Here is a 50,099-nt window from a genome sequence, read left to right as displayed (position 1 = left end):
CTCAACTCACCGTCGCTGGCGGCCAAGGAGGCGCTCAAGATCTCCGTCGACGTGGCCACCGGAAAGACCAAGCCGTCGGACTACCCGAAGGAGTCGTTCACCGAGGCCGTCGGCATCGGCTGCGAGAACATCGACCAGTATTACGACCCGAACAGCGTGTTCTGATCCCAGCGACGCCAGCCCCGCACCGCCGGTCCCTCGGGGCCGGCGGCGCCGGGGCCGGTGCCGAGCCTCTCGACCCACCAGGACGATGCATGACGACCTCGAACAACGACTGGCAGCCCGACGCAGCCACCACCACCACCGTCGCCGACGCCCTCGCTCAGCACGCCCGCCGCCCCGACGAAGCTCTGCTGACGACATGACCTCGCGCCGACCGATCGTCCTCTTCGTCGGCGACGACGCGAGCTCGACGCAAATCGCCGAGAGCCTCCTGCGCCGCCTGGTCGGTGACCGCGTCGAGATCCACACCGCCGGGGCGCAACCGCCGAATCCCGGTGGCCGAGAAGACCAGATGCTGGTGATGATGGGGCTGAACCCGGCCCACGAGGAACGGCTCACCGCTCGTGCGCTCGTCACCTCCGACCGCGTGATCGTCCTCGGCACCGCACTCGACGTGGCGAGGGTCCCGGGTCGGCGCTACGAGGAGTGGGACCTGGACGACAGCAGTCTCGGCGAGCGCGTCGAAGCCCTGGCCGTCGAGCTGCTCAGCGTCCTCGACAACCCCGTGACCGTCCCGGCGCCCCGGGCGAGGAAGACGGGGAGTCGGCTCGTCGGCCAGCGGATCCGCCGGCGGGTCCGGGCCCGGGTCGTACGGCAACGCGACCTGCTCGCCCGTCGCCTGACTTCCGTCCGCCGACGCCGCCGTCGTCCATCATGATCGCGACACCGCCGCCCTGAGCGATCACGACACCGCACCGCAGGTGGTCTCACACCGCCTGGTGGCTCGACCGCTGAGCGCGGCGGAACGAGACGCCGTGTTCGTCGTCGACCACCGGACATGGCTGAGCCCCACCGGGAAGACTCCCGATGGGGCTCGGCCCGCGTCGTGACTACGCGTTGTAGCGCTCGCGGCTGCCGGACTTGGCCAGTCCGCGGCTGATCATGTAGCCGATGGCCAGCATCGTGACGTAGAGCCAGGCGCTGGCTGCGCCGAAGCCCTGGCCGTCGTCGCCGTTGTCGGTGACGGCAGCGGCGATGAGCACGCCGACGGTGGCCAGCACGAAGACGATCAGCTCGGTGGTCTTGAACGCCGACTTGGTCTCGGTCGTCAGGCGGACGCTCTGGGTGTCGTAGGCGACCGGCTGGGTGCTGGTGGATGAGGTGGACAAATGAAGCTCCTGAAGTGTGGATGTGTGAGCAGCGAACGCTGGTGCCCCCGGGGAAGCGGTCGGACTGCCGACCACCTGTGCAGACTCGCGTTTACAACGTATCTACACTGTAGACCTTAGACGTAGACTGCGACGCATGCAACTTGCGTGGTAGACAGAACTCGAACACTGCCGATGAGAGCCGAAGGCGGCGAGCACATGACCACCAAGAGCACCCCGGGATCGGACACCACCGCCAGGCCGTCTGGTCAAGCCGACCGCTCGACCGACGACGCGGCCGCCCCGACCGAGCGTGTGCCGCTGACCCGGCAGCGGGTGCTGGCCACGGCCCTGCGCCTGGTGGACGCCGAAGGGCTGGACGCCCTGACCCGACGACGGCTCGCCCGCGAGCTCGGCCGCGACGTGATGACCCTCTATCGGTACGCCCCCGATCAGGCCGCCCTCCTCGACGGGATCGTCGAGCTGGTGCTCGACGAGCTGGAGCTGCCCGACGAGGGCCAGGACTGGCAGACCCGGCTGCGGCGCAGCGCCCACAACTTCCGCCGGCTCGCGCTGGCCCATCCGCACGTGGTGAACCTGCTGCTGACCCGACCGGTGGCCACCGCCTTCGGCCTGCGCCCGCCGGCCACCCTGCGACCCCTGGAGCACTTCCTCGAGCTGCTCACCACGGCCGGGTTCTCCGCGGTCGAGGCGATGCGGATCCACCGGGCCTTCGTCGGGTTCCTCTACGGCCACCTCCTCGCCGAGCTGCAGGACACGGTCGTGAACCCGGACGAGACCGAGGACCTGCTGCGGCTGGGCCTTCACCAGCTGCCGCCGCGCCAGTTCCCGATCCTGCGCAGTCTGGCCCCCGACCTGGCCGACTACGACGGGGTGCGGGAGCTGGACTTCGGTCTCGATCTGCTCCTGGCGGGGATCACCGCCATCCACCCCGACAGCACCTCCGAGGGAAAGGCCGGGTGACCGGAATGGCACACGAACCTGCGGACACGGGCCGCCGAGGTCAGCCCTCGACCTCGTTCGGCGGCACCGTCATGGGTGACGAGATCGCCGGGAAGCTCGCCGGGCTGGCTCGCGCTCTCGAGCACCTCGACCGTCCCGACACCGTGCTGGCGGCGATCGTGGCGGCGGCCGTGGCGCTCGTCCCGGGCGCCGACGAAGGATCCATCAGCGCCATCTCGGGTCGCGCCCGGGTGTGGTCGCACGCACCCACCAGCGATCTCCCGCGCCTGGTCGACGCCGTGCAGGAGGAGGTGCGGCAGGGACCGTGCCTGGACGCGGCGTACGAGCACCAGACCGTCCGCATCGCCGACATGACGAGCGAGCAGCGCTGGCCCCTGTTCGCTGCTCGCGCCGCCGAGCTGGGGGCGGGGAGCATGCTGGCGCTCCAGCTCTACGTCGAGGGCGACGACCTGGGCGCCATCAACCTGTTCGCCCGGACCCCGGGGGCCTTCACCGACGAGTCCGAGCAGATCGGCCTGCTGGTCGCTGCGCACGCCGCGATCGCCTACGTCGGTGCCCGCAAGGGCGCAGACCTGGCCGCCGCACTCGCCAACCGGGATCTCATCGGCCAGGCCAAGGGCATGCTGATGGAGCGCTACCACCTCAGCGGTGACCGTGCCTTCCTGCTGCTCACCCGCGTCAGCCAGAACAGCAACCGCAAGCTCCACCAGGTCGCCACCGAGCTCGTCGAGACCGGCGCCGTCCACGGCCCCCACGGTCTGCCGGCCCCGCCTCGCTAGACCGCAGCCCCGAGTGGCTCCCGTTCGCCCTCCGCTGACGAGCACGTGCGGGACGGGCGCAGAAGCGCGATGCTGTCTTCCAGGGGCACGACCGGAACCACAGTGAGCTGGATGACGACGTGAATGATCCGGGCAGGAGCCGACCGGGCGCCGGTCGGGGTGCGACCGGGGCCCTGCCGAGCTACCTCACCCGCTTCGTCGGCCGCGTTGACGAGGTCCACCAGCTGCTGGCGTTGCTCAGGACGGACCGCCTGGTGACGATCTGTGGCACGGGCGGCCTCGGCAAGACGAGGCTCGCCGTCGAGATCGCCGAACGGTGCCGTGACCGGTTCCCGGACGGCGTCCTCTGGGTGTCGTTGGGCGCTGTCGGCGATCAGGCCGGCGCGGAGCGCGCGATCGGCACCGCCGCCCTGCGGCACCCGAGCTCGGGGGCCGACCCGATCGCCTCCGCGTCCGCCGTGATCGGGCGGCGGCGGATGCTTCTCGTGCTGGACAACTGCGAGCAGGTGGCGGCGGAGTGTGCCGCGGCCGTGACCACCCTGCTCGGGGACTGCCCGTCGCTGCGGGTCATGACCACCAGCAGGATCCCGCTGCAGGTTCCTGCTGAGCAGGTCTACGCTATCCCGCCGCTCGGCGGACTGTCCGAGGGGCGCAGCCAGGGTGACGCCGTGGCGCTGTTCCTCGACCGGGCCGCCCTGGGCGCGCCCGGGTGGGAGGCGGCGTCGAGTGTCGACGAGATCGCGCAGATCTGTGCGCGGCTCGAGGGACTGCCGCTCGCGATCGAGCTGGCGGCGAGCTGGGTCCGGGTGCTCTCGCCCGCGGATCTGCTGGTCGAGATCAGCCGGGGCCTCGGAGCGCTGTCCGAGGCCGGCGACGTGGTGGAGGTGCGTCACCGGAGCATGCAGGCGGTGCTCGACTCCACCTGGACCTGGCTGCCCGCACCCGATCGCGATGTCCTCGCCCGTCTCAGCGTCTTCGTCGACGGGTTCAGTCGTGACGCTGCCCAGAAGGTGGCCGGAGCGACCCTCGGCACCCTGGCGACGCTGAGTGAGCGCGCCCTGATCCGCCGAGCGCCCGACGCCTCCGGCACGACCCGCTACCACGTGCACGAGGTGGTCCGGGTGTTCGCGGTCCAGCGACTCCGGGAGCAGCGAGCCTGGGAGGAGACCGAGCTGCGGCACTACGCGTACGCCGCGGATCTGGTGCGCTCGGCCCAGCTGGTCTGGGACACCGCGGACGAGCCGGCGGCCTTGGCGGTGATCGCGGCGGACAGCGGCAACATCGAGGCTGCCGTGACGCGAGCCATCGCTCGCCGTGCCGCCACCGACGCCCTGCGGCTGGCCGGCGGCCTGTTCGGCTACTGGATCTACACCGCTCCGTTGGAGGCGCGCCGACAGATGCTCGAGGAGGCGCTGGCCATCCCGGCGGACGCGGCGGAGGACCCGGCGGTCCGGGCCCGCGCCCTGAACGTGGCGGGTTACGCCTGGCTGTACCGAGATCGCCAGGTGGCCGCCCAGCGGTTCACCCGGGCGGTGACGCTCTACCGGCAGGCGGGCGACCTGGCCGGCGAGGCCTGGACGCTGCGCGGGCTGGGCTACGTCCACCTGGTGGGCAACGAGCCCGACACGTCGGACCGTCTGAACGACGAGAGTCTGCGGATCTGCCGCGCCGTCGGAGACCGTACGGGGGTGGCCTGGTCCCTGTTCGACGGCGCGGAGTCTGCGGTGGCCCGGCGGCAGCTCGACCGGGCCCTACCCCGGCTGCTCGAGGCCGAGCGCGCCTTCGCCGACCTCGGGATCGACTACGCCCGCTACCGGACGCTGATCCTGCTCGGCGACGTGCACCGGCTCGAGCGCGACTGGCTCCCCGCCCTCCAGCGCTACCGCCAGGCCCTGGATCTGCAACGGCGCCGTCACTTCACCACGCGGGGGGCCGAGATCATGGAGGGCCTCGGCGCGCTCGCGACCGAGGTCGGGCGGGTCGATCTGACGGCGCGGCTGCACGGCTCCGCCGCGACCTGGCGACGCGCCCTGGGGTCCGCCCGCCTCGGCTACAACACGACGGACTTCGACGCCACCCACGCCGAGGCCCAGCGGCGGCTGCCCAGCGCGCAGTGGCTGCCCCTGTTCGACAGCGGCCAACGGCTGACGGTCGAGGAGACCGAGGTCGACACCGACACGATCGCTCGCGACCTGACCGTCTGGTGCGCCTCTCCCGTCGCCCACCTCACCCGACGCGAGCTCGACGTCCTCCGGCTGGTCTCCGAAGGACTGAGCAACCCTGAGATCGCGTCTGCTCTGGTGGTCAGCCCACGGACGGTGCACGCCCACGTCCGCTCGATCTTCGAGAAGCTCGGCGTCTCGTCCCGCACCGCGGCGGCGTTGCGCGCTCGGGAGCTCGGCATCCGCGGCGGCGCAGAGATAGGCACATCTGCCGAAGCGAAGAGGGTCGACACCGGATCAGGCTGAGTCCACAGGACAACAGGAGGAGGACCGATGACGCAGACAGTCATGACGGGCGAACCGACCCGGTCGGCCGACGCAGGAGCCGGCGCCGGCCACGATGCCGATCCCGACAAGGTGATGGCCTTCGTGAACAGAGCCATCGAGGAGGTCGGAGCCACCCTCAACGCCGGGCTGGTGGTTCTCGGCGACCGGCTCGGCTACTACCGGGCCATGGCGGCTCACGGGCCCGTCGACGCAGCTGCGCTGGCGGCCGCCACCTCGACCGCCGAGCCGTACGTGCGGGAGTGGCTCAACGGCCAGGCCGCCGGCGGGTTCGTCGACTACGACCCGGCCACGAGGACGTACACGCTGCCGGTCGAGCACGCCATCGCCCTGACCGACGAGTCGAGTCCTGCGTTCCTGCCGGGCTTCTTCCAGCTGGCGCTGGGGATCCTGCACGACACCGACGCCGTCGTCGAGGCCGCCCGGCACGGGGGCGGGGTCGGCTGGCACCAGCACTGCTCCGACGTCTTCCTCGGGGTCGAGCGCTTCTTCCGCCCCGGCTACCAGGCGAACCTGGTCGCGGACTGGCTGCCCGCGGTCGGCGCGGTCGACCGGCTCGAACAGGGCGCCCTCGTCGCCGATCTCGGCTGCGGTCACGGTTCGTCCACCATCTTGCTGGCGCAGGCCTTTCCGCGGTGCACCGTGATCGGCTACGACTACCACCCCGAGTCCATCGCGATCGCCTCCGAGCGGGCCGACCGGGCGGGCGTCGGCGAGCGGGTCCGCTTCGAGCAGGCCTCCGCACAGGCGTTCCCCGGCACGGGGTTCGACCTGATCACCACCTTCGACGCGCTGCACGACATGGGTGACCCGGTGGGTGCCGCCCGGCACGTGCGTGCCGCCCTCGCCGACGACGGCATCTGGATGGTGGTCGAGCCGATGGCGGGCGACCGACCGGAGGACAACTTCACCCCGGTGGGCCGGGTCTACTACGGCGGCTCGACCCTGCTGTGCACACCGGCGTCCCTGGCCCAGGACGTCGGCCTGGGGCTGGGCAACCAGCTCGGTGCGAACCGGTTGCGGGAGATCACCGTCGCAGGCGGCTTCAGCCGGTTCCGCGTGGCCGCCGAGACGCCCTTCAACCTGATCCTGGACGTACGGCCGTGACCGGGCGGGACACGGCGACGTTCGTCGTGCTGCACCACATCAATGACGCCGACGGCTGGGCCGCCGCCCTGGACTCCGACCACAGCTGGCCCGACGACTTCGACCTCAGGTCCTTCGTGGAGGCCGAGGACCACGAGCTGGCGGTCTGCGTCTGGAGGGCGGCGGATCGTGACCAGCTCCAGCAGGGTCTGGACGCCGCCTTCGGCCACGTCGTGGTGAACGAGATCCACGAGGTGACCGTGCATCTGATGAGGGAGAACGACGACACCTCCCCAGCCACCTGACGCAGGCACGCGGGCTCGCGCCAGCCGCCGGCGCGAGCCCGTCGCAGATCCGTACCGCGCCACACGTATCGGCACGCCCGCCCGCGTCCCCCTTGTTCCCATGGGTCTCGACGTGCTGCCGCTGCTGGGCGTGACGGCACTGGTGATGGCGGTGCCCGGCCCGTCGGTGCTGTACGCGGTCACCGAGCGGCTCCGGGGAGGCCGCGGGGCGGGGGTGGCGGCGGTGCTGGGTCTGGAGACCGGACTCCTGATCCACGTGCTGGCCGCCTGCCTCGGGGTCTCCGCCCTGATCGCCGCCTCGCCCTCGCTGTTGACCGCCCTCCGGTACGCCGGTGCGGGCTACCTGATGGTGCTCGGACTGCGCCAGCTCGGGTTCCGTCCCGGCCGACTGTTCCGGCGCCCGGGCAGCCAGGTCCGGCACCCGGCCGGCCCGTCGGTGTCGCTGCCGCCCGTGCCCCCCTCGTCGACCCTGTCGTCGTCGCTGGCGGTGCCCCTGCCGCCCTCCCTGTCGCCGGTGCTGACCGCGACCGCGGCGCCGCGGATCCCGGCCCCGACGGGCGTCACTCCCGTACGCCTGTGGTCGGTGTTCCGGGCCGGGCTGCTGATCGACCTGCTCAACCCGAAGACGGTGCTGTTCTTCCTCGCCCTGCTGCCGCAGTTCGTGCCCGGCGGCGGCCTGACTCCCGCCGCGGCCGCGGTGCTGGTGACCTGCGTGGTCGGGCTGGGGTTCGTGTTCGACGGTGGCTATGCCGCCGTCGCCGGCGGCTGGCAACGGCTCGGCCGGGGCGACCTCGGCCGGTGGGGCCCGCGACTGACCGGCGGGTGCTTCCTCGCTCTGGCCGTCGTCGCCTTCCTGGGCTGACCGCGCGCCGACGCACACCCGGCCCCACCGCTGACGCACGCTTCCGTACGCTCACGCGGCCGTTGCCTCAGGTGCGTGAAGCATCGGAGGAGTGCGTCAGCTGGGCTGTCGGGTGGCTGTCGGACCAAGGCCCGCAGGGCAACGCGTCGCCCCGCCGGGGCCGCCGGGTGCGCTAGACATGTGTCGTGAGCAAGCGCGTCCTCATCCTGTCCGCCGGCGTCGGGTCTGGCCACAACACCGCCGGTGGCGTGATCGAACGCTCCCTCAATGCCACACCCGGGGTCCACGCCGAGATCAGCGACGTCCTCGAGCTGTCCAACGACGCCTACCAGTACCTCTACGGCAAGACGTACTTCAAGCTCGTCGACGCCGTCCCGTGGCTGGTCGGCTGGGGCTACGAGGCCAACGACCCGCCGTTCAAGCTGAAGAAGCCGGTCGAGATGTTCGACCGCATCAACACCATGTCCACCGTCCGGCGGATCCGCGACTTCAACCCCGACGTGGTCGTCTGCACCCACTTCCTGCCGGCCCGGCTGGCGGCCCTGCTGCTGGCCCGCGAGGTGATCAACGCGCCCATCTTCGTGGTCACCACCGACTACGACTTCCAGGGCCTGTGGCTGAACCCGCCGTTCAGCCGGATCTTCGTGGCCCGCGAGGAGACCAAGGCCTACATGGAGGCCATCGGGGTGCCCGCCGACCGGTTGACCACCTCCGGCATCCCGGTCCGGCCGCTGTTCGGGGAGCCCGTCGACGCGGTCAGCGTCCGCAAGCGCTACGACCTGGACGCCGACCTGCCGCTGCTGCTGATCTCGGCCGGCGCCGCCGGCGGCAGCTACACCACAACCGTGGTCAAGCAGACGCTGCGGATGACCAACGACTTCCAGGCCGTGGTGATCTGCGGCGCCAACGCGGAGCTGAAGAACGAGGTCGAGCACCTCGTCGGCGGCCGCGAGCACCAGTACCGCGTCCTCGGCTACTCCAACGACATGCCCGACCTGCTGCGGATCGCCTCGCTGTTCGTCGGCAAACCCGGCGGGCTGTCGTCCTCGGAGTGCATGGCGGCCGGCGTGCCGATGGTGCTGATCAAGCCCATCCCCGGCCAGGAGGACCGCAACAGCGACTACCTGCTGGAGTCCGGCGCCGCGGTCAAGTGCAACTACGAGGGCACGATCGGCTACAAGCTGGACGAGATCCTGTCCGAGCCGGGCCGGCTCGAGCGGATGGCGGCCAGCGCCCGGCGGATCGGCCATCCCGACGCCGCCGCCAAGGTGGCGGCCGCGGTGGCGGCCGACGACGCGCCGCCGGTCTGGATCACCCAGGCTGCCCGGGAGTCGATCGTGACCGCCAGCGAGCAGGGGATGTCGGTGGTCGACCTGCCGTCCGGCCAGCGGCTGCACACGCTCTACCACCAGGACAGCGGTCGCTCCGCCGCGGTGATCACCGAGGACCAGCTCGACTCCCTGGTCGCCCAACGGGGCGCCCGGCTGGGGGAGGGCACGCTCACGGTGACCACCCAGGACCTGGTCAACCAGCGTCGCTGGCGGCGTTCCTCGCCCGACCTGCTGCTCGAGCTGCGGCGCGCCATGGGGACCGCGACAGCTGTCACCTTCGACCTGCGCTGACGGCCCACCGCCACGTCTCGTGCTGGTCAGGTCGGCGGCCCTGCTCCCACCGGTTCACTCCCTGAGTGGTGGTTCGTCACCGACGTCGGTGAGGAACTCCCACCTACCTCGGCCCCAGCGGTCGCAACCGTTTGAGATACCCCTCAGGGGTATGTACAGTGAAGCGGTGAGCACCCCGATGAAGATCGCGACGTACGCCCTGGCGCTCGTCGTCGTCTTCATCGCCACCCTCGAGGTCGGCTACCGGCTGCGCCCCGAGGCCGGTGCGGCCGTCGGCTCCGAACCCACGACCGGTGCCGCCCCGGACGGGCACGGGGGAGCGGACCACGGGGGCGGCGGACACGAAGAGACCGGACCGACCGCGCCCGCGGCCCAGGACCCGGAGGGTCTGGCCGCCGCGGCGGACGGCTACCGGCTGGCCCTGCTCACGCCGCGGCCCGCCGCCGGTCCGGCCACCGAGATCCGGCTGGTGATCACCGGGCCGGACGAGCGACCCGTCACGACGTACGAGCTGGCGCACGGCAAGCGACTGCACCTCATCGTGGTGCGCCGCGATCTCGCGGACTTCCAGCACCTGCACCCCACGCTCGACCGGGCCACCGGCGTCTGGACCACCACCATGGACACCTCCGCCGCGGGCACCTACCGGGTCTTCGCCGACGTCGTGCCGACCGGTCACGAGGGGCTGACGCTGGGCACCGACCTGGCCGTCGCCGGGTCCTTCGCCCCCGAGGCCCCGGCAGAGACCGAGAGCCGGACGGCCCGGGTGGACGGCTACGAGGTCCGGCTGACCGGCGACGTCCGTGCCGGGCAGACCGGGACCGTCACCGCCGCGGTCAGCCAGGACGGCCGTCCCGTCACCGATCTCGACCCCTACCTGGAGGCGTACGGGCACCTGGTCGCCCTGCGCCAGTCCGACCTCGCCTACCTGCACGTGCACCCCGACGGTCACTCGGGCGACGGCACCACGCCCGCCGGCCCCACCATCGACTTCGCCGTCGAGGTGCCGACCCCGGGGATCTACCGGCTGTTCCTGGACTTCCAGCACGACGGCGTGGTCCGGACAGCGCCCTTCGTGATCGCGGTGGAGGGCTGACGTGACCGTCCCCCACCTCACACCCCGCGCGGACGCCGCCGGCACTCGTCCCGAGGCCCTCGGCCACGTCGAGCTGATCATCGGCGGCATGACCTGCGCGTCCTGCGCCGCCCGGATCGAGAAGAAGCTGAACCGGCTGGACGGCGTCACCGCCGCGGTGAACTACGCGACCGAGAAGGCCACCGTGTCCTTCCCCGAGACCGTACGACCGGACGAGCTGGTCGCCGTGGTGGAGCAGACCGGCTACACCGCGACCGTCCCGCCACCGCCGGCCGACCGGGACGAGGCCGCCGGCCCGTCGGCCGACACCGAGCGCGATCGCGAGCTGGCCGCCCTCCGGCAGCGCCTGGTGGTCAGCGCCGTCCTGTCCCTGCCGGTGGTGCTGCTGGCCATGGTCCCGGCCTGGCAGTTCACCTCGTGGCAGTGGCTGTCGCTCACCCTGGCGGCCCCGGTGGTCGTGTGGGGCGGCTGGCCGTTCCACCGCGCGGCCTGGACCAACCTGCGCCACGGTGCGGCCACCATGGACACCCTGGTGTCGCTCGGCACCCTGGCCGCGTTCGGCTGGTCCCTGGTCGCCCTGTTCTTCGGCACAGCCGGGACACCCGGCATGCGGCACGGCTTCGAGTGGACCCTGACCCGGGGCGACGGCCTCGGCTCGATCTACCTGGAGGCCGCGGCGGGCGTCACCACCTTCCTGCTGCTCGGCCGCTACATCGAGGCCCGGTCGAAGCGTCGGGCCGGCTCCGCGCTCCGGGCCCTGCTCGAGCTCGGAGCCAAGGACGTGGCCGTCCTCCGGGACGGCGCCGAGGTCCGGGTCCCGGTCGCCCAGCTCGTGGTCGGCGACCTCTTCGTCGTCCGGCCCGGTGAGGCCATCGCCACCGACGGCATCGTCGAGCAGGGCAGCTCGGCGGTCGACGCGTCGATGCTCACCGGCGAGTCGGTGCCGGTCGAGGTCGGCGCCGACGACCGGGTGGTCGGGGGCTGCGTGAACGTGGGCGGGCGCCTGGTCGTCCGGGCCACCCGGATCGGGTCCGACACCCAGCTGGCCCAGATGGCCCGGCTGGTCGAGGAGGCCCAGTCCGGCAAGGCCCAGGCCCAGCGGCTGGCCGACCGGATCTCCGCGGTCTTCGTCCCGGTCGTCATCGGCCTGGCCGTCGCCACCCTCGGGTTCTGGTGGGGACTCGGCGCGGGACCGGCCGCCGCCTTCACCGCCGCGATCGCGGTGCTGATCATCGCCTGCCCGTGTGCGTTGGGGTTGGCCACGCCGCTCGCGCTGATGGTCGGCACCGGCCGGGGTGCGCAGCTGGGCATCCTGATCAAGGGGCCGGAGGCGCTGGAGTCCACCCGCTCCGTCGACACCGTGGTGCTGGACAAGACCGGCACGGTGACCACCGGCGCGATGGCGGTGGCCGAGGTGCTGCCCGCCGACGGTGAGGACGCCGACCGGGTCCTGGCGCTGGCGGCCGCGGTGGAGCACGGCTCGGAGCACCCGATCGGCCGGGCGGTCGCGGCGGCGGTCGAGCCGACAGCCCTGCTCCCGGTCACCGACTTCGCCAACCTGGAGGGCCGCGGCGTCCGCGGTGTCGTCGACGGATGGACCGTGCACGTCGGCCGACCCGGTCTGCTGGCCGCCGAGGGTCTCGCCCTTCCGACCGACCTCGCGGGTGCCATCGAGGCGGCGCAGGCCCGGGGCCGTACGGTCGTGGCCGTCGGCTGGGACGGCCGGACGCGCGGCGCCATCGCCGTCGCCGACGAGGTGAAGCCGACCTCGGCCGCCGCCATCGCGCGGTTCACCCGGCTCGGTCTGCGGCCGTTGCTGCTGACCGGGGACCACACGGTGGTCGCCCACGCCGTCGCCGCGGAGGTCGGGATCGCGGCCGCCGACGTACGGGCGGAGGTGCTGCCCGCCGACAAGGTCGAGGTGATCCGGGCGCTACAGGCCGAGGGCCGTCGGGTGGCCATGGTCGGGGACGGGGTCAACGACGCGGCCGCCCTGGCTCAGGCCGACCTCGGGATCGCCATGGGCAGCGGGACCGACGTGGCCATCGAGGCCAGCGACCTGACCCTGGTGCGGGCGGATCTGGAGGCCGCCGTCGACGCCGTACGCCTGTCCCGGCGCACCCTCGGCACGATCAGGGGCAACCTGTTCTGGGCCTTCGCCTACAACGTGGCGTCCCTGCCGCTGGCCGCCGCCGGACTGCTGAACCCGATGCTGGCCGGTGCCGCGATGGCGTTCTCGTCGGTGTTCGTGGTGCTGAACAGCCTCCGCCTCCGCCGCTTCCGCCCCCTGTCCTGACGACCCGCCTCGGCTCCGGGGGTCGGTCGGGCTCCGGCTCCCCTCGGGTCTGCTCGGGTTCGGCGGTTCTGCTCGATCTTTAGACCGAGCAGAACCGACAAACCCGAGCAGCGCTACCCGGGGGACCCGAGGGTCAGGGGCGCGCGATCGGGACCGCCGTGTACGGCGTGGTCGGGGTCGGCGGGGTGCTGAACCGGGCGTTCGGGAGGTAGAGGCTCTTCCCGTAGGACGCGATGGTGGTCGGCACGTCGAAGCGGCTGTCCTTCAGCGTGTCGACCAGCCGACCGCTGCTGCCGGTCCGGTCGAGGCGCACGACGGCCACCTGGTTGAGCCGGTTCTGCACCGCGTAGAGGGTGCGGCCCTCCACCAGCAGCCCGTCGCCGTTGGTCAGCAGGGTGCCGCCGAGATCGACCTTGGTGGCCACCCCGGTCCACGGATCGACCCGGAACAGGAAGCCGGTGTTGGACTGCACCACCAGCAGCGACCGGCCGTCCGGGCTCAGCGCGATGCCGTTGGCGTTGATGACGCCCGCGGTCTGCACCCACTCACCGGTGAGCGGCAGCCGCTGGATCGCCGACGCCGGTGCCGGCTTCCCGTGCCGGGCCTGCGGCACCCGGTAGAGCACGGCACGGTTGGAGTCGGTGAACCAGGCGTCAGTCCGGCTCAGCACCACGTCGTTGACGAACGACGGCTGTCCCGTCGTCGGCGCCGGGTCGGCCAGCGCGTACGAGATCAGGATCCGGCCGCTGCGGGTGTCGACCACCCGGGCGTTGCCAGCCGTGCCGCCGGACACGTACAGCAGACCACGGCTGTCGGTCTTGAGCCCGACCGAGGGGGTTCCGGGGCCCTGGCTGATCACCCGACCGCTGCCGGTCCGCACGTCGGCGGCGTAGATGTCGCCGTCGGCACGGGACCCGAAGTAGGCGGTGCCGCGATCGCGGCCGCGCTGGTCGATCGTGATGCCCTCCGGCTGGAACCCGGCGGGCAGGGCGATCACGTCGCGGGACTGGTGGTCGCGGGGCTTCGCCTCGGCCGGAGCCGACGCCGGCAGCGAGAGCCCGAGGGTGAGCACGGCGAGCGCGCCGCCGCGCAGCAGGGCGCCGCGCCGAGAACGGGCGGGGGTGAGGGGGTCAACAGAGCTGGGGGGCGGAACGGGACTGTACGTCGTCATCGACGACTCCTTTGCTGCCGGGATGGGGCCGGCGGTCGGGGCCTTCCACGGTAGGTCGGCCGGTGCCGGGCCGCCATCCCGCAGGGACCGCGGGACGTCGGCCGGTCGGGCTCCGTCGGGCACGCCGCTGCGGACCCGCAGGTTCCTTCTCCCGGTCGGGCCGGACCGGATTCCCGCCGCCCCCGGTCAGGCCCGGAGCGGGTGGTCGGAGCTCGACGTGGGCGAGCCGGGGCCGGGGGTGTCCCTGAACCCCCCCGGGAGTCCCCGCCGCTGACAGGGTTCACACAGCCGGACCGGGTTACCTGGAGAGGTGCTGATGCCTGCTCGTCACGTTCCCACCCCGCCGTCGGTGGTCCGTGGCGCGTGGACGGCCGCCCCGACCCACGCCCGGACGCCTCGCGTGACCGCGGCCGTCACCGCCGCGCGGACGGGCGGGTTCGACCTGGTGGTGGTCGGCGGGGTCCCCGGCGCGGGCAAGACCACGGCCATCGCGCAGGCCACGGACGACCTGGCGCACGTCTCGTCGATCGATCCCGAGCACGTCAGCTGGTGGCTGCGGACCCGGCTGCCGGGAGTGCCCTACCTCCGCTACCGCTGGCTGGTGCACCTCACCCACACGCTCCGGATCCTCGTCAACCTGCTGAACGGGCCGACGGTGGGGCGGCGGCTCGTCGTGCACGACCCGGGGACCCGGCTCGGGCGACGCCGGCTGTTCCTCGGGCTCGCGCGGCTGTCGGGCTGGCGCACCGTGCTGCTCTACGTCGACGTGGACCGGCCCGCGGCCCAGGACGGCCAGCGGCGCCGTGGTCGGGTGGTCCGGTCGTTCGACGAGCACTGGCAGAGCTGGGAGCGGCTCCGCCCCACGCTGGTGGCAGCCCCGCCCGCCGACCCGGCGTCCGCCGACCTGGCGCCCGCCGACCCGGCGTCCGCGCACCCGGCGCCCGCCGACCCGGCGTCCGCGCACCGGGCGTCGACGCACCGGGCGTCTGCGCACCGTGCGTCTGCGGACCTGGTGTCCGCCGGGTCGCCGGAGCCGGTCCTGCTGACCGACCGTACGGGCGCCGCGCACGTGCTGCGCGGACTCTGCCTGGCCGCCTGAGACCTCGGCCCCGCTCGGCCTCGCTCGGTCCCGTTCGGCCGCGCCCGACAGCGACCCCCGGGGAGCGTGACCCCGATCTGGGCCCACCCTCCGTCGACGAGCTGTCGTCGACACCGGGACCCGGTCGCGGAGACCGCGGAGCCCCGGTCTGCGATGCCGGGCTCAGTCGTGGCTGGCGGCTCAGTCGTGGCGCCGGCGGCTCGGTCCCAGGCTCGGCAGCCAGAAGACCAGCAGCGCCAGCAGCGCGACCGCGGCCAGGGCCATCACCTGCGGCACCACCAGGCCCAGTCCCTCGACCAGACCTCCGGTCAGAGCCAGCAGCTGCGCGAACAGCTGGATGGCCAGGTAGCGGCGCAGCGGCAGCTCCAGCACCCGCAGCTCGATCCGCGTCAGCCAGGAGGCCTGGCCGGCGATCGTGGCCAGCTGCATCAGCAGCGGCACCCCGGCCACCAGCAGCGGCGTCCGCCAGGGGGAGGCCGGATCGGGGTCGAACACCATCAGCAGACCGAGCACCATGATCAGGACGCCGGTCACCAGGGTGCCGGGCACGATGCCGATGATGACCAGCAGGACGGTCACCACGACCCAGCCGGGCGGTCCGGTGACGACCAGCGACGCGCACAGCAGTCCCAAGGCGACCACCGCCAGGCGTACGACCACGCCCGGCACGGCGGTGTCCGTCCGGATCCGGACCGGCGGACGCCGGGCGGTGCTCTGGTCCGGCAGGTAGGCCAGCACCCAGGTCCGGGCCCGGCGGAGGGTCCGCTCGACCCGCGCCCACGTCCAGCCCGGCCGCGCGGCGGCGGGTGGGGTCGCGGCCGGCGGCGGCTGGTCGGTCATCGCCGCCCCCGGAGCTGCCCCAGGGCCGTCAGCCGCACCCCGGGGTCAGTCGTCTGATCCATCCACGCCAGCGTCTCCACCCCGGCGCCGGCCAGCTGCTGCAGGCGGTCGGTGCGTTCCATGGCCACGATCCGGTACGCCACGTAGAGCCGCTCGGGGATGCCGGAGATGAGCAGCGTCGGCAGCGTGTCGACCGCCAGCACGCGGTGTCCGGCCCGGCGCCAGGTCCGGGCCATGGCTGCCGCGTCGTCGTCGAGGAAGGTGGAGAACACCACGATCAGCGCGCCGGACGGCAGCCGGGGGATGCGTTGGCGACGGGTCGGCTCGCCCTCCGGCTCGGCCAGCGCCAGCTGCTGGGTGAGCAGCTGCAGCTGGCGTCGACCGCCGGCGGGCGGGGCGGGACGCCGGAGCCTGCCGAGGTCCTCGAGCCCGACCCGATCACCGGCCGACAGGTACTGCCGGGCCAACGAGATGGCCGCGTGCCGGGCCACGTCGAGCGAGGTCGTCTCGTCCTCCCGCAACCGGGTGGCGTCGCCCCAGGTGGAGACCCGGGGCCCGACCTGGTCGCGGGAGTCGATCACCAGCATCACGGTCGCGTCGGCGGTGGCGAAGGTGCGGCGGACGTACAGCCGGTCGATGGCCGCGCCCCGTGGCGCTCCCGGGCCCGGCGTGGACGGAGCAGTGTTCAGCCGGGCGGTCACCCGCCAGTCGATCCGGCGCAGCCGGTCACCCGGCGCGAAGACCGCCACGTCGTGCAGGTCGCCGCCGGAGCCGGCCCGGCGTGAGGTGTGCGGGCCGGTCAGACCCTGCAGCCGGAAGGACAGCGGCAGGTCCTCCAGCGCCCGGGCGCTGGGCAGGATCGTCATGGTCAGCGGCCGGTCCCCGGCCGACACGGTGCTGAGCAGACCGTCCGCCCCGACGGCCCGGTGGGAGAGACCGAACAGCGCGCGCCGGCCGGTGCGCACGGTCCGCATGGACACCCCAAGCGTCCGGCGCTCGGCCACCACCAGGGCCTCGGCGGCCCGGTGACCGGGGGCCCGGACCCGCAGCGCGATGACCGTGGGCTGCTCGGCGGGGGCGACCTCCACCTCGGCCTCCACCGTGCCGGTCGACCCGGTCGACCCGGTCGGCTGGTCGTCGCCGGTCAGCCGGACGACCGGCACCAGCTGCGGTCGGCGGGAGGTGCCCCAGGCCAGACCGAGCAGCAGCGGGACGCCGATGGCCACCACGTCGGGCCGTCGGGCGACGACGCCCAGGGTCAGCAGCACCACGCCCGCCCCCAACCAGCCGATGGCGGCGGGGGCCAGCCACCAGACGCGGGTGGCCCGGGGGTCCGGTGGTCGGCGGCCCGGACGGTCCTCGTAGCCGAGGTCGGCGCCGAAGCTCACGGTCGCACCCTCAGCGGTAGACGGTCGTCGGGCCCGGGACCTGATCGAGCTGGGTGGCCACCACGTCGGCCGCCTGCAGCCCGGAGGCCCAGGTCTGGGGGTTGAGGGTGATCCGGTGGGCCAGGGCCGCGACGGCGATCTCCTTGACGTCCTCCGGCAGCACGAAGTCGCGGCCCTGCAGGACGGCCAGGGCCCGGGCCACCAGCAGCAGGGCCAGCGAGCCGCGCGGCGACGCGCCGACCTCGACGCCGGGATGCCGGCGGGTGCTGGCCGCCACGGCCACGCAGTAGGCCACGATGTCGGGGTTCACGGTGACCGCCTCGACCCCGGCCTGCATCCGCAGCACGGTGGCCGGGTCGACCACCGCGTCGACGGTCACGTCCTCGGAGCGTCGGGCGAGCCGGCGGGTCAGCACGTCAGCCTCGGCGACGCGGCTCGGGTAGCCGACCCCGAGCCGGACCATGAACCGGTCGAGCTGGGCCTCGGGGAGGGGGTAGGTCCCCTCGTACTCCACCGGGTTGGAGGTGGCCATGACGTGGAACGGCCGGGGCAGCACGAACGTCGTCCCCTCCACGGTCACCTGCCGCTCGGCCATCGCCTCCAGCAGGGCGGACTGGGTCTTGGGGGCGGTGCGGTTGATCTCGTCGGCCAGCAGCAGGCCGGTGAACACCGGGCCGGGGCGGAAGGAGAAGTCCGCGTCGGCCGGATCGTAGATGTAGGAGCCGGTGATGTCGGCGGGCAGCAGGTCCGGCGTGCACTGCAGCCGCCGGAACTCCAGCCCCAGGGCCGAGGCCAGGCTGCGCGCGGCCAGCGTCTTGCCCAGCCCCGGGACGTCCTCGAACAGCACGTGACCACCGGCCAGCAGGGCGGCCAGGGCGATCCGCAACGGCGTGTCCATCTCGACCACCACGGTGCCGACCCGGTCGAGCACGCGGCGGGACAGCTGCGCGACCTCGGGGACCGACAGCGGCTCCACCGCCTCGGTCGGCTCGTCACCCTCGACGCTGATGGTGCTGGTGGTCATCGACGATCCCCCCTCGATCCGGGCCGGTCGGCCCCGGTCTTGTCACTGACGAGCTTCTCGACCGCGGCCACCGCGGTGACGAAGTCGGCGTACATCGGGCGGTCGTCCGGTTCGCTGACGACCACGTACGCCCGCTCTCCCAACGCGGCCCGGCAGGCCAGGTAGTCGCGGGGGTCGTCCAGGTCCAGCCCCTGCAGCCCCAGCCGGTAGGCGGCGATCTGCTGCAACCGGCGGACCGACTGACGCTGGACCCTCGACTCGTACCCCTGCATGGACCAGGACAACCGGGCCACCTCCCGCCGTACGCCGACGTCGGAGCGTTCCTCGCTCGTCTCGGGCCACGCCTGCTCGTTGTTCACCACCGGCGCCCGGCGGAGCCCGATCAGGGCCAGCAGCACGGCGCCCAGGGCGAGTGCGTGGAGCAGGTCGAGACCCATGATCCACAGCAGCAGGATCCAGCCGAGGAGCCCGAGCGCGGTCAGTCCGAGGACCTGGCCGCTGAGTCGCCCGCCGGTCACGGGTCGGTCCGCGCGGTGTGCCGCATGGCCTCGTCGAAGCCGCGCCAGGTCGCCGCGAGCCGGATGACCGCGGTCCGCGCGGTGCGGACGTCGTCGTCGGTGACCTCGTGCCCGGAGAACCGGGCCCGGTGGTAGAGCCGGAGCAGGGTGTCGACGGAGCCGCGCTCGGCGTGGGTCGAGCGCAGCACGGTGCCGGTGAACTCGGTGGGGCTGTCGGACGGTCGACGCGGCACCCCGGAGGCCAGGGCCGCCTCCTCCAGGGCCAGCCAGCACCGCAGCACCAGGTCCCGCGGCACGCCACCGGTCTCGGTGAGGATGAGCTCGGCCGCGTCGGCGCCGCGGAGCAGGGCGGGCAGATCGGGTCCGGCCGCGATCACCCCCGCCGGGGTGACATCCGGCTTCTCGTCGTAGATCACCGCCCGCCGCGGCCGGCGCTGCCACAACCACCGGGCCAGGTAGACGAGCCCGACGAGCACCGCGAGACCGGTCAGGGCGGCCAGGATGCCGGCGATCCACTGCTGGACCGGGTTGGCCTCGGCCATCGGCGGAGTCCGGGGCGTGGGTGGGCCCAGGGCCGAGTTCGACGCCAGTCCGGGGACCGGCTGACCGTCGAACCAGATCCGGGGCTCCAGCCACCAGCCCCCCGCCGTGCCCGCCGCGATGACGGCGAGCGCCGTCACGGCGCCCACCGCCACCAGGGCGGGGGTCAGCAGCGGCGTACGGGACGTCGCTGGCTCTCCCTCCGACCCGGCGGACATGGGCACAGGATAGGCGAGCGCCGAGCGGGCGGACGTGGGAACGTCGAGCCTGCGAAGGCGCTGGGCGCCTGCCGGCGTCGGACCCCTCGGTGTCGGGTCCGCGGCCGGGCAGGCTCCCGGGATCAGCCCCGGGTCAGCGGGCGCGTGAGCGTCAGCGGATCGGCCAGGCAGGCGTCCCGCGCCGACATGGCGGCCCCGCGGACGACCCGCGGTTCCATCGACTCCAGCGGCACCACCAGCGTGGCGGCGAAAGCAGGATCGGACAGCCGCTCGCTGAGCTGAGCCTCCATCGCCTCCCGCAGGTACGGCGAGAGGACCCCGATGAAGCCGCCGATGATGGCCGCGTGCGGATTGAGCACGCCGAGCACGTCGTCGATCACCCGGCCCAGCGCGGAGCCGGCGTCGGCGAGCGTCGTCAGCACCTGCTCGTCGCCGGCCTCGGCCCTCGATCGCAGCTGCTCGATGGCCCCCGAGGGATCCCGGCGGACCGCTTCGATGGCCTCGTCCATGCTCATCAGGCCGCTGTGGCTGAGCAGCGCCTCCGGGCCCAGCACCGTGGTCAGGCAGCCCCGGCGGCCGCACTGGCAGTCAGTGGTCTCACCCCCGACGTTGCTGTGGGCCAGGTCGCCGGCCACGCCGTGCGCTCCGCCGAAGATCTGTCCGTCGACGATCAGACCGCTGCCGATGCCGCGCCAGCCGCCGAGGTAGACCGCCACCGAGTTCGGCGGCAGCCGCAGCTCGGTCCGGGTGGCGTACAGGCCGGCGAGCTGGGAGTCGTTGGCCACGCCCACGTGGACACCGGTGACACCGGCCTGGGTGAGGACCTCGCGGATCCGCTCACGCAACGGGAACTCGACCCACGGCAGCTCGGCGGAGTGCTCCAGCTGGCCGCGATCGCGCACCACCAGCCCGGACGTGGCGACCTCGACCGAGATCACCTCGCGTCCGGTCGGCACCTCGGCCAGTCGCCGGACGAGGACGTCCCGCACCTGGCGGAAGGCGTCCTCCGGATCGGCGCCGGCGAACGCGACCGGGTCTTCGACGAGCCAGAGCTCCTCACCACCCATGGTGGTGGCCGCGATGGCGATGGCGTCCGGAGCGATGTGCACGCCTAGCGCGCACCAGGGATCGCCGTCGAGAGCGATGGGACGGGTGGGCCGTCCTGCACCCGGACGACGAACCGGGTCCAGCTCTTTGACCAGTCGGCGGGACTTGAGGTCCCCGATCAGGTCGGTCAGTGTGGAGATCCCCAAGCCGCAACCACGAGCGATGTCGTGACGACTACAGGGTCCATGATCTCGGACGTAGCAAAGGACTTGGGTTAGGTTGCCGTGGCGCAGATCCCCCGATCCTCCGCTGCGTCGCGCTCCCTCAGGAGCCGGCGCATAAGGCATGCCAGAAACGATAGTGGCTTTGCTGAACGGGTTTTGTGAAACGATCGGATCAATCAATTATTTTAGGCTTCAATCGTTAGTGGGAGCGATACCACGCGACTTCTGGACAGTTTCTGTGTGACCCGAATCACATTACTCACGGGTACAGCCCGCGCGTCGGCGACGGGGATCGCCGGCCGGCGCCGGTGGTGGCTCCGTTCGTGACCCCCTCGGCGGCAGGCGCCGCTGGCACCGGCGGACGTCCCAGCGTGCTTCCGGACGGATGACCTCGTCCGACGGCCGGGCGGTCCGACCTGCGCACAGTGGGGACCGGCGGGACGCCCGCCCGCCGGCGGAGAAGGCGGGAGGGCCGATCAGGGGTCGGGCGTGCGGTGTCGCGCGGCGCCCCCCGGGTACGGTGATCGGCACCATGACCGCCACTCCGCACCCGGGTGTCTCCACCGCCTCTGCCGGCCCCGACACCCACGACGCCGACCACCCCGACGTGCCCGCGGCGTTCGACCGGGCCGCCGCGACCTACGACACGATGGTCAACCTGAACCCCGGCTACCACCGGCACCTGCAGTCCGCCGCGGACGCCCTCGCCGAGAAGCTGCCGGCCGGCCCGGGTAGCACCGTGATCGACCTCGGCTGCGGGTCCGGCGCCTCGACCGACGCGCTCGTGAACAGCATGGGTCACCGCGGCCAGGCGTACACCGCGGTCGGCGTCGACGGCTCGGCCGGCATGCTCGCCGAGGCCCGGTCCAAGCCGTGGCCGACCTGGGTGTCGTTCGAGCAGTCCCGGGCCGAGGAGCTCCCGGCCCTGGCCGGCTCGCTCCCGCCGGTGTCGGGGGTGCTGGCCGCCTACCTGTTCCGCAACGTCGGTGACCGCGACGCCGTGCTGCGCTCGGTCTGGGAGCTGCTCGCCCCGGGCGGGGTGCTGGTGGTGCAGGACTACTCGGTGTCCGGCTCGTCGATGGCCCGGGCGGTGTGGAACGCGGTGTCCTGGTCCGTGGTCATCCCGCTGTCCAAGGTGATCAACCGCGACACCGGCATCTACCGCTACCTGTGGCGCAGCGTGCTGGACAACGACACCGTCGACGTGTTCACCGACCGGATGCAGCAGGTCGGCTTCGTCGACGTCGAGCACCGTACGGTCGACGGCTGGCAGCGCGACATCCTGCACACCTTCCGCGGGCGCAAGCCTTCGTGAGGACTCAGCCGGCCGCGCCCGAGGCGAAGCCGGGACGGGACGGGCGCCGGACGGTGCGTGCCGCGAGGGAGCGGCGGTGACCCGTTTGCGCGGCTGGCGCCCGGGGCGGGACCGGCTCGCCGTACGCCATCCGGGACCGGTCGGGTCAGGGCGGGCACCCGAGGGCTCGTCGGTGATCGTCGTCGGCGGCGGCATCGCCGGGCTGGCGGCCGCCACCGGCGTGGCCGAGCGTGGGGTCCGGGTCACCCTGGTCGAGCGCGAACCGCAGCTCGGTGGACGGGTAGGGGCGTGGCCCCTCGACACGGTGAGCTCGCACGACCCGGTCAGCTCGCACGACCCGGTCAGCTCGCACGACGCGGTCAGCTCGCACGACGCGGCGAGGTCGCACCACTCCGGGGACTCGCCCGGATCGGTGGACGCGGACGCCGGGAACGGGCCGCGCACCATGAGCCGTGGCTTCCACGCCTTCTTCCGGCAGTACTACAACCTCCGGGGGCTGCTCCGCCGCACCGACCCGGCGCTGGACCGGCTGCGGCCGATCGAGGACTACCCGCTCATCTCGGCCGACGGGATGGCCGACTCGTTCGCCCGGATCCCGCGGACCCCACCGTTCAGCTTCGCCTCGTTCGTGGCCGTCAGCCCGAGCTTCACCGCCGCCTCGCTGGCCGAGGTCGACGTGGCCGCCGCACTGGAGCTGCTCACCGTCCGCTTCCCCGACACCTTCGCCGCCTACGACGGGGAGAGCGCGGAGGCGTTCCTGGACCGGCTCCGGTTCCCGCCGGCGGCCCGGCACCTCGCCCTCGAGGTGTTCGCCCGCAGCTTCTTCGCCCACCCGAGCGAGTTCTCCGCCGGTGAGCTGGTGGCCATGTTCCACACCTACTTCCTGGGCTCGGCGGAGGGACTGCTCTTCGACGTCCCGACCGACGACTACGACACCGCGCTCTGGGCCCCGTTGGGCCGCTACCTGCACGGGCTGGGGGTCGAGGTGCGGACCGGGGTGAGCGTCGAGCACCTGGCCAGTCACGCCGACGGGGTCGAGGTGCGGCTCGGCGACGACGCCACGCTGACCGCGGACGCCTGTGTGCTGGCCGCCGACCCGGCCACCACCCGCCGCCTGGGATCGACGTGTGAGTTCGGGGGGCGTGACCAACCCTCGACTCACACGGAGTGGAGCGAGCAGCTCACCGCCACCCGGAACGCGCCGCCCTTCGCGGTCTGGCGGCTCTGGTTGGACCGCCCGGTGCACGCCGATCGGCCCCCCTTCCTGGGCACCAGCGGCTTCGGACCGCTGGACAACGTCAGCCTGCTGGAGGTGTTCGAGGACGGTGCCGCCGACTGGCGGCGTCGCACCGGCGGCTCGGTCGTCGAGCTGCACGCGTACGCACTCCCCTACGAGCTGGGGGACGGGGAGGGTGAGGCCCGCACCCGCGCGCAGCTGCGCGCCGAGCTGACCCGGGTCTACCCGGAGACCGCGCCCGCCCAGGTGCTGGCCGAGCAGTGGCTGGTCCGCGACGACTGCCCGCTGGTCGGCACCGGACCCTGGCACCTGCGGCCGGGGGTCACCACCCCAGACCCGCGGCTGGTGCTGGCCGGCGACGGCGTCCGGTGCGACTTCCCGGTGGCGCTGATGGAGCGAGCCGCCACCACCGGCTTCCAGGCCGCCAACGCGCTGCTCGAGCGCTGGGGGACCGCCGGGCACGACCTATGGACGGTGCCGATGGCCGGCCGTCCACCGGTCGGTCGTGCGGCGGCCGTCCTGTCGCGCTGAGAGCGCGGTGGATGGAACGATGATCGCGCTCCCGCCGAAGGCTGACTCAGCCCGGGTACTCCCCGCGCATCCGCAGCGCGTAGCGCCGTTCCGCGTACGCCAGGTCGTCGACCCACAGCTGCTTGGCGGTCTTGATGATCCCCGGACGCAGCACCGGGGTGAGCCACTTGGCCACCCGGAAGCCGGGCCGGTCGGAGTAGGCGATGGTGGCCTCGGTGACCATGGTGATCGGCCGGCCGCGCTCGTCCAGCCCGGTCGGGGTGGCATGCGTCTCGACCACCGAGGCGGTGCCCTCGCCGTCGATGATCCGCATCACGATGGTGCGGGTGTCCGGGCAGCTGAACTCCGCCCGCACCGGCACGCCCCACGTCCGTGACAGCCGGAAGGTCACGTCCACCACCAGCCGGGTCTCGTCCGACGCGTCGTCGTCGACCACCAGGTGGGAGAAGGCGTACGGGTGGAACCAGGCGCCGTGCCACGGATCGAGCCGGTTGGCGATCACGTCCTCGGGCTGGCACGTGCCCGGCTCGACCATCACCGCGCTGACCGAGCCGTCCAGCGGCGGCCGGGCCGAGAGGGCCGGCCGGTCGGTGAACGTCTCGCCCTCGGTGGCCAACCGGACCCAGATGAGCAGCCCGTCGTCCCAGGCCGCGTACGGGCTCCAGGTGCGGTCACCCTTCGACGTCAGCGCGAGGCCGTGCCAACGGCAGTACATGGTGCCGTCCAGCACCGGGCAGGCATCCATCAACGCACCGAGGTGCGGGCAGGCACCCGGACCGGCGACCAGGGTCCCGTCGGTGTCCCGCCAGAAGACCACCTCCCGACCCGCGATCGTCCGGGCCACCGACGCGGTCGCGCCGACGTCGCCGCTCTGACCGGCGACGAACCAGCCACCGGAGTTCTGCGCCTGGGACACCGCCAGCGAGGCCGCGATCCGGCCCGGCTTGGCCTGCCGCCAGGAGGCGGTCATCCGGTTCTCCCGCGGCTGCGGCACGCGCTGGATCGGGATCCGCGACCGGACGTGGTCCGGCAGCCGGCCCATCAGCCCCGTCTCGGCCGGGACATCTCCACGGAGACGCAACGACATGGGTGTCCTCTCGTGCTCGTCGAACGTGCAACAGGTCGTCGGTGGTCGAAGGCTCAGGCCACGCTGCGGATCCGCGGCCCGGTCACCATGATCCGCCCTGCGGTGAGCGCCTTGCGCACGGTGGGTACGCGGACCCGGCTGCTGAACACGTTGTAGTGGGCGCGCTCGATCCGGTCCAGGATCTGCGCGTAGAGGACGCGGGCCGCGCCCACGCAGCGGGCCGAGCGGGGCGGCAGCATGGCGATCCCGGAGTCGGCGAACGCGTACAGGCTGCGGTTGCGCTCGATCTCGTACGCCATCAGGGCCCGCCACTCCGGCGTGGAGTGGCGCCAGCGCAGGTCGACCCCGAACCGGCGCAGATCCTCCTGCGGCAGGTACACCCGGCCGCGGTCGAGGTCCTCGTCGACGTCCCGGAGGAAGTTGGTGAGCTGGAAGGCCAGACCGAGGGCGCGGGCCGGGGCCTTCGCCTTCTTGGTCTTCGGCTCCAGCACCGGCAGCATCATCTCGCCGATGACGGCCGCCGAGCCCTCCATGTAGCCGCAGAGGTCCTCCCACGACTCGTACGAGGTCGTGGTCAGGTCCATCGCCATCGCCCCGAAGAACCGGTCGAAGCACTCGGGGTCGATGTCGCAGGCGCGGGCGGTGGTGGCCACAGCCGCCAGCACGGGGTCGTCGCTGACCCCGTCGACCAGCGCGGTCCGGAAGCGGTCCGCGAAGGCACTCAGTCGCCGGGCCACCTCGCTGTCCTCGCCGGCGGGACCGGTGACGGCCGCCGGCGGCCGGGTCGCGGAGCGCGCGCCACCGAGGCCGGTGCCGGGCACGAAGGTGTGCTCCTCCGGCGCCGGCGAGTCCGACGGCAGGTCGACGATGTCGTCGGCCAGCCGGCACAGGGCGTAGACGGCGTAGACGTGCTTGCGCTGCCGGCGGGGCAGCAGGGCCGCCCCCCAGAAGTAGGTGGTGCCGAACCGCCGGGTCAACCGCCCGCACTCGGCGTACCCGGCCCGCAGCACGCTCGGGTCGACGGCCTGGGTCAGCGACATTCAGCCCCTCCTGCTCGCCCGGCGTGGTCTCGTCGCGCTCGTCGAGGCGTCGTCCCGGAGGTACTCGCCCACCCGGTCCGCAGCCAGCTTCCCGGAGATGAGCACCATCGGCACCCCGACCCCGGGGACAGTACCGGAGCCGGAGAACACCAGCCCCGGCACGCGCCGCTCGACGTTCGCCGGCCGGAACGGACCCGTCTGGGCGAAGGTGTGCGCCAGCGCGAACGGGGTGCCGGCCGCCATCCCCTGCTGCTGCCAGTCGAGCGGGGTGACCAGCTCCTCGGTGACGACGTCGGTGGGGTAGCCCTCCTGCTCGAGGAAGCCGAGGAGTCGCTCCCGCATCGGGCCCCGCTCGCGCACCCAGTCGATGTGGCCGTCGGCGAGGTTGGGGACCGGCTCCAGCACGAACAGGGTCGAGCAGCCTTCCGGGGCCAGCGACGGGTCGTCGAGCGAGGGGATGGTGACCAGCCGCGAGGCGTCGCCCATCAGGGTGCCGCGCTTCATCAGGTCGTCGAAGGCGCCGCCCCACTCGTGCCCGAAGTGGATGTTGTGGTGCGAGACGCCCGGCTCGGGCAGTCCGCGGACCCCGAGGTGCCAGACCACAGCCGAGGGGGAGTAGCGCGGTCGGCGCAGCGAGCGCGGCGGGGTCAGGTCGGGCAGCAGCTTCTCGTACGCGGTCGGCAGGTCGAGGGTGCACACGACCGCGTCGGCGGCGAGCTGCTCGCCGGAGTCCAGCCGTACGCCGGCGACGCCGCCGGTGTCGCTGCGACGGAGCACGTCCGCGACCGATGCGCCGTAGCGGAACTGGGCGCCGGCCTTCTCGGCGGCGGTGGCCAGGGCCACGGGCACGGCGTGCATGCCGCCGCTCTCGGGGAACCAGACGCCCTCGATGCTGTCCATGTAGGTGATGACCGCGTAGATGGCCAGCGCCTCGTCCGGCGCCAGACCGGCGTACATGGCCTGGAAGCTGAACAGTCGGTGCAGCCGGTCGTCGGTGAACCGGCGCCGGATGGCGTTCCCGAGCCGACCGAAGCCGCCGAGGCGGACCAGCTTCGCTGCGACGTCCGGCCGGGACAGGAGGTCGAGCGGTGAGTTGAAGTTGCGGTCGATGAAGTGCGGCATCTCGGCCACGTACAGGTCCTGCAGCCAGTCCACGAACCCGTCGAAGGCGGCCGCGTCGACCGAGCCGCAGGTGTCGGCGATCTCGGTGCGCATCGCCTCCCGGCCGTAGCGCACCCGGATCGTGGAGCCGTCGGCGAACTGGGCGCGGTAGGCAGGGTCCAGCCGCCGCATCGGGATCATGTCGTCGAGGTCCGCGCCGACAGCACGCAGGGGGTCGGCGATGAGATCGCGCATGGTCAGCACCGACGGCCCGGTGTCGAAGGTGAAGCCCTCCCGCACGATCAGACCGTTGCGGCCGCCGGGGACGTCCTCGCGCTCGACCACGGTTACCTCGTACCCGCGACCGGTCAGGTGGCAGGCCGCGGCCAGACCGGCCAGGCCGGCTCCGATGACGACGACTCTCACGCGGTACTCATTTCGATCGGGGGCGGACCAGGAGGGTGCTCCTGGCTATGTCACCACATGCCGCAAAGCAGCGAGTCTGCGTGTTCGGGTTCGGGACCCCGCGAGGATGCACGCTCAGGGACGCCGACGACCAAGTTGGGAGTGTGCTGCTGGACGTCGTCGGGGGTCGCTGACTGCGGCGGCAATCATTTGGGGGGCGACATCGCCGCAGCCAGCGAGCAGGGTGGGCTACACGCCATCGTTCGAAGCGCCGGCCACAGGGCGTCAGCTGCGCTGGACCCATGGGCCGTTCTGCGTCGTCGTGATCGCCGATGTCGAGCCTAGTCGCGCCCGGCCGGACCCGGGCGTGGTGCGGCTGAAGGTGCGCGACGTCACACGACCCGACGTCTGGAGCGTCGGTTGCGGGTCAGGCGTCGCGCCAGGCGATCTTGTGGGCCATCACGGTCAGCTCGCGGACCCCGTCGGGGTCCAGCGCCGAGCTGTCGAGCGCGGCCAGCGCCTCCGCGACGTGCCGGTTGATCCGGTCCTCCACCTCGGCCACCACCCCGCACTCCTGCAGCGACTCCTGCAGCTGGGTGATGTCGTCGACGGTGAGGTCCGGTGTGCCGACCTTGCTCAGCATGGCCCGGGCGGCACCGGTGGTGCGTTCGTGCGCCAGGGCCAGGATGACGGTCGGCTTCGCGGAGATCAGGTCGTCGCCCGCCGGCTTGCCGGTGCGGGAGGGGTCGCCCCAGACGCCGAGCAGATCGTCGCGGAGTGCGAAGGCCTCGCCGACCTCCTGGCCGTACGTGGCCAGCGCCGCACTGACGACCTCCGGCGCGCGGGCGGCGGCGGCGCCGAGCTGCAGCGGGCGCTCCACGGTGTAGGCCCCGGACTTGAGCCGGGCCACCTGGCGGGCGTGGGTCAGATCGCGGCGACCCGCGGCGCTGCCGGTCAGGTCACGGCGCTGTCCGTACACCAGCTCGATGACCAGCAGGCGCCAAATCCGCCGCAGCTCTTCCGGCAGGCCGGCCACCAGGGCGTCGGCCTCGGCGTGAGCGAGATCGCCGAGCAGGATGGCGATGTTGTCGCCGAAACGCTCGGCCCGACCCTGACCCCCCGTACGCCGGTGCAGCTCGGCCGCGTGCAGGTGGGCGGTGGCCACACCGCGGCGGGACGTGGACTCGTCCATCACGTCGTCGTGCACCAGCGCGAACGCGTGCAGCAGATCGAGGGCGGCGCTGACCCGCACGACGTCGGCGTGGCCGATGCCGCGAGCCTGACCAGAGGCGCTGACCCAGCCGAGGTGCGCCATCACCGGGCGGATCCGCTTGCCGCCGCTGTGCACGAGCGTGTCGAGCAGGGCGGGCAGGTCGTCCTCGCCGAGCACGTCGGCCGACTCGCCCGCCGGGGCGAGCTTCGTGGACCACAGGTGGTGAAGGTCGGCCAGCACCTCGCTGAGCTGCTGGTCCACCAGCTCCAGGTGGTGGGTGATCGACGAGGCTTGCTCGGGACGGGGGAGACGGACCACCGTGCCGGTTTCACCGGAGGCGCTCGGCGACGCTGCGGAGCGCCGGGCCGAGGTCGCCGCGTCGCCGGCTCGTCCCGGCTCGATCGGACGGCCCGACGCGCTCGGTCGGCTGGTGGGGAGGGCCACGGTCGTCTCCGTCGGTCTCGGGGGTCGGCGCTGCACGTCTCGGGGGAGCCGCTTCGGTCAGGGAAGCGGGTGTCCCGGGTGCTCGCGGACCTGGGCGACGGCCCAGGGACTGAACACGAAGGGGGTCGCCGAGATGGCGGCCACCAGCTGCTCCCACGGGGTCCAGGCCCAGTCCATGACTTCATCGCTGTTCGGGAGCACCTGCGCGTCCGGATGCAGCCGGCCAACGAAGACCGGGCAGATCTCGTTCTCGACGATGCCGCTGGCATCGGTCGCGGTGTACGCGAAATCGGGCAGCGCGCAGGTCAGCTCGCCGACCTCGATCCCGAGCTCCTGCGGCAGCCGCCGGCGGGCGGCTTCCCCGGGTGACTCGCCGGGTGACGGGTGACCGCAGCACGTGTTCGTCCAGACACCGGGCCAGGTCTTCTTCGTCAGCGCGCGACGGGTCATCAGCACCCGCCCGGCCACGTCGAACAGGTACAGGGAGAAGGCGAGGTGCAGCGGCGTGGTCGCGGTGTGTACTACCGCCTTGTCCCGGGTGCCGATGGCTTCGCCCCGGTCGTTGAGCAGCACCACGGTCTCGACGGTCATCCGGTGAGGGTAGTCGAGAGCGCCGAAGATCCCGGACGTCGCTGCTCGAGCCCCTGGGTTTCCCCGGATGTCCCGTGCTGGATGATGGTCGGTATTCGTCCCGAAGCGAATTTTTTCGGTCTCGGCTGACGTGACACTCGAGAGTCGGCAGAATGTCGTCTGGCCGGCGTCCCCGGCCGCCATTCCCGAGGGACGCGGCTGAGCGATGCGTGGGGGCGGGTCGCAGTTTCTTCTGGGGGAAAGATCGGTGGGGATGAACAGGGACGTGCGCGTTTTCGTCCACCCGCAGGGGTTGTGCGACAGCGATGACGTGGGTGACGGCACCCGCGTGTGGGCGTTCGCCCACATCCTGCGGGGTGCCCGTGTCGGTCGCGACTGCAACGTCTGCGACGCCGCCTACATCGAGGGCGGGGCCGTGGTCGGGGACCGGGTCACCGTCAAGAACCAGGTGATGATCTTCGAAGGTGTCGAGATCGGCGACGACGTGTTCCTGGGGCCCGGCGTGGCGTTCACCAACGATCTGACTCCCCGAGCCCGTATCAAGCGGCACGGCGATGCGCTCCTGGGCACGAAGGTGGAGCAGGGAGCGACGCTAGGAGCCCGGGTGACGGTGGTGTGTGGGGTCACCATCGGCGAGAACGCCTTCGTCGGTGCGGGCGCGGTGGTGGTCCGCGACATCGCCCCTCACGCCTTCGTGGTCGGCAACCCCGGTCGGCAGATCGGCTGGGCTTGCGAGTGCGGGGAACGGCTCCCCGACGATCTCGTGGGCGGCTGCGGTCGGGCGTACGAGCTGGTCGGCGGCCGGCTCCGGTCGGCGTCGGCCTAGGCGTGTGCCGTGTACGTCACGCTGCGCGGCGCGCCCGAGAACGACGAGCCACCGGCCCCCCGTGGCCTGCGCCGTAGGGTGCCCGGGGCCGTCCTCGCCTTCGGCACGGTCAGTCTGCTGACCGACATCTCGTCCGAGTCGGTGGCGGCCGTGCTGCCGCTCTACCTCACGGCCGTGCTGGGCATGGGCCCGCTGGCGTACGGGTTCTTCGACGGGATCTACCAGGGTGTCTCGGCAGCGGTGCGCGTCCTGGGCGGCTGGTGGGCGGACTCGACCCGACGGCCCAAGTGGGTGGCCTTCGTGGGCTACCTCGCTTCCGCCGTCTCCCGGATCGGGTTGCTCTTCGCGACGGGCTTCGGAGCCATCACCGCGGTCATCACTGCCGACCGGTTGGGCAAGGGCCTTCGGACCGGACCGCGGGACGCCCTCATCGCGACCGCCTCCGACCCGGCCGACCTGGGACGCAACTTCGGCGTCCATCGGGCGATGGACACCTTCGGGGCGTTGATCGGACCGCTGATCGCGTTCGCCGTGCTGGCCGCCGTGCCGTTCGGCCTGGGCGGGTTCCAGTCTGTGTTCGTCTTCAGTGCGGCCTTCGCGATCCTGGGGCTCGTGGTGCTCGCCATCGCGGTGCCGGACCTCCGCGCAGGTGGACCGCCGGGACCTCCCGATCCCACCGACACCCCGGACGCGTCCCCCGCTCGTGGGCGGGTCGCCCTGCGGCTGTCGGATCTGTCCCGACCCGAGCTGCGGCGGGTGCTCGTCGTCGCCGGCCTGCTGGGCCTGGTGACCGTCGGTGACGGCTTCATCTACCTCGCGCTGTCCGACCGGGGTTCGGTGGCGGCGACGTACTTCCCGCTGCTCTTCGTGGGCACCAACGTCGCCTACCTGGCGCTGGCGATCCCGCTGGGGAAGGTCGCCGACCGGATCGGTCGCGGGCTCGTCTTCCTCGCCGGCCATGCGGTGCTGCTGGGGGTGTACGCCCTGGCGGCCAGCACGATCGGCGGCATCGGCACGCTCGTGATGGTGCTGCTCCTGCTCGGCACCTTCTACGCGGCCACCGACGGTGTGCTCTCCGCACTCGCCACCCAGACCGTGCCCGAAGAGAGTCGCGCGAGCGGGATCGCGGCTGCCCAGACGGTGGTCGCTCTCTCCCGGTTCGTTTCCTCGATCGCCTTCGGCCTGATGTGGCAGCTTGGCGGCCGCACAGAGGCGCTGTGGGTGATGAGTGCGGCGCTTGTAGTGGCTCTGGTCGGGGCGACCTGGTTCATGCGGCCGATGCTCCAGGCCCGCCGAGTGGACGTATGACGCGCGGGCGGCTGGTGGTGATCATGGTCACGGCACTGGTGGTCCTCGGCGTGGCGGTCGGCTACTTCGTCTACGTCCGGGCGGCGACCGACGCCCGCATCGCCGGGGCCGATGGTCCCGCCTCGGCGGATCGGACCGAGGTGCTGGCCGCACCGCACGTCGTGTTCCGCAACAGCGCCCTCGGTACCGACTACGGTCGCCTCGCGGCCGTGTCGTTGTCCGACCCCGCGGGTCCGCGGGCCGTCTTCGACATCAGCTGCGAGCGCTCGTACGCCACCGCCGACGCCGGGGTATGTGTGACCGCCAAGCGGGGCGTGGTGCAGACGTACGGCGTCTCGATGCTGGGTCCTGAGCTGCAGCAGGTGAGCGCGACCGAGCTGGTGGGACTCCCGAGCCGGGCCAGGATGTCGACGGACGGTTCGCTGGTCGCGACGACGACCTTCGTCACGGGGCACTCGTACGCCCAGGCGTCGTTCTCCACCGAGACGATCATCCGCCGCGACGGCAAGAGCCTCGGCAACCTGGAGACCTGGGACGTGGAGGTCGACGGCCGGCCGTTGCAGTCCGTGGACCGGAACTTCTGGGGCGTCACGTTCGCCTCGGACGACGACACGTTCTACGTCACCGCCGCGTCCGGTGGCACCACCTGGCTGATGAAGGGATCGCTGTCGGCCAAGAAGCTGACCGCGCTGCGGACCGACGCCGAGTGCCCGTCGCTGTCACCGGACGAGACCAAGGTGGCCTACAAGAAGCGGCTCGGCAACACGACGCCGGGGATCTGGCGGATCGCGGTCCTGGACCTGGCTACCGGCCAGGAGACGCTGACAAGCGACCTGCGCAGCGTCGACGACCAGGTCGAGTGGTTGGACGACAACACGCTGCTGTACGGGATGCCCCGGAGCGGCGCCGACGCCACCACGACCGACATCTGGGCCGTTCCGGCGGATGGCACGGGCGAGGCGAAGATCTTCATCGAACACGGATCGTCGCCGGCGGTGGTGAGGCTGTGAGTCCCGACCGGGGGGTGAGTGCCAAGTGGCGTTTGATGTCGACAGAAGGAGCGGAACGCATGGCTGGAGGCGCGTCGAAGCGACCCGACCACGTCCTGATCATCGTCCAGAATCTGCCGGTCCCGCTGGATCGCCGGGTCTGGTTGGAGTGCCTGGCGCTCAAGGCGGCGGGTTACGACGTGAGCGTCATCTGCCCCAAGGGCCCTGGCGACGGGGACTACCAGGTGCTGGAGGACGTCCACATCTACAAGTACAAGCCCGCCCCGGAGGCGCGCGGGCTGCCGGGGTTCGTGATCGAGTTCGTCTACAGCTGGCTGCGGACCGCGGTCCTGTCGTCCACGGTGTGGCGACGCCAGCCGTTCACGATCATGCAGGCCTGCAACCCGCCGGACACCTACTGGGCCCTCGGTCTGCTGTGGCGGCTGCGGGGGGTCACCTTCGTCTTCGACCACCACGACCTGAACCCCGAGCTGTTCATCTCCCGCTTCGGTGAGCCGACGAGCGGGCTGAAGAAGGTGGAGTACGCCGGGCTCCGCTGGCTCGAGCGGATGACGTTCCGGACCGCCAAGCGCGTCATCTCCACCAACGAGTCGTACAAGGCCGTCGCCGTCCGCCGGGGCGGCCGGGCGCCGCATGAGGTCACCGTGGTGCGCAGTGGCCCCGATACCCGCCAGATGAGGCCGATCTATCCGTCGTCCGCTCCGGGCGGCGATCGCGTCTACACCCTCGCCTACCTGGGCATCATGGGTCCCCAGGACGGGGTGGACGTCGTGCTCGACGTGATGGAGGAGCTGGTCCACCGCCGCGGCCGCCGAGACGTGCGGGCCGTCCTGCTCGGCTTCGGGGACTGCTATGAGGACCTGCGCGCCCAGTGCACGAAGCTCGGTCTGGACGCATACGTGACCTTCACCGGTCGCGCGGACAGGGCGATGATCGCCGAGCACCTCAGCGTCTCCGACATCGGTCTCTGCCCGGATCTGAAGACTCCGCTCAACGACGTCTCGACGATGAACAAGACGATGGAGTACATGTCGTACGCCCTGCCGTCGGTCTCCTTCGACCTAGTAGAGACACGGGTGTCGGGGGGCAACTGGGTGCTGTACGTACCGTCAGGGAACGTCGCTGCGTTCACCGACGCCGTGGAGACCCTGCTCGACGACCCAGACCTCCGGGTCATGATGGCCCGCGGAGCTCGAGAGCGGGTGTCCAGTGAGCTGGACTGGCGGCCGCAGGCCAAGGCCTACCTGGGGGTGTTCGCCGAGCTGACCGGCCGAGCACCCTACGAGTTGTCCGACGGCAGCGCGGTGGCTGCCACAGCCGACCCGCAGGGCCGAACCTACGTACCGCTCGATGACGAGGTCGAGTTCGAGCGATTCATCCGTGAGAGGACGGCACGATGACGTTGCCCGAGTTGACCAACATGGTCAATCTCGCAAGCGAGACCGACACCCATCCGGACACCCATCGGCGAGCGCTCCGCATCTCCGTGATCGGGTGCGGCTACCTGGGGGCGGTCCACGCCGCCTGCATGGCCGCACTCGGTCACGAGGTGATAGGCGTCGACGTCGACGCCCGCAAGGTCGAGGCGCTGGCTTCCGGTCGGCCCCCGTTCTACGAACCCGAGCTGCCCGAGTTGCTGTCCGAGATGGTGGCGACCGGACGGCTGCAGTTCTCCAGCGACATCTCCGACGCGGCGAGTGCCACTGTGCACTTCATCTGCGTGGGCACCCCCCAGAAGCGGGGGGAAAACAAGGCCGACCTCCGCGCCGTCGATGCCGCGATGACCGCGCTACTGGGCATCGTGAAGCCGGGCGATGTCGTCGTCGGCAAGTCCACGGTGCCGGTGGGCACCGCGGAACGGCTGGTGGAGATGATGGCCGAGGTCGAGCCGGCGGCGACGCTCGCCTGGAACCCGGAGTTCCTCCGCGAGGGCCACGCCGTGAAGGACACCTTCCATCCCGACCGCCTGGTCTACGGCGTTCCCGATGATGCCGCCGGCGCCCGGACCACCTCGCTGCTGAGTCAGGTGTACGCGAAGGCATTGGCCGAGGGCACCCCGCTCATCGTCACCAACTACACCACCGCTCAGCTGGTCAAGGTGGCGGCCAACTCGTTCCTGGCGACCAAGATCTCCTTCATCAATGCCATGGCCGAGCTGTGCGAGGCCACCGGCGGCGACGTGGTGCAGCTGGCGGACGCGATCGGTCACGACGCCCGGATCGGTCGGCAGTTCCTGAACGCCGGCCTCGGTTTCGGCGGGGGATGCCTGCCAAAGGACATCCGCGCCTTCATGGCCCGGGCCGGCGAGCTCGGCGTGGATCAGGCGCTGGCGTTCCTGCGCGAGGTCGACTCCATCAACATGCGCCGCCGGGTGCGGATGGTCGACCTCGCCCGCGAAGTGTGCGAGGGATCGATTGTCGGGCGTCGGGTCGCGGTTCTCGGCGCGGCGTTCAAGCCTGAGAGCGACGACGTCCGCGACTCGCCGGCTCTGAGCGTCGCCGCTCAGATGGCGCTGCAGGGTGCCGATGTGGTGGTCACCGACCCGAAGGCGATCGAGAACGCCGCCGACAAGTGGCCCGACCTGCACTTCGTCGACACGGTCGAGGAGGCGGTCACGGGCGCCGAGCTGGTGCTGCTGCTGACCGAGTGGCAGCAGTATGTGGGGCTCGATCCCGTCGAGCTGAAGCGCCGGGTCAAGATGCCCCGAATCCTCGACGGACGCAATGCCCTCGACTCCGAGGCGTGGCGATCTGCGGGATGGACCTATCGAGCTCTCGGACGTCGCTGATCGGTCCGAGTAGTGCGCTCCCCGTGTCTCCCGTGCTCGCTGCCCCAGGTCTCAGCGTTCGGTCAGGATTTCCTCGGAAGTCGTCCCACGACGAAGGATGCTGCCCTACTCTGTTTTCAGGGGCCCGACGGGGTGGTCCCTTGATGTCGGGGGAGATATGAGACTTCGGCTCGATGATCTGACGTGGCGTGAGATCGATGGCGACCTTGTCGTCTTGGACCTGCGCACGTCCACGTACCTGACGACCAACCTAAGCGCCACTTTCCTCATGAAGCAGTTGGCCGAGGAGCGAACCGACAGCGAGCTCACCGACGCGCTCGTAAGCGAGTTCGCGATTTCGCGCGCTGCGGCCGAGCGCGATGTTCACACATTCGTCGATGATCTCGATCGTCGCGGGCTGCTCGTTCATGCTTGAGTGGCCGTCTCTACTGACCGGCCGCGGCGGCGGCATGAGGAACGAGGTTGCAGAGGGGGTGAATTGCATATGAGTGAAGCCGTAGCTTACGAAAGCCCGCAGCTGACCGAGGTGGGGTCGGTGAAAGATCTGACTCTGGGTGATGGTTTCCGCGGAAATGACGACACGTTCGTCTTCTCCATCTGGGGCCACCAGATCACCATCACTTACGGGGAGTTGTCGTAGTGGTTTTCGAGGAATCGGGAGTTGCATCCATGTCGAATGCAACTCCCGATGCTTTTCGGTCAGGAGAAGGAATGACGAGCGGCGCCGCGGGGCGGTTCGTGCGCTGCGACCCGCTCGAGGTGGCTGTGGGATGGGTGTACGGCAGCCGGCCCGCGCCCCGTCCGGCTACCGGCCAGGCAGCGCGCCAAGCGCTGGACGACGCCATCCGGCCAGCGCTCCAACACGGTCCTTGTTATGTGACCTTCTCCGGCGGTCGGGATTCATCAGCGGTGCTCGCGGCGGCGACTGGTCTGGCCCGCCGCGAGGGCCACGATCTGCCCGTTCCAATGACCCGGGTGTACCCCGACCTGGCGGACACCGACGAGTCCAGTTGGCAACGTTTGGTCGTCGACCACCTCGGGCTGACCGAGTGGGTTCGGCTCGAGTTGCGTCAGGGCGAGTCGGATTTGCTCGGTCCTGCTGCCCGGGCGGGGCTGCGGGCACGCGGCCTGGTCTGGCCACCCGCCCTTCAGACGCATGGGGTCATGTTCGAGCATGCTCGAGGAGGATCGCTGGTGACCGGCGAAGGAGGTGACGCTGTGCTCGGTTCCCACCGCGGCACGCCACTGGCCAGGCTGCGACACGGACGTCGGCCGAGTCGGACGCTGCTCCGGCTCGCGGCGAGTGCCGTCTTGCCGCGACAGATCCGCAGGAAGCGGATCGCTGCGCTCGCCATGCAGTCGGTCCAGAGTCGGTGGTTGCAACCGGACGCCCTGCTGCAGCACGCGCGGAAGATCGCCGATGACGAGTCCGGGGAATCGCTGCGCGGCGACTCGGCGACGTGGGCCGTGGCGACCAAGCGATCATTCGCGACCATCTCCCACAACCACGCGGTCGTCGCTGCCGAGTATGGGATCAAGGCGAGCGATCCGCTGCTCGACCACCGCTTCGTCTCGACCTTGGCTCGGGACGGCGGTGCGCTGGGGTTCACCAGTCGTACGGCGACCATGCGGTTTCTCTTTGCGGACACCCTGCCGGCGGCCGTTCTCAGCCGTCCGACGAAGGCGAGGTTCAACCACGCCCATGCCGCCGAAGCGACCCGTGGCTTCGCCCGTGACTGGGACGGCACCGGAGTCGATCCGAACCTGGTGGACGTTGATAGGTTGCGTGACGTGTGGCTCTCCGACCAGCCGACGATGGCGACGGGCATGCTTCTGCACGCAGCCTGGCTGAGCACGATCGGCCGGGCTGGATGACTCGACTCCAGCCCGAACGCATCTCTGGCCACCTCGTCCAGCTACCCGAGTTGCTCCGGGTGACTGCGGTCGCTCTCTGTGTTGAGATCGGCCTCCGGACCACGACGCTGCCACGCCTGGCTGACTTCCTCGGTGTCCCGCTCGCCGTCGATGATGCCGGCCACGTCCGCCAGCCATCGTCGGGGCAAGGAGCAGAACCCTTCGTCCTGCCGTCAGCGGCACGTCGTCGGCTCCGCGCGACCAGGACGGTGATGAGTCACTGGCCACTCGGCGACACCTGCCTACGCCAGGCGCTGGTCAGCGGTCAACGGATCCGCCAGCTGAAGCCGCACCTGCACGTCGGGGTAGCAAAGGTCGGTGGAGAGGTCCGAGCTCACGCCTGGCTGGCGGTCGGAGAGACGGTCATCGACCCGATGCGTGCCGCTGGTTCCTACCTTCCGCTCTCCGTGCCACGGACCGGAACGCCACCGTGAAGCACAGTTGTCGGCTCTACGGCCTGAACATCTCCTCCGATCTCCCGCTCTACCAGCTTCGGCGGGTGCCAGCCGGCGGTCGGATCGACGTCGAGGTGCTTCTCGGATCGTCGATCCCCCGTAACGACGACCGTCCGTCGGGGAGACTCGTTCTTCACCTCGAGACCTCGAAACAGCAGTACACCGTGACGGAGGTCGACGGCGCCTATCTTGCCCGGTTCTACGGGTCCTGCGACATTCGGTTCGAAACGGCAATGTCTCGGATGACTGTTCTTCCCGTCCAGGGTGTGGAGTTCAGTCTGCTCTCGGTGCTGGTTGCCGGAACCGCCCTGGCGCTCCTACTGACCATGCGTGGAGACGTCGTGCTGCACGCCAGCGCGGTGCAGGTGGACCAGGGAGCGGTGGCGTTCATCGGTGGCTCTGGCATGGGCAAGTCGACCATGGCTACGCTCTTTTGCGCCCGCGGGGCATTGCTGATCACCGACGACCTCTTGCACCTGACCTCGACTGAGGATCGGCTCACCTGTGCTCTGGGCGCCACAGAGGTGCGGCTCCGCAAGTCCGCGTCAGAGCTGATGTCACGATTCGGCACCACACCTGGTCGGCGCAGCACAGGTGATGACCGCGAAGCCTTGGCTACGATGCCGGCGGTTGACGACGACATCGCCCTCGAGGCGATCGTCGTGCCCATTCCCGACAAGGCCGCTGCGGCCGGGTCCACATTGGTCACGCGGCTCTCCGCATCGGATGCGCTGTTGCTGCTCTCTCGGTTTCCTCGACTCCTCGGGTGGTCTGATACGGGAGCGATCCGGCGTCAGTTCGATCAGCTTGCCGACGTCGTCACCCGGGTACCGGTGCATGTCGCGGAACTACCGTGGGGGCCGCCATTCGCGGACGACGTGGTCGGCTCGGTGCTCGAGCGACTGGGCATGAGCCTCGACCGATTGTCGAGTCTCCCGAAGTCGACCGTCGCTGAGTCGTGACGTCACGGGGAGCGCAGATCGACGCCGCGGACGGTCGATTCCACCGCCGACATGTACTGGTCGATCTTCGACGGGTCGGCAGGGATCCGCGGTGGTGGGACAGGCGCGCGCCGCGTCCGGTTGAAAACTCCGACGGCGCTGTTGTGAAGCGCCCAGGCGAGTGTCCCGCGCGCGGTAGGCTGGACGGCTCTCGCGACCAGCCGCGGAAGGGACTCGTCCTTATGCAGCATCTCCGTCGGCCAGCGCCGATCGACTGTGGACAGAGCGGGCCGAAGAACGCTGGACAGTCCGAGCATCGGGTAGAGGTCCGCGGGCAGCGGAGTACCCAGCAATCGTCGCGCTCGGCCGAGCACGAGAGCGGTCTGCGCCGTCGACCGCCACTCTTTGGCTCGGATGGCCACCAGATCCCAGTCGTCGATATCACGGGCCAGCTGATCCGCATCGATCAGGTGCAGCAACCGGGTGCCTCCACTCAAGGCTGCGTGGAGGCATACGTGCAGCAAGGCGTCGGTCGGGTCGAGGGCCCACAGCGGCGCCAACCCGGCCTGTACCCGCCGGCGCCGGCGAAGCAGCATCGGTGTCGAAATCGGGAACCGCTGACGACGCGAGACGTTCACGACCATCGACCAATGCAGGTCGACCAAGATCCTTCGACTGCTGGCGAGGCGAACCTCGCCCGACAACTCCGGACGTTCAAGGGTCTCGTTGGAGTCGATGACGTTCCAGCCGACCGCGTTCAACCGCTCATGAGCCTCGCGAAGATCAAGAGGATCGACCAGAATGTCCAGGTCCTTGTAGGAGCGCAAACCGGAGACCGGGTGTGCGAGCTCGGAGAGCACCGGACCTTTGAACGTCAGCCAAGGCAGATCGCCGAGGACCGTCTCGATCTCTCTCAACGCGGCCAGCATCCGCGAATGCCGCACGATCACGGTATCGCGATCAACCCTGAGCGGCTCCGCGAGATCTGGACGCACGCCGCGCAGCGCGACGTGGGCCAGCGGAGCGATCCGGTGGTATCTCGCGGCGCCGACCAGATCATCCACCAGCGGAAGTCCATCGGCGAGCTCAGGCACCTGAGACCGGCAGACGTCGACCAAGACGGCCGCTACGGCACGTCGGTCAAGCTTCCCCTGCCGAATGTCGTCACCCCTGGTGTCCGGTCGTCGCGGGCGCAAGCGACACGTCATAGTTCACCAGGGACGTTATCGCATCGGATGGTCGGTTTCACCGACAGATGCGTCACGGGGGCGCGATCGGAATGCAGCCGTTGAGAGAGAACCAGAAGGAGGGCGGATGGACGCCGGAGCTGTCGACCCGCTGACGCTGCGAGCTGCAGCGCGGTATCGCCGAAAGTCGTTGGGGCAGCTCAGGAGGCTGGTGTCTACCAGCATCGCGCTCGTGTGGTCGGCGGACCGACGGCTCTTCATCGGGCTGGTCGTCCTCCAGTTCGTCGCGGCGGCATTGCTGGTCGCCCAGGTCCTCGCCGTGCGATCCGTTCTGCAGGCGATCATCACGCTCGGTGAGCGAGCGAATGCCTCCGGGGTGATCGGCTGGATCCTCGTGTTGGCGATTCTGACCGGTCTGTCGGCGATCTGCGGCTCACTTCAGACGCAATTGCAGCGGCTCCTCGGCGAGCACGTCGCTCACGCCATGTGGAATAGGGTGCTCGGCGTCTCGACCAAGGTCGGACTGCGCCACTTCGAGTCGTCGGAGTTCTTCAACCAGTTGAGTCGGGTCCAGATGAGTGCGCTCAGCAGGCCCTATCAGGTGACTCAGGGCGTGCTGTCGATGGCAGGTGCGACGGTGGCCAGTGTGGCGCTCGGCGTAGCACTTTTCAGCTTGGCCCCGGTGCTGGTGCCGTTGGTCGCATGTGGCGGGGTGCCGGTGCTAGTCGCGAGTCGTCGCGAATCGAGACTGGAGTTCGACTTCTCGGTTCAGCAGACGCCAGCGCTTCGCCTGCGATCTTACTTCGGAATGCTCCAGCTCGGACGCGATGAAGCGAAGGAGGTCAGAGCACTCGGCCTTCAATCCTGGTTGATGGAGCGTTTCAACGGAATCTATTCCTCCTATTTGGCGGATCTGCGCAACCATGTGCGTCGGCGTACCGGTTTGAGTGTGCTGGGCCAGGTCGGTGCATCGATCGTGCTGGGGGCGACGCTGCTGCTGATGGTCTGGTTGATCCTGCGGGGCTCGCTCGACATTGCGGGTGCCGGCGCGGCTCTGGTCGCCATCAGGATGCTGATGGCTCAGGTTCAGTTGGTGTTCCGTGGTGCGCAGTCAGTCTTCGAATCTGGGCTCTTCCTCGACGACTTGGACGACTTCCTCGCCCTTGGCGCCCAGGCACGGGACGAGGATCAGGGCGCTGTGGCTCCGACGAGCTTCGACACGATTCGAGTCGAAGCGGTCACCTTCTCCTACCCCGAGTCTCCTCAGCGGGCGCTACAAGGTGTGGACGTCGAGCTCAGGGCAGGGGAGATCGTCGCACTCGTGGGAGAGAACGGGTCTGGGAAGACGACGTTGGCCAAGCTGCTGGCTGGCCTCTACGAACCCGATGGGGGCAGCATTCGCTGGGATGAGCGCGATCTGTCAGAGTTCAGTTCCTCTAGCGTCCGCGATCGGGTCACGGTAGTCTTCCAGGACTTCGTCCGATTCGCTCTCACCGCAACCGAAAACATCGCGACGGGGCGGATTGGGCTGACCGTCGATCCACAGCGGGTGCGGATGGCTGCTCGGTCTGCTGGGGCGGAGCAGGCGCTCGACGGACTACCGAATGGCTTCGACACCATCCTTTCTCGGATGTTCGCCGGCGGCCAGGATCTGTCGGGTGGGCAGTGGCAGCGGGTCGCCCTGGCACGGTCGTTCTATCGCGATGCACCGCTCGTCATCCTCGATGAGCCGACGGCTTCGCTGGATCCCCGGGCCGAGCACGAGCTGTTCACCACGCTGAGATCTGCACTGCGTGGTCGGACGGCACTCTTCATCTCGCACCGATTCGCGACCGTTCGTGGTGCCGACCGCATCTACGTGATGCATGAGGGTCGGGTAGTTGAGCAGGGCACCCATGAGGAGCTGATCCGCATCGCTGGCCGGTACGCGGAGCTCTACCGGTTGCAGGCCACTGTGCGCGTCGGTGGAGCCAGCCATGATGGTGGTGAGGCCGTGACCACCGAACACGATGACCGGGTGCAGGAGGCAACGTGACGGCGACCGACGCACGGAACCGTGTGATCATCAACTTCCACGGCATCGGGGAGCCGTCGGAGGGCGTGCCGACCGCCGAGCATCAGTACTGGTGCCCGCGGAACCTGTGGCTCGCGCTGGCTGATTGCCTGGTCGAGACGTCGCAAGATCATGACGTCGCGGTGGAGATAACGGTCGACGACGGCAACCTCAGTGACGTCGTGGATGCTCTGCCGGCGCTCGTGGAGCGTGGTCTCACCGCTTCCTTCTTCGTCTGCGCCGGACGGTTTAGGGACCCGCGCTACCTCTCCGCGGATCACCTGCGAGAACTTCGTGCCGCAGGTATGGGCATTGGCAGCCACGGCTGGGCACATGTCGATCTCAGGCGAGTTGCCGATTCCGAGATGTACCGCGAGGTTACGGAGTCGCGCGCCCGTATTGCCGAGGCGGTAGGCGCCGAGATCTCCGCCTTTGCCATCCCGTTCGGCAGTTACAACAGGCGGGTTTTGCGTCATCTGCGGGGGTACGACACCGTCTTCACCAGCGATCGCGTCCGCGCGGCACCGAATGGCTGGCTCACACCCAGGTACTCCTACGTGCACGGCTGGACTCCGGGCGACATTCGAACGATCATTTCGACCGGCATGTCGCCCCTCCGAGCTGCTCGGCGTAAAGCAGCTGTGCTCTACAAGCGATGGAGGTAGTCAGGCGTCCGATTGCTTCGTTGCCTGGCTCGAGTTCGGTTTACGGTCGGGTGCCTCGGCCGACTGGTGCTCGGCCTCTTCCCGTTGACGCATCGAATCACGGGTGAGATGCCAGACTGCGCCGGTCAAACCGACAAGCAGGAAGGTCATCCCCGCCACTTGTCGGAACCCAAGAGCGTCGAACGTGAAGTAACTGATCACGATGCCAAGTAGGGATGCGGCAACCGCCAAGCCGAGGTGTCGGTTCTGGTTCGATTCGCCGGACCAGCGCGGCGTCAACGAACAAAAGATCCCGACGACGATGAGGGTTGCGAACACGATGGCTCCGATGATGCCGAGCTCGAGCATGATCACCAGAGCCTGATTGTCGATCGTCCGGTAGATCATCGGGATGAAGGTGAACAGTCCCTGCCCGAAGAACAGACGTTCTTCGACCAGTCGGCTCACCAGCTCGTAGTCGTCCGTTCGGCCAGCGACACTGGGGTCGTCCTCGAGATTGGTGAACAGTGAGCGGATCGTGCCGAGCAACCCCGGCAGCGCCACGGGACCGATCACACCGGCGATGGGGGCGGCGATCAGTGCGGCGAGCCGCCAACGATTCGGCCAACCCAGAAACATGACCAACAGTGCGACGGCGGCGACGACGATCGCCGAGCGCGACACAGACATGAGTGCGGTAAGCCCGATGAGGAGGGTGGGAACCCAGGTGATGCGCTTCGTGGAGTAGAGGCTGCGGTGAAGGGCCAGCGGCAGGAGCGCGGCCATGATCACACCCAGTTCGATCGGGTGTCCCGACGTGCTCACGACCCGGTTCAGGTCCGATCGCGACAGCGCTGCGCCGAAGCTCGACAACGGCGTGAGCCCGGGGATCATTAGGTAGCCGGCCAAATTAACTCCGGTAAAGTACTGTAGGATGCCGAGGCTGGCGACGAACGTCGCCGCACCAACGACCCATGCGATGACGCGCTCGAGTTCGCGCCATGAACGGATGGCTTCGGCGGCAATCAGTGCCACCCCGATCCAACCAGCCATCGCCAACAGGCCCCGGTCCGCCGCACTGCCGATGGTTACAGCTAATTCGGCTGCGGTCTGTGCTCGCCACAAACGGTCTGATCGCTGGTGTATGTCTGCAGGTTGATACCATCCAGCCAAGTGCCCTGACACAAAACTGGTGAGCACGCAGACCGTGAAGAGGCCGACCGTGACGCGGATCGGTGAGAGCCCTCTTCTTGGGTTGAGACCACCGACGACGGAGCAAACCCACCATAAAAGACCGGCGATGGCGAAGAGGTTGGCCGGGGTTCCCGGCGCTCCGATCGGGCCGATGATCAGACGACTTGGGATGCAGAGCAGCAGTACAGCGTAGAAAGCCACGAACCGCCAGGCCGGAAAGAAACGGGAATGATCTGCTCGACGACCGACGACGTCGCCGGGTTGGTCAAACTCTCTGGTACTGCGTCGCTTGCTCATCCGACCGTTCGCTGGTCGTGTGCGGCGCACTCACGTCGTTCTTGTCATCGTCGCCGGCACGAGGATCCTCATCCTCAGAGGGCTGGCCGTCTTCGATATCGTACGACGGCGGGGGAACAGCCTCCGTCTGCGAACCGCGCGACTCGATGTCGTCTGCCCCCGGTTGCGCGGTCTCCTCGTCCTCGGGTGTATCGGGGTCAGCCTCGGAGTCGGCGCCCGCTTCACCACTCCATCCCCAGCCACCGGCATCCTCGTTGTCGTCAGCGAAGCCGTCGTCGGCAGTCATCGCCCGCCCCGGTGTGCCTCCACGCCGCCGTCGATCAGCGTGCAGCGCCATCGCTCGGTCCGCGGCGAAGGCTGCCAGGAGAGTGATCAAACCTCCCGTTGCAAGCGCCATCAGTAGCCCTCTGGCACGGTTGCCTTCCAGCTGATCGGGGACACTCTGAATCCCGTAGATCCGGGCGTGCGCAGTTTGGCGGGTCGGGGTGTTCTCTTCCCGCTGCACGACCTTCAACTCATCCTCCAGTCCCTGAATCACCTCATCACGGGTCGCCATGACATTCTCGGGATCAAGGCCCTCCACGCTCACTGTGATGACCGGAGTCCCGACATCAACACCCAGTTCGTATTGCGAGGTGAAGCCCTCCGACACGAGCTGCCGGCGAAACTCCAGACTCTCCGTTCCAGACACGACGATCCGTGCGAGCGTCTGGAGTCCGGTGGGGAGATAGAGGTATGGGCTGCCGGCACCTTCCGCCCCGCGAGCGTTGGGAGGGAGGAGCAGTATCAGGTTCGCTGTCGCTTGGTATCGGGGCGGCGCCTGCGTGAACAAGTACGCCGTCAGCCCAAGGGTCAGTACCATGCCGACCACCAGCACGATCCATCGGCGGAGCAGTACTCCTACCGCACTTCCCAGATCCATTTCACCTCCCGCCGTCGACCAGGTCCGCCCTCCGTTAGTTTACAGCATCCCCGAAGGGTGGGGCTTCGATTCGTTTCACTGTGCTGCTCGCGGTCGAACTCAGATGGGTTCTCAAACTCTCAGTGAAGATGTCGATCCGCTGCGTGGCAACTGCGGCGGCGGCGGCGGCTTTTCCACTCAGCAAGTCCAGATCTGAGAGATAGCCGAGAGTCTGCTCCAAGGCTTGTGCGGAATCGGCGGCGCTCAAGTCGACGAGCACGTCATAGCCCAGATTCCCGAAGAATCCAGCGAACTTGCGACTGTACGCAACAGGCACGGTGGGAACTCCGGAGGTGAACGAGGCGATTGTGGCATGCATACGCGAGCCGATGAAGCCGTCCAATTGAGAGATGTACGACTTCGCTTCCACTGGACTTGCGAATCTGGGAGCTACCGTGCATTCAGGATGTGCCTCTTGGAGATGCAGCGCAGCACGAACATCATCCTCCTGTGCGGACTCCCACTCGCGCGTCAGCACATGAGGAACCAGGTCGACCTCGCTGCCAGCCTCTTGTAGGGCGGTGATCAGAGAATGACAGTACTCTCGGTAGTCGGTCGTGAGATTGAATTGGTTGTCGCCCGTGTATCCACCATTCCAGAGGAGCCCGGACACATTCAAACCGATTCGGCGCCGAGTCGTCTCGGCAAGTGGATACATATTTGGATCCCACGGAAGCGTCACCGCGACATCGGTGGCGACAAGCGGGTCCCGATCTGTCAGTCGGCGCAGGAAGTCAGCCGACAGGTCATCCCTGGTAAAGACCTCCGCCGCTTGCTTGATCACGTGAATAAACCACGGTTTCACCACCCTGCTCGTCAGCGGTCCGTACGTCTGCGGGGCCAGTAGCAGAGGCGTCTTGGAGGTGATCGCCATTTGCTTGTGCAGCAGTTTGCGGAGCAGGCGCCTGACGCCGTAGATGTCGGAGAAGCTGTCACCACCGGTGAAGTCGAGAATTAGGTCGCACGATTTCATCTCGTGAAATGACTGGAGCATCGCACGCGGATTCTTGTGACGGAACGGAAGTGTTCGGATCTGAGTATCCGACAGGCCGAGAACCTGCTGCATTCGAGCAATCTCACGATCCGAGTTCACGGAGAACAGAACGAACTGTGTCCACCCTTCGCAAGCATTTCGAGCGATCTGTATCCCTGAGTATGCCATTGCTGCCAGACCCAAGTTGGCACTATCGCACTGAACGCCAAGAAAGCCGATCTTCACTGTTTCTCCCTCGCGAGCTATTCCGTCCCATCCGACAGTACCCGAACCGCGGCCCGCCTGCGCTCCCTGGTTGGGGAAATGCTGCAGTTATCACTCCAACGGCTCGTGCATGTAGGATCTCGGGGGGCGGAAGTGATGGAGGACTCGTCGTGACCAGTGTAGTTATCGCCGCGCACAACGAGGAGAAGGTGGTTGGTGGCTGCCTGGAGGCGCTTATGCGCGACAACTCCGGCGGGGACCTGGAAGTCGTCGTGGTGGCTAATGGGTGCACCGACGCGACAGCCGATACCGCACGCTCCTATCCAGGTGTGGTGGTTATCGAATTGAGCGAGGGCAGTAAGCCGAGGGCGCTCAATGCGGGGGACTCTGCAGCGAAGTCATTCCCCAGGATCTACCTAGATGCGGACATCGTGGTGCCCACTGGTTGCATCCGGAGTCTGGTTGCCGCGCTGTCCACCGCCGGTGTTCTCGCGGCTGTCCCGGATCGAGTGGTGAAAACCCGAGGCTGCCCCCGACTGGTCCAGGCGTACTTTGCCGTCAACGAGCGCTTGCCGGCGTATCAGGAGGGGCTTTTCGGGCGAGGGATCATCGCACTGGCCGAGGCTGGGAGGTCACGGTTCGACCAGTTCCCGTTGATCGTTGCCGACGACCTCTACCTCGACTCGCTCTTCAGACCGACTGAGAAGGCCCATGTTGCTGAAGTCACCATCGAGGTGGACGCTCCGACCAAGACCGGCGACCTCCTCAGCCGACTGGAGCGGGTCCGCCGTGGGAACGCGGCGTTGAGGCGAGCCAGCCCGCAAGGCACGATGGGTATGCCGGTACGGGAGTCCGATCGGTGGGCGTGGCTCCGCGAGGTCGTCGCACCGAACCCGCGCTTGTGGCCGGCCGGAGTGGTCTACGGACTCGTAACGGTCTACGCGGCTGTGGTCGCGCGGGTCGCTCCGTCCGCTTCGTTGGCATGGGGACGCGGTGGTGCAGTGCGCCGCTGACACGATCAAACTAACCGAAGGCGCTCGTCCCCTGATCGTGCTGGGCGCACTGCGGTCACCCTCGCCCGCCTGGCGGTCCAACTCGACTTCGGTGCCAGCCAATCGACCGTCCCTCGGTCGCCTGCTGAGAAGGCTGGCCAGATCAAGCCTGACGGGTTCAGTGGGGAGGCTCAGTGATCATGAGCGGAGGCTGCGTCCGTGCGCATGATCGCGTGTTGGATCTCCAATACAGTAGCTCCGCAAGTGCTCTGCCATGCTCTCAGTTCGGGCTGTCGCTGGGCGTCGGCTCCTCGGTGGGGGTTGGCGTTGGGCTCTCTGACATCGTCGAGCTCGGGCTGTCGCTGGGCACCGGCTCTTCTGTGGCGGTTGGCGTTGGGCTCTCCGACATCGTCGAACTCGGGGTCTCGGTCGCCGTGGGGCTGTCGCTGGACGTCGGTGTGAGTGTAGCCGGTGTCTGAGTCGATGCAGTGATGCTCGACACGGTGGAGTAGGCGACCTTGACACCGTCGATCTGGCGGTAGGCCCTGATACTGAGGAGGTAGGCAGTCCCGGGCTCGAGTCCGTTGAACTTGTAGCCCGGGTCTTCGTTCGTGCAGGGACCGTTCGGGAATCCACCGACATCCTGCCAGGCGGCGGAGGCGCCAACCCGGACCTCGTAGCCGAGGTCGGGCTTGCAGACGCGGTCGGGGTCTGGGGACCGGAAGAACCGGATGCTGATCGTCGTCGTCGTCCGGTTGGTCGGATTCGCGGCGAGACTGGGCGCGCTGACGGTCGGCCCCGTGGGAGTTGGGGTTGGGCTGTCGGTGGGTGTCGGGCTGGGTGTCGGTGTGGGGGTGGGTGTCGGTGTGGGGGTGGGTGTCGGTGTGGGGGTGGGTGTCGGTGTGGGTGTCGGTGTGGGGGTGGGTGTCGGTGTGGGGGTGGGTGTCGGTGTGGGGGTGGGTGTCGGTGTGGGTGTCGGTGCGACCAGTGTCGAGACGGTGATGTCGGCCTGCGTCGAGTGGGCGACCTTGACGCCGTCGACAAGTCGGTAGGCCCGGACGCTCAGTGTGTAGGGAGTACCGGGTTGCAGACCGCTGAACTTGTAGCCTGGGTCCGGGTCGTTGCACGGGGCATTGGGGAAGGTGCCGGCGTTGTGCCAGTCCGTGAAGGTGCCGCCCCTCATCTCATACCCGATGTCGGGCTTGCAGACGAGGTCGGGTTCGGCTGCGCGGAAGAAGCGGACGCTGATGGTGGTGGTCGTCCGGTTGATGGGTGTGGCTGCCCAACGTGGCGCGCTGACCGTCGGCCCCGTAGGCGTGGATGTCGGGATTGGGCTGGCGGTGGGCGTTGGTGTCGGGGTCGACGATGGCGTTGGAGTCGGTGCCGTTCCCAGCGTGGACGCGGTGATGCTCGACTCGGTCGAATAGGACTCCTTGACGCCGCCCTCAATGAGGCGGTATGCCCTGATGCTCAGGACGTAGGTAGTCCCGGGTTCGAGTCCGTTGAACTTGTAGCCCGGGTCTTCATTCGTGCAGGGACCGTTCGGGAACCCACCGACATCCTGCCAGCCGGAGAAGGCGCCACCTCGGACCTCGTAGCCGAGGTCGGGCTTGCAGACGCGGTCGGGGTCTGGGGACCGGAAAAACCGGATGCTGATCGTCGTCGTCGTCCGGTTGGACGGCGTCGCAGCCACCTGAGGTGGTTCCACAGGGGGCGCGGCCACGGCAGTCGAGTGAGAGAGCGCAACGATCACACAACCCAATAGGCAGGCCGAGAGGACTGACACCAGTCGGTGGAGGCCTCTCGCACGTCGGCGAGGGCTTCTGTGCACGCCCGATCTCCTCGCACCTGTCACTAATGTGCCCTTGCTCATGGGTCCCCCATCCCTCGCTGCGTCCACGCGGCATCGAAAGAATAGGGCAGTGATGATTCTGCCGCTGGTTCTACCAGAAACTCTGCTAACCGCTCCGAAGCCAGCCACCTGCGACGCTGCATGCGACAGGCAGCGGTGACCCATGGATGTAGAGGTCGTCGCGTCACCCCTGATACAGGGATCTCTCCGGGGCGAGGTCGGATTTCGGTGCCGACGATGGATATTCTGCGGGGTTATGCGTCGTTCCCGTCCCCCTGGGTCAGCAACCAGGCATCGGGCTCGTAGACAGCTCGCTCAGGAAAGTCAGGGCTGAAGAGGAACTTGACGCCGGACCTGTGGACGTTCAGACCCGCACGCTTCAGCTCCTGATCCAGACGTGTGCCCTTGATCGACCACGCCTGGGCGAGCGCGCACTTGCGTCGACTGAAGTCGTCCAGGGCAAGACGAATGAGGAGCCGGAAGGTCGTGCGATCTGCGGCATCGCAGACGTAGTCCATGATCTCGCCGACCTCCATCCCGCGTCGAACCGTGGTGGTGAGGACGACAAGGCCCACGAGTTCGCCATCGAGTGTGACGCC

The 50,099-nt window shown here is 69.8% G+C and carries 45 protein-coding genes; 26 read left to right on the top strand and 19 right to left on the bottom strand.

What is annotated here, in order from left to right; all coding sequences use genetic code 11:
• Positions 1 to 361 precede the first annotated feature (361 nt).
• Complete coding sequence (locus ABD714_RS13240; protein ID WP_344812842.1) at positions 362 to 880, top strand: hypothetical protein; 519 nt, start codon at positions 362 to 364, stop codon at positions 878 to 880.
• A 172-nt stretch (positions 881 to 1,052) separates the two neighbouring features.
• On the opposite strand, the gene ABD714_RS13235 is transcribed toward ABD714_RS13240, so the two are convergent.
• A complete protein-coding gene (locus ABD714_RS13235) occupies positions 1,053 to 1,331 on the bottom strand; it encodes a hypothetical protein (RefSeq protein ID WP_344812841.1) in 279 nt (92 codons plus the stop codon).
• Between the two features lie 198 nt (positions 1,332 to 1,529).
• Here ABD714_RS13235 and ABD714_RS13230 point away from each other — a divergent pair, with 198 nt between their 5' ends.
• From ABD714_RS13230 to ABD714_RS13190, 9 genes are all read left to right on the top strand, one after another.
• The gene (locus tag ABD714_RS13230; protein ID WP_344812840.1) at positions 1,530 to 2,294 is read left to right on the top strand and encodes a TetR/AcrR family transcriptional regulator C-terminal domain-containing protein; all 765 of its coding nucleotides are present in this window, start codon (positions 1,530 to 1,532) and stop codon (positions 2,292 to 2,294) included.
• Positions 2,295 to 2,365: 71 nt separating this feature from the next.
• Entirely contained in the window at positions 2,366 to 3,073 is a 708-nt protein-coding gene (locus tag ABD714_RS13225; RefSeq protein ID WP_344812839.1) for a GAF and ANTAR domain-containing protein, read from the top strand.
• A gap of 119 nt (positions 3,074 to 3,192) precedes the next feature.
• On the top strand, positions 3,193 to 5,541 hold the full coding sequence (locus ABD714_RS13220) for an ATP-binding protein (protein ID WP_344812838.1): 2,349 nt from the start codon (positions 3,193 to 3,195) through the stop codon (positions 5,539 to 5,541).
• Between the two features lie 27 nt (positions 5,542 to 5,568).
• Positions 5,569 to 6,687, top strand: a complete 1,119-nt coding sequence (locus tag ABD714_RS13215; RefSeq protein WP_344812837.1) for a class I SAM-dependent methyltransferase — start codon at positions 5,569 to 5,571, stop codon at positions 6,685 to 6,687.
• Positions 6,684 to 6,971: a hypothetical protein gene (locus ABD714_RS13210; RefSeq protein ID WP_344812836.1), complete on the top strand. Its 288-nt coding sequence runs from the start codon at positions 6,684 to 6,686 to the stop codon at positions 6,969 to 6,971. The genes ABD714_RS13215 and ABD714_RS13210 overlap by 4 nt, the downstream gene beginning before the upstream one ends.
• A 100-nt stretch (positions 6,972 to 7,071) precedes the next feature.
• Entirely contained in the window at positions 7,072 to 7,833 is a 762-nt protein-coding gene (locus ABD714_RS13205; RefSeq protein ID WP_344812835.1) for a LysE family translocator, read from the top strand.
• A gap of 185 nt (positions 7,834 to 8,018) precedes the next feature.
• Positions 8,019 to 9,455, top strand: coding sequence for an MGDG synthase family glycosyltransferase (locus ABD714_RS13200; RefSeq protein WP_344812834.1), 1,437 nt, complete (start codon positions 8,019 to 8,021; stop codon positions 9,453 to 9,455).
• A 166-nt stretch (positions 9,456 to 9,621) separates the two neighbouring features.
• Positions 9,622 to 10,551, top strand: coding sequence for a hypothetical protein (locus tag ABD714_RS13195; RefSeq protein WP_344812833.1), 930 nt, complete (start codon positions 9,622 to 9,624; stop codon positions 10,549 to 10,551).
• An 88-nt stretch (positions 10,552 to 10,639) separates the two neighbouring features.
• A complete protein-coding gene (locus ABD714_RS13190) occupies positions 10,640 to 12,847 on the top strand; it encodes a heavy metal translocating P-type ATPase (protein WP_425562394.1) in 2,208 nt (735 codons plus the stop codon).
• A 133-nt stretch (positions 12,848 to 12,980) separates the two neighbouring features.
• On the opposite strand, the gene ABD714_RS13185 is transcribed toward ABD714_RS13190, so the two are convergent.
• The gene (locus ABD714_RS13185; RefSeq protein ID WP_344812832.1) at positions 12,981 to 14,018 is read right to left on the bottom strand and encodes an SMP-30/gluconolactonase/LRE family protein; all 1,038 of its coding nucleotides are present in this window, start codon (positions 14,016 to 14,018) and stop codon (positions 12,981 to 12,983) included.
• 316 nt (positions 14,019 to 14,334) lie between these two features.
• On the opposite strand from ABD714_RS13185, the gene ABD714_RS13180 reads away from it, so the two are divergent.
• On the top strand, positions 14,335 to 15,117 hold the full coding sequence (locus tag ABD714_RS13180) for an AAA family ATPase (protein ID WP_344812831.1): 783 nt from the start codon (positions 14,335 to 14,337) through the stop codon (positions 15,115 to 15,117).
• A 180-nt stretch (positions 15,118 to 15,297) separates the two neighbouring features.
• Here ABD714_RS13180 and ABD714_RS13175 read toward each other — a convergent pair whose 3' ends face one another.
• The 6 genes from ABD714_RS13175 to ABD714_RS13150 form a co-directional block, all read right to left on the bottom strand.
• A complete protein-coding gene (locus ABD714_RS13175) occupies positions 15,298 to 15,957 on the bottom strand; it encodes a hypothetical protein (RefSeq protein ID WP_344812830.1) in 660 nt (219 codons plus the stop codon).
• Positions 15,954 to 17,345: a DUF58 domain-containing protein gene (locus tag ABD714_RS13170; RefSeq protein WP_344812829.1), complete on the bottom strand. Its 1,392-nt coding sequence runs from the start codon at positions 17,343 to 17,345 to the stop codon at positions 15,954 to 15,956. The genes ABD714_RS13175 and ABD714_RS13170 overlap by 4 nt, the downstream gene beginning before the upstream one ends.
• A 10-nt stretch (positions 17,346 to 17,355) precedes the next feature.
• Complete coding sequence (locus tag ABD714_RS13165; protein WP_344812828.1) at positions 17,356 to 18,369, bottom strand: AAA family ATPase; 1,014 nt, start codon at positions 18,367 to 18,369, stop codon at positions 17,356 to 17,358.
• Positions 18,366 to 18,887 (bottom strand): hypothetical protein, encoded by a 522-nt coding sequence (locus tag ABD714_RS13160; RefSeq protein ID WP_344812827.1) that lies wholly within the window; start codon positions 18,885 to 18,887, stop codon positions 18,366 to 18,368. Before ABD714_RS13160 ends, ABD714_RS13165 begins: the two co-directional genes overlap by 4 nt.
• Positions 18,884 to 19,645, bottom strand: coding sequence for a DUF4129 domain-containing protein (locus ABD714_RS13155; protein ID WP_344812825.1), 762 nt, complete (start codon positions 19,643 to 19,645; stop codon positions 18,884 to 18,886). Before ABD714_RS13155 ends, ABD714_RS13160 begins: the two co-directional genes overlap by 4 nt.
• Positions 19,646 to 19,767: 122 nt before the next feature.
• Positions 19,768 to 20,898: an ROK family protein gene (locus ABD714_RS13150; RefSeq protein ID WP_344812824.1), complete on the bottom strand. Its 1,131-nt coding sequence runs from the start codon at positions 20,896 to 20,898 to the stop codon at positions 19,768 to 19,770.
• A 550-nt stretch (positions 20,899 to 21,448) separates the two neighbouring features.
• Between ABD714_RS13150 and ABD714_RS13145 the strand changes: the two genes are divergently transcribed.
• Together ABD714_RS13145 and ABD714_RS13140 are read left to right on the top strand one after the other, a co-directional pair.
• Positions 21,449 to 22,231 carry a class I SAM-dependent methyltransferase gene (locus tag ABD714_RS13145; protein WP_344812823.1) on the top strand — a complete coding sequence of 261 codons (783 nt, stop codon included), beginning with the start codon at positions 21,449 to 21,451 and terminating at the stop codon, positions 22,229 to 22,231.
• 76 nt (positions 22,232 to 22,307) lie between these two features.
• Positions 22,308 to 23,999, top strand: a complete 1,692-nt coding sequence (locus ABD714_RS13140; protein WP_344812822.1) for an FAD-dependent oxidoreductase — start codon at positions 22,308 to 22,310, stop codon at positions 23,997 to 23,999.
• Between the two features lie 46 nt (positions 24,000 to 24,045).
• On the opposite strand, the gene ABD714_RS13135 is transcribed toward ABD714_RS13140, so the two are convergent.
• The 5 genes from ABD714_RS13135 to idi form a co-directional block, all read right to left on the bottom strand.
• On the bottom strand, positions 24,046 to 25,086 hold the full coding sequence (locus ABD714_RS13135) for a Rieske (2Fe-2S) protein (RefSeq protein WP_344812821.1): 1,041 nt from the start codon (positions 25,084 to 25,086) through the stop codon (positions 24,046 to 24,048).
• Between the two features lie 53 nt (positions 25,087 to 25,139).
• On the bottom strand, positions 25,140 to 26,126 hold the full coding sequence (locus ABD714_RS13130; protein WP_344812820.1) for a phytoene/squalene synthase family protein: 987 nt from the start codon (positions 26,124 to 26,126) through the stop codon (positions 25,140 to 25,142).
• Positions 26,127 to 27,653: a phytoene desaturase family protein gene (gene crtI / locus ABD714_RS13125; RefSeq protein ID WP_344812819.1), complete on the bottom strand. Its 1,527-nt coding sequence runs from the start codon at positions 27,651 to 27,653 to the stop codon at positions 26,127 to 26,129.
• A 406-nt stretch (positions 27,654 to 28,059) separates the two neighbouring features.
• Positions 28,060 to 29,289 (bottom strand): polyprenyl synthetase family protein, encoded by a 1,230-nt coding sequence (locus ABD714_RS13120; protein WP_344812818.1) that lies wholly within the window; start codon positions 29,287 to 29,289, stop codon positions 28,060 to 28,062.
• A 57-nt stretch (positions 29,290 to 29,346) separates the two neighbouring features.
• Entirely contained in the window at positions 29,347 to 29,880 is a 534-nt protein-coding gene (gene idi / locus ABD714_RS13115; RefSeq protein WP_344812817.1) for an isopentenyl-diphosphate Delta-isomerase, read from the bottom strand.
• 253 nt (positions 29,881 to 30,133) lie between these two features.
• Here idi and ABD714_RS13110 point away from each other — a divergent pair, with 253 nt between their 5' ends.
• From ABD714_RS13110 to ABD714_RS13065, 10 genes are all read left to right on the top strand, one after another.
• Positions 30,134 to 30,706, top strand: coding sequence for an acyltransferase (locus tag ABD714_RS13110; protein WP_344812816.1), 573 nt, complete (start codon positions 30,134 to 30,136; stop codon positions 30,704 to 30,706).
• Positions 30,707 to 30,715: 9 nt separating this feature from the next.
• Positions 30,716 to 32,014 carry an MFS transporter gene (locus ABD714_RS13105; protein ID WP_344812815.1) on the top strand — a complete coding sequence of 433 codons (1,299 nt, stop codon included), beginning with the start codon at positions 30,716 to 30,718 and terminating at the stop codon, positions 32,012 to 32,014.
• A complete protein-coding gene (locus ABD714_RS13100; RefSeq protein WP_344812814.1) occupies positions 32,011 to 33,024 on the top strand; it encodes a TolB-like translocation protein in 1,014 nt (337 codons plus the stop codon). The genes ABD714_RS13105 and ABD714_RS13100 overlap by 4 nt, the downstream gene beginning before the upstream one ends.
• Positions 33,025 to 33,083: 59 nt before the next feature.
• Complete coding sequence (locus ABD714_RS13095) at positions 33,084 to 34,424, top strand: glycosyltransferase family 4 protein (RefSeq protein WP_344812813.1); 1,341 nt, start codon at positions 33,084 to 33,086, stop codon at positions 34,422 to 34,424.
• 20 nt (positions 34,425 to 34,444) lie between these two features.
• The gene (locus tag ABD714_RS13090) at positions 34,445 to 35,812 is read left to right on the top strand and encodes a UDP-glucose dehydrogenase family protein (RefSeq protein ID WP_344812844.1); all 1,368 of its coding nucleotides are present in this window, start codon (positions 34,445 to 34,447) and stop codon (positions 35,810 to 35,812) included.
• A gap of 157 nt (positions 35,813 to 35,969) precedes the next feature.
• Positions 35,970 to 36,227 (top strand): PqqD family protein, encoded by a 258-nt coding sequence (locus ABD714_RS13085; protein WP_344812812.1) that lies wholly within the window; start codon positions 35,970 to 35,972, stop codon positions 36,225 to 36,227.
• Positions 36,228 to 36,296: 69 nt separating this feature from the next.
• On the top strand, positions 36,297 to 36,452 hold the full coding sequence (locus ABD714_RS13080; RefSeq protein WP_344812811.1) for a lasso RiPP family leader peptide-containing protein: 156 nt from the start codon (positions 36,297 to 36,299) through the stop codon (positions 36,450 to 36,452).
• 29 nt (positions 36,453 to 36,481) lie between these two features.
• Positions 36,482 to 37,687 carry an asparagine synthase-related protein gene (locus tag ABD714_RS13075; protein WP_344812843.1) on the top strand — a complete coding sequence of 402 codons (1,206 nt, stop codon included), beginning with the start codon at positions 36,482 to 36,484 and terminating at the stop codon, positions 37,685 to 37,687.
• Positions 37,684 to 38,160 (top strand): lasso peptide biosynthesis B2 protein, encoded by a 477-nt coding sequence (locus tag ABD714_RS23085; protein ID WP_425562393.1) that lies wholly within the window; start codon positions 37,684 to 37,686, stop codon positions 38,158 to 38,160. The genes ABD714_RS13075 and ABD714_RS23085 overlap by 4 nt, the downstream gene beginning before the upstream one ends.
• Positions 38,157 to 39,143 (top strand): phosphoenolpyruvate carboxykinase (ATP), encoded by a 987-nt coding sequence (locus ABD714_RS13065; protein WP_344812809.1) that lies wholly within the window; start codon positions 38,157 to 38,159, stop codon positions 39,141 to 39,143. The genes ABD714_RS23085 and ABD714_RS13065 overlap by 4 nt, the downstream gene beginning before the upstream one ends.
• Before the next feature lie 2 nt (positions 39,144 to 39,145).
• On the opposite strand, the gene ABD714_RS13060 is transcribed toward ABD714_RS13065, so the two are convergent.
• On the bottom strand, positions 39,146 to 40,186 hold the full coding sequence (locus ABD714_RS13060; protein WP_344812808.1) for a nucleotidyltransferase domain-containing protein: 1,041 nt from the start codon (positions 40,184 to 40,186) through the stop codon (positions 39,146 to 39,148).
• Between the two features lie 334 nt (positions 40,187 to 40,520).
• Here ABD714_RS13060 and ABD714_RS13055 point away from each other — a divergent pair, with 334 nt between their 5' ends.
• A complete protein-coding gene (locus ABD714_RS13055; protein WP_344812807.1) occupies positions 40,521 to 42,344 on the top strand; it encodes an ABC transporter ATP-binding protein in 1,824 nt (607 codons plus the stop codon).
• Positions 42,341 to 43,027, top strand: a complete 687-nt coding sequence (locus tag ABD714_RS13050; RefSeq protein WP_344812806.1) for a polysaccharide deacetylase family protein — start codon at positions 42,341 to 42,343, stop codon at positions 43,025 to 43,027. The genes ABD714_RS13055 and ABD714_RS13050 overlap by 4 nt, the downstream gene beginning before the upstream one ends.
• Here ABD714_RS13050 and ABD714_RS13045 read toward each other — a convergent pair whose 3' ends face one another.
• The 3 genes from ABD714_RS13045 to ABD714_RS13035 all read right to left on the bottom strand — a co-directional run bounded on the left by ABD714_RS13045 (position 43,028) and on the right by ABD714_RS13035 (position 46,524).
• The gene (locus ABD714_RS13045) at positions 43,028 to 44,497 is read right to left on the bottom strand and encodes an O-antigen ligase family protein (RefSeq protein WP_344812805.1); all 1,470 of its coding nucleotides are present in this window, start codon (positions 44,495 to 44,497) and stop codon (positions 43,028 to 43,030) included.
• Positions 44,466 to 45,374 carry a hypothetical protein gene (locus tag ABD714_RS13040; protein ID WP_344812804.1) on the bottom strand — a complete coding sequence of 303 codons (909 nt, stop codon included), beginning with the start codon at positions 45,372 to 45,374 and terminating at the stop codon, positions 44,466 to 44,468. The genes ABD714_RS13045 and ABD714_RS13040 overlap by 32 nt, the downstream gene beginning before the upstream one ends.
• A gap of 79 nt (positions 45,375 to 45,453) precedes the next feature.
• On the bottom strand, positions 45,454 to 46,524 hold the full coding sequence (locus ABD714_RS13035; protein ID WP_344812803.1) for a polysaccharide pyruvyl transferase family protein: 1,071 nt from the start codon (positions 46,522 to 46,524) through the stop codon (positions 45,454 to 45,456).
• 302 nt (positions 46,525 to 46,826) lie between these two features.
• Between ABD714_RS13035 and ABD714_RS13030 the strand changes: the two genes are divergently transcribed.
• Positions 46,827 to 47,669: a glycosyltransferase family 2 protein gene (locus ABD714_RS13030; RefSeq protein WP_344812801.1), complete on the top strand. Its 843-nt coding sequence runs from the start codon at positions 46,827 to 46,829 to the stop codon at positions 47,667 to 47,669.
• 259 nt (positions 47,670 to 47,928) lie between these two features.
• Here the strand turns inward: ABD714_RS13030 and ABD714_RS13025 are convergent, their stop codons facing one another.
• Positions 47,929 to 49,341 (bottom strand): fibronectin type III domain-containing protein, encoded by a 1,413-nt coding sequence (locus tag ABD714_RS13025; protein ID WP_344812800.1) that lies wholly within the window; start codon positions 49,339 to 49,341, stop codon positions 47,929 to 47,931.
• A gap of 413 nt (positions 49,342 to 49,754) precedes the next feature.
• Positions 49,755 to 50,099 (bottom strand): hypothetical protein (locus tag ABD714_RS13020; RefSeq protein WP_344812799.1); only part of this gene is annotated, 345 nt, incomplete at its 5' end.

It is taken from the genome of Microlunatus aurantiacus, assembly GCF_039536605.1.
Taxonomy (GTDB): domain Bacteria; phylum Actinomycetota; class Actinomycetes; order Propionibacteriales; family Propionibacteriaceae; genus Microlunatus; species Microlunatus aurantiacus.
The sequence above is the reverse complement of the archived record's forward strand: the minus strand, read 5'-3'. Positions and strand labels throughout refer to the sequence as shown.

Excerpts from the sequence above, each read along its gene's own strand:
- ABD714_RS13240 (WP_344812842.1), top strand. The coding sequence starts at position 362 with ATGACCTCGCGCCGACCGATCGTCCTCTTCGTCGGCGACGACGCGAGC.
- ABD714_RS13230 (WP_344812840.1), top strand. The coding sequence starts at position 1,530 with ATGACCACCAAGAGCACCCCGGGATCGGACACCACCGCCAGGCCGTCT.
- ABD714_RS13225 (WP_344812839.1), top strand. The coding sequence starts at position 2,366 with ATGGGTGACGAGATCGCCGGGAAGCTCGCCGGGCTGGCTCGCGCTCTC.
- ABD714_RS13215 (WP_344812837.1), top strand. The coding sequence starts at position 5,569 with ATGACGCAGACAGTCATGACGGGCGAACCGACCCGGTCGGCCGACGCA.
- ABD714_RS13205 (WP_344812835.1), top strand. The coding sequence starts at position 7,072 with ATGGGTCTCGACGTGCTGCCGCTGCTGGGCGTGACGGCACTGGTGATG.
- ABD714_RS13190 (WP_425562394.1), top strand. The coding sequence starts at position 10,640 with ATGACCTGCGCGTCCTGCGCCGCCCGGATCGAGAAGAAGCTGAACCGG.
- ABD714_RS13185 (WP_344812832.1), bottom strand. The coding sequence starts at position 14,018 with ATGACGACGTACAGTCCCGTTCCGCCCCCCAGCTCTGTTGACCCCCTC.
- ABD714_RS13180 (WP_344812831.1), top strand. The coding sequence starts at position 14,335 with ATGCCTGCTCGTCACGTTCCCACCCCGCCGTCGGTGGTCCGTGGCGCG.
- ABD714_RS13175 (WP_344812830.1), bottom strand. The coding sequence starts at position 15,957 with ATGACCGACCAGCCGCCGCCGGCCGCGACCCCACCCGCCGCCGCGCGG.
- ABD714_RS13165 (WP_344812828.1), bottom strand. The coding sequence starts at position 18,369 with ATGACCACCAGCACCATCAGCGTCGAGGGTGACGAGCCGACCGAGGCG.
- ABD714_RS13155 (WP_344812825.1), bottom strand. The coding sequence starts at position 19,645 with ATGTCCGCCGGGTCGGAGGGAGAGCCAGCGACGTCCCGTACGCCGCTG.
- ABD714_RS13145 (WP_344812823.1), top strand. The coding sequence starts at position 21,449 with ATGACCGCCACTCCGCACCCGGGTGTCTCCACCGCCTCTGCCGGCCCC.
- ABD714_RS13135 (WP_344812821.1), bottom strand. The coding sequence starts at position 25,086 with ATGTCGTTGCGTCTCCGTGGAGATGTCCCGGCCGAGACGGGGCTGATG.
- ABD714_RS13130 (WP_344812820.1), bottom strand. The coding sequence starts at position 26,126 with ATGTCGCTGACCCAGGCCGTCGACCCGAGCGTGCTGCGGGCCGGGTAC.
- idi (WP_344812817.1), bottom strand. The coding sequence starts at position 29,880 with ATGACCGTCGAGACCGTGGTGCTGCTCAACGACCGGGGCGAAGCCATC.
- ABD714_RS13110 (WP_344812816.1), top strand. The coding sequence starts at position 30,134 with ATGAACAGGGACGTGCGCGTTTTCGTCCACCCGCAGGGGTTGTGCGAC.
- ABD714_RS13100 (WP_344812814.1), top strand. The coding sequence starts at position 32,011 with ATGACGCGCGGGCGGCTGGTGGTGATCATGGTCACGGCACTGGTGGTC.
- ABD714_RS13095 (WP_344812813.1), top strand. The coding sequence starts at position 33,084 with ATGGCTGGAGGCGCGTCGAAGCGACCCGACCACGTCCTGATCATCGTC.
- ABD714_RS13090 (WP_344812844.1), top strand. The coding sequence starts at position 34,445 with ATGGTCAATCTCGCAAGCGAGACCGACACCCATCCGGACACCCATCGG.
- ABD714_RS13085 (WP_344812812.1), top strand. The coding sequence starts at position 35,970 with ATGAGACTTCGGCTCGATGATCTGACGTGGCGTGAGATCGATGGCGAC.
- ABD714_RS13080 (WP_344812811.1), top strand. The coding sequence starts at position 36,297 with ATGAGTGAAGCCGTAGCTTACGAAAGCCCGCAGCTGACCGAGGTGGGG.
- ABD714_RS13075 (WP_344812843.1), top strand. The coding sequence starts at position 36,482 with ATGTCGAATGCAACTCCCGATGCTTTTCGGTCAGGAGAAGGAATGACG.
- ABD714_RS23085 (WP_425562393.1), top strand. The coding sequence starts at position 37,684 with ATGACTCGACTCCAGCCCGAACGCATCTCTGGCCACCTCGTCCAGCTA.
- ABD714_RS13045 (WP_344812805.1), bottom strand. The coding sequence starts at position 44,497 with ATGAGCAAGCGACGCAGTACCAGAGAGTTTGACCAACCCGGCGACGTC.
- ABD714_RS13035 (WP_344812803.1), bottom strand. The coding sequence starts at position 46,524 with ATGCAGCAGGTTCTCGGCCTGTCGGATACTCAGATCCGAACACTTCCG.